Annotated in this window: 43 protein-coding genes and 1 tRNA gene (2 of these 44 running past the window's edge); 21 read left to right on the top strand and 23 right to left on the bottom strand. The window is 63.6% G+C overall.

Annotated elements, in window-relative coordinates; translation table 11 throughout:
- Positions 1 to 338, top strand: the final stretch of a protein-coding gene (locus ASC75_RS17015) for an acetoacetate--CoA ligase (protein WP_055978429.1). 1,621 nt of this gene lie to the left of the window's left edge; the window shows 338 of its 1,959 coding nt (coding positions 1,622-1,959); its start codon lies off the left edge, out of view; it ends in the stop codon at positions 336 to 338.
- Positions 339 to 597: 259 nt separating this feature from the next.
- Here ASC75_RS17015 and ASC75_RS17010 read toward each other — a convergent pair whose 3' ends face one another.
- The 3 genes from ASC75_RS17010 to ASC75_RS17000 form a co-directional block, all read right to left on the bottom strand.
- The gene (locus ASC75_RS17010) at positions 598 to 2,253 is read right to left on the bottom strand and encodes an iron ABC transporter permease (protein ID WP_244487862.1); all 1,656 of its coding nucleotides are present in this window, start codon (positions 2,251 to 2,253) and stop codon (positions 598 to 600) included.
- A gap of 141 nt (positions 2,254 to 2,394) precedes the next feature.
- On the bottom strand, positions 2,395 to 3,441 hold the full coding sequence (locus ASC75_RS17005; RefSeq protein WP_055978063.1) for a Fe(3+) ABC transporter substrate-binding protein: 1,047 nt from the start codon (positions 3,439 to 3,441) through the stop codon (positions 2,395 to 2,397).
- Positions 3,442 to 3,691: 250 nt separating this feature from the next.
- Positions 3,692 to 7,165, bottom strand: coding sequence for a PAS domain S-box protein (locus tag ASC75_RS17000; RefSeq protein WP_055978061.1), 3,474 nt, complete (start codon positions 7,163 to 7,165; stop codon positions 3,692 to 3,694).
- A 242-nt stretch (positions 7,166 to 7,407) separates the two neighbouring features.
- Between ASC75_RS17000 and ASC75_RS16995 the strand changes: the two genes are divergently transcribed.
- From ASC75_RS16995 to ASC75_RS16980, 3 genes are all read left to right on the top strand, one after another.
- On the top strand, positions 7,408 to 7,866 hold the full coding sequence (locus ASC75_RS16995) for a phasin (RefSeq protein ID WP_055978059.1): 459 nt from the start codon (positions 7,408 to 7,410) through the stop codon (positions 7,864 to 7,866).
- A 260-nt stretch (positions 7,867 to 8,126) separates the two neighbouring features.
- Positions 8,127 to 8,203, top strand: a tRNA-His gene (locus tag ASC75_RS16990).
- A 475-nt stretch (positions 8,204 to 8,678) separates the two neighbouring features.
- Entirely contained in the window at positions 8,679 to 8,954 is a 276-nt protein-coding gene (locus ASC75_RS16980) for a hypothetical protein (RefSeq protein ID WP_055978055.1), read from the top strand.
- A 122-nt stretch (positions 8,955 to 9,076) separates the two neighbouring features.
- Here the strand turns inward: ASC75_RS16980 and ASC75_RS16975 are convergent, their stop codons facing one another.
- Together ASC75_RS16975 and ASC75_RS16970 are read right to left on the bottom strand one after the other, a co-directional pair.
- Entirely contained in the window at positions 9,077 to 17,662 is an 8,586-nt protein-coding gene (locus tag ASC75_RS16975) for a calcium-binding protein (RefSeq protein ID WP_156381299.1), read from the bottom strand.
- Positions 17,663 to 17,951: 289 nt separating this feature from the next.
- Positions 17,952 to 18,746 (bottom strand): HlyD family efflux transporter periplasmic adaptor subunit, encoded by a 795-nt coding sequence (locus ASC75_RS16970; protein WP_162244937.1) that lies wholly within the window; start codon positions 18,744 to 18,746, stop codon positions 17,952 to 17,954.
- On the opposite strand from ASC75_RS16970, the gene ASC75_RS16965 reads away from it, so the two are divergent.
- A complete protein-coding gene (locus ASC75_RS16965; RefSeq protein ID WP_156381298.1) occupies positions 18,712 to 19,854 on the top strand; it encodes a site-specific integrase in 1,143 nt (380 codons plus the stop codon). The two genes, ASC75_RS16970 and ASC75_RS16965, sit on opposite strands and share 35 nt — an antisense overlap.
- A gap of 341 nt (positions 19,855 to 20,195) precedes the next feature.
- On the opposite strand, the gene ASC75_RS16960 is transcribed toward ASC75_RS16965, so the two are convergent.
- On the bottom strand, positions 20,196 to 20,507 hold the full coding sequence (locus ASC75_RS16960) for a hypothetical protein (RefSeq protein WP_055978048.1): 312 nt from the start codon (positions 20,505 to 20,507) through the stop codon (positions 20,196 to 20,198).
- 362 nt (positions 20,508 to 20,869) lie between these two features.
- Here ASC75_RS16960 and ASC75_RS16955 point away from each other — a divergent pair, with 362 nt between their 5' ends.
- Complete coding sequence (locus ASC75_RS16955; RefSeq protein WP_156381297.1) at positions 20,870 to 21,217, top strand: hypothetical protein; 348 nt, start codon at positions 20,870 to 20,872, stop codon at positions 21,215 to 21,217.
- Positions 21,218 to 21,259: 42 nt separating this feature from the next.
- On the opposite strand, the gene ASC75_RS16950 is transcribed toward ASC75_RS16955, so the two are convergent.
- The 5 genes from ASC75_RS16950 to ASC75_RS16930 form a co-directional block, all read right to left on the bottom strand.
- Complete coding sequence (locus ASC75_RS16950) at positions 21,260 to 22,078, bottom strand: ABC transporter permease subunit (RefSeq protein ID WP_055978045.1); 819 nt, start codon at positions 22,076 to 22,078, stop codon at positions 21,260 to 21,262.
- Position 22,079: 1 nt separating this feature from the next.
- Positions 22,080 to 22,991, bottom strand: coding sequence for an ABC transporter permease subunit (locus ASC75_RS16945; RefSeq protein ID WP_055978043.1), 912 nt, complete (start codon positions 22,989 to 22,991; stop codon positions 22,080 to 22,082).
- Between the two features lie 8 nt (positions 22,992 to 22,999).
- Positions 23,000 to 24,139 (bottom strand): ABC transporter ATP-binding protein, encoded by a 1,140-nt coding sequence (locus tag ASC75_RS16940; RefSeq protein WP_055978040.1) that lies wholly within the window; start codon positions 24,137 to 24,139, stop codon positions 23,000 to 23,002.
- A 68-nt stretch (positions 24,140 to 24,207) separates the two neighbouring features.
- Positions 24,208 to 25,314, bottom strand: coding sequence for a polyamine ABC transporter substrate-binding protein (locus ASC75_RS16935; RefSeq protein WP_055978038.1), 1,107 nt, complete (start codon positions 25,312 to 25,314; stop codon positions 24,208 to 24,210).
- Between the two features lie 239 nt (positions 25,315 to 25,553).
- Complete coding sequence (locus tag ASC75_RS16930) at positions 25,554 to 26,504, bottom strand: DMT family transporter (protein ID WP_055978036.1); 951 nt, start codon at positions 26,502 to 26,504, stop codon at positions 25,554 to 25,556.
- A gap of 227 nt (positions 26,505 to 26,731) precedes the next feature.
- On the opposite strand from ASC75_RS16930, the gene ASC75_RS16925 reads away from it, so the two are divergent.
- From ASC75_RS16925 to ASC75_RS16915, 3 genes are all read left to right on the top strand, one after another.
- Complete coding sequence (locus ASC75_RS16925; protein WP_055978034.1) at positions 26,732 to 27,280, top strand: NAD(P)H-dependent oxidoreductase; 549 nt, start codon at positions 26,732 to 26,734, stop codon at positions 27,278 to 27,280.
- Entirely contained in the window at positions 27,277 to 28,491 is a 1,215-nt protein-coding gene (locus tag ASC75_RS16920) for an MFS transporter (protein WP_082496639.1), read from the top strand. Before ASC75_RS16925 ends, ASC75_RS16920 begins: the two co-directional genes overlap by 4 nt.
- A gap of 143 nt (positions 28,492 to 28,634) precedes the next feature.
- Entirely contained in the window at positions 28,635 to 30,695 is a 2,061-nt protein-coding gene (locus tag ASC75_RS16915; protein WP_055978031.1) for a bifunctional diguanylate cyclase/phosphodiesterase, read from the top strand.
- A gap of 11 nt (positions 30,696 to 30,706) precedes the next feature.
- Here the strand turns inward: ASC75_RS16915 and ASC75_RS16910 are convergent, their stop codons facing one another.
- Positions 30,707 to 32,149: an XRE family transcriptional regulator gene (locus tag ASC75_RS16910; RefSeq protein WP_055978029.1), complete on the bottom strand. Its 1,443-nt coding sequence runs from the start codon at positions 32,147 to 32,149 to the stop codon at positions 30,707 to 30,709.
- A gap of 244 nt (positions 32,150 to 32,393) precedes the next feature.
- Between ASC75_RS16910 and aceA the strand changes: the two genes are divergently transcribed.
- From aceA to ASC75_RS16895, 3 genes are all read left to right on the top strand, one after another.
- Entirely contained in the window at positions 32,394 to 33,683 is a 1,290-nt protein-coding gene (gene aceA / locus ASC75_RS16905; protein WP_055978026.1) for an isocitrate lyase, read from the top strand.
- Between the two features lie 95 nt (positions 33,684 to 33,778).
- The gene (locus ASC75_RS16900; protein WP_018426579.1) at positions 33,779 to 34,021 is read left to right on the top strand and encodes a hypothetical protein; all 243 of its coding nucleotides are present in this window, start codon (positions 33,779 to 33,781) and stop codon (positions 34,019 to 34,021) included.
- A 233-nt stretch (positions 34,022 to 34,254) separates the two neighbouring features.
- Positions 34,255 to 34,701, top strand: a complete 447-nt coding sequence (locus tag ASC75_RS16895; protein WP_055978024.1) for a response regulator — start codon at positions 34,255 to 34,257, stop codon at positions 34,699 to 34,701.
- Positions 34,702 to 34,703: 2 nt separating this feature from the next.
- Here ASC75_RS16895 and ASC75_RS16890 read toward each other — a convergent pair whose 3' ends face one another.
- Positions 34,704 to 35,414, bottom strand: a complete 711-nt coding sequence (locus ASC75_RS16890) for an HAD family hydrolase (protein ID WP_055978023.1) — start codon at positions 35,412 to 35,414, stop codon at positions 34,704 to 34,706.
- 137 nt (positions 35,415 to 35,551) lie between these two features.
- Between ASC75_RS16890 and ASC75_RS16885 the strand changes: the two genes are divergently transcribed.
- From ASC75_RS16885 to ASC75_RS16875, 3 genes are all read left to right on the top strand, one after another.
- Complete coding sequence (locus ASC75_RS16885; RefSeq protein ID WP_055978021.1) at positions 35,552 to 36,988, top strand: glutamine synthetase family protein; 1,437 nt, start codon at positions 35,552 to 35,554, stop codon at positions 36,986 to 36,988.
- 138 nt (positions 36,989 to 37,126) lie between these two features.
- Complete coding sequence (locus tag ASC75_RS16880) at positions 37,127 to 38,413, top strand: FAD-binding oxidoreductase (protein ID WP_055978019.1); 1,287 nt, start codon at positions 37,127 to 37,129, stop codon at positions 38,411 to 38,413.
- A 243-nt stretch (positions 38,414 to 38,656) separates the two neighbouring features.
- Positions 38,657 to 39,358: an RNA polymerase sigma factor gene (locus ASC75_RS16875; protein ID WP_055978017.1), complete on the top strand. Its 702-nt coding sequence runs from the start codon at positions 38,657 to 38,659 to the stop codon at positions 39,356 to 39,358.
- On the opposite strand, the gene ASC75_RS16870 is transcribed toward ASC75_RS16875, so the two are convergent.
- Positions 39,355 to 40,479, bottom strand: coding sequence for a beta-ketoacyl-ACP synthase III (locus tag ASC75_RS16870; protein WP_055978015.1), 1,125 nt, complete (start codon positions 40,477 to 40,479; stop codon positions 39,355 to 39,357). The two genes, ASC75_RS16875 and ASC75_RS16870, sit on opposite strands and share 4 nt — an antisense overlap.
- Positions 40,480 to 40,588: 109 nt before the next feature.
- Complete coding sequence (locus tag ASC75_RS16865) at positions 40,589 to 41,335, bottom strand: SDR family oxidoreductase (RefSeq protein WP_055978013.1); 747 nt, start codon at positions 41,333 to 41,335, stop codon at positions 40,589 to 40,591.
- Between the two features lie 257 nt (positions 41,336 to 41,592).
- Here ASC75_RS16865 and zwf point away from each other — a divergent pair, with 257 nt between their 5' ends.
- From zwf to ASC75_RS16840, 5 genes are all read left to right on the top strand, one after another.
- Complete coding sequence (zwf, locus tag ASC75_RS16860) at positions 41,593 to 43,062, top strand: glucose-6-phosphate dehydrogenase (RefSeq protein WP_055978011.1); 1,470 nt, start codon at positions 41,593 to 41,595, stop codon at positions 43,060 to 43,062.
- A 5-nt stretch (positions 43,063 to 43,067) separates the two neighbouring features.
- Positions 43,068 to 43,769, top strand: coding sequence for a 6-phosphogluconolactonase (gene pgl, locus ASC75_RS16855; RefSeq protein ID WP_156381296.1), 702 nt, complete (start codon positions 43,068 to 43,070; stop codon positions 43,767 to 43,769).
- A gap of 128 nt (positions 43,770 to 43,897) precedes the next feature.
- Entirely contained in the window at positions 43,898 to 45,721 is a 1,824-nt protein-coding gene (edd, locus tag ASC75_RS16850; RefSeq protein ID WP_055978009.1) for a phosphogluconate dehydratase, read from the top strand.
- A gap of 52 nt (positions 45,722 to 45,773) precedes the next feature.
- Entirely contained in the window at positions 45,774 to 46,028 is a 255-nt protein-coding gene (locus ASC75_RS16845; protein WP_055978008.1) for an AbrB/MazE/SpoVT family DNA-binding domain-containing protein, read from the top strand.
- Positions 46,025 to 46,423, top strand: coding sequence for a type II toxin-antitoxin system VapC family toxin (locus tag ASC75_RS16840; RefSeq protein ID WP_055978006.1), 399 nt, complete (start codon positions 46,025 to 46,027; stop codon positions 46,421 to 46,423). Before ASC75_RS16845 ends, ASC75_RS16840 begins: the two co-directional genes overlap by 4 nt.
- A gap of 33 nt (positions 46,424 to 46,456) precedes the next feature.
- Here ASC75_RS16840 and ASC75_RS16835 read toward each other — a convergent pair whose 3' ends face one another.
- The 6 genes from ASC75_RS16835 to ASC75_RS16810 form a co-directional block, all read right to left on the bottom strand.
- A complete protein-coding gene (locus ASC75_RS16835) occupies positions 46,457 to 46,807 on the bottom strand; it encodes an MliC family protein (protein WP_055978004.1) in 351 nt (116 codons plus the stop codon).
- Positions 46,808 to 46,894: 87 nt separating this feature from the next.
- Positions 46,895 to 48,424, bottom strand: coding sequence for an ABC-F family ATP-binding cassette domain-containing protein (locus ASC75_RS16830; protein WP_055978426.1), 1,530 nt, complete (start codon positions 48,422 to 48,424; stop codon positions 46,895 to 46,897).
- A gap of 316 nt (positions 48,425 to 48,740) precedes the next feature.
- On the bottom strand, positions 48,741 to 50,390 hold the full coding sequence (locus ASC75_RS16825) for a VWA domain-containing protein (protein ID WP_055978002.1): 1,650 nt from the start codon (positions 50,388 to 50,390) through the stop codon (positions 48,741 to 48,743).
- A 76-nt stretch (positions 50,391 to 50,466) separates the two neighbouring features.
- Positions 50,467 to 51,429 (bottom strand): GlxA family transcriptional regulator, encoded by a 963-nt coding sequence (locus ASC75_RS16820; protein ID WP_055977999.1) that lies wholly within the window; start codon positions 51,427 to 51,429, stop codon positions 50,467 to 50,469.
- A 73-nt stretch (positions 51,430 to 51,502) separates the two neighbouring features.
- Entirely contained in the window at positions 51,503 to 52,399 is an 897-nt protein-coding gene (gene folD, locus ASC75_RS16815) for a bifunctional methylenetetrahydrofolate dehydrogenase/methenyltetrahydrofolate cyclohydrolase FolD (RefSeq protein ID WP_055977995.1), read from the bottom strand.
- Between the two features lie 112 nt (positions 52,400 to 52,511).
- A complete protein-coding gene (locus tag ASC75_RS16810; protein WP_055978425.1) occupies positions 52,512 to 54,821 on the bottom strand; it encodes a GumC family protein in 2,310 nt (769 codons plus the stop codon).
- Between the two features lie 162 nt (positions 54,822 to 54,983).
- On the opposite strand from ASC75_RS16810, the gene ASC75_RS16805 reads away from it, so the two are divergent.
- Positions 54,984 to 56,279, top strand: a complete 1,296-nt coding sequence (locus ASC75_RS16805) for a lipopolysaccharide biosynthesis protein (RefSeq protein WP_055977992.1) — start codon at positions 54,984 to 54,986, stop codon at positions 56,277 to 56,279.
- Between the two features lies 1 nt (position 56,280).
- Here ASC75_RS16805 and ASC75_RS16800 read toward each other — a convergent pair whose 3' ends face one another.
- Together ASC75_RS16800 and ASC75_RS16795 are read right to left on the bottom strand one after the other, a co-directional pair.
- Positions 56,281 to 57,171 (bottom strand): DUF6492 family protein, encoded by an 891-nt coding sequence (locus ASC75_RS16800; RefSeq protein ID WP_244487861.1) that lies wholly within the window; start codon positions 57,169 to 57,171, stop codon positions 56,281 to 56,283.
- Positions 57,168 to 57,671, bottom strand: the 3' portion of a protein-coding gene (locus ASC75_RS16795) for a WecB/TagA/CpsF family glycosyltransferase (RefSeq protein ID WP_055977986.1). The gene runs 258 nt beyond the window's last position; 504 of the gene's 762 nt are visible here — the last part of the coding sequence; its start codon lies off the right edge, out of view — the gene reads right to left on this strand; its stop codon occupies positions 57,168 to 57,170. Before ASC75_RS16795 ends, ASC75_RS16800 begins: the two co-directional genes overlap by 4 nt.

The following is a 57,671-nucleotide window of genomic DNA, read 5'->3' as shown; positions in this document are numbered from 1 at the left end:
AGGTCGAGCAGATGCCGGAGATCGCCGAGGCGATCTGCATCGGCCAGGACTGGCAGGACGACGTGCGGGTGGTGCTGTTCGTGCGCCTCGCCCCTGGCGTTGCGCTGGACGAGGAGCTGGAAAAGCGCATCCGCACCAGGATCAGGACCGGCGCCAGCCCGCGCCACGTGCCGGCACGCATCGTTGCCGTTGCCGACATCCCGCGCACCAAGTCGGGCAAGATCACCGAACTCGCCGTGCGCGACATCGTCCATGGCCGCGCCGTCAAGAACCAGGAGGCGCTGGCCAATCCCGAAGCGCTCGATCTCTATCGCGGGTTGGCCGCGCTGCAGAAATGAGCGCGCGCGGCCGAGATATGCCTAACGAAAGATGAAGGCCAAATTTACCTCAACTTCAGGAGTGGTACACTTTCGTAAACTTATTATCATCGCGGTAAGGAGCTGTTAAGGTTCGACCCCGATAGTCGGACCTAACTTGAAGGGAGAAATCCCTTTCCTCGTCTTCGAGGATGGCACGTTAGCTCAAGTCCCCGTTGTAAACAGCATCTCCTTTCAAGGCGCCATCTGGCGCCTTTTTCTTTGCCGTTTCTGGGAGAAGCTAGAGCGATGCCTCGGCGTCGCGCACCAGGGCACCGGAAAGCAGCACCACCGGCACCATGGCGGTGATGATGATGACGATCGCCGCGACGGCACCTTCCTCCGGCACGCCGCGCGAGGCGTTTTCGTAGACATGGGTGGCGAGCGTGCTGAAGCCGAAGGGGCGCAGCAGGATGGTCGCCGACAGCTCCTTGACGGTGTCGACGAACACCAAGACGGCGGCTGTCAGGATCGCCGGCTTGAGCAGCGGCAGGAGCACGCTGGTGGCACTCTGCGCCGGCGTCTTGCCGAGACTGCGGGCGGCCTCGTCGAGGCTGCCCGGGAGCTTTTCCATGCCGGATCGGATGGCACCCTCGGCGAGAGCGATGAAGCGGATGGTGCAGGCGAGGATGACGGCGGCAGCCGAGCCGGTGAGCAGCAGGCCGGTGGAGACGCCGAGCCAGGCGCGTGCGAAGGCGTCGACCGAATTGTCGAAGCGGGCGAGCACGAAAAGCAGGCCGAGGCCGAGGATGCCGCCCGGAAGCGCATAGCCGACAGAGGCGAGGCGCACCATCGCCGCCATGCTGCGCGTCTTCGACAGGCGCTGGGCATTGAGCAGGAACAGCGCGATGGCGACGGTGACGACGGCCGTGATCGAGGCGGTCATCAGGCTGTTGACGAAGGCGCGCGCGACGTCGGGCGAGGCAAACTGTTCGAGGCGGCGCGAGGCATACTGGCCGAAGATGGTGATCGGCACGCCGAAGCCGCTGAGGATGGGCAAGAGCACGGCGACGGGCATGGCGAGCCGCGTCCAGCCCTTGAGCGCGATGCGCGGCGGGTGGACCTTGAGGTGGGTGCCGCGGCCGGCATGGAAGCGCTGGCGGCGGCGCGCCCATTGCTCGGCAACGAGGAGCAGCACGACCAGCACCAGCATCAGGATGGCGATCTGGGCGCCGCCTTCGAGGCTGCCGCGGTTGAGCCAGGTGGTGTAGACGGCGACCGTCAGCGTGCGGACGCCGAAATATTCGGCGGCACCGATGTCGTTGATGCTCTCCATCAGCACCAGTGCCACGCCGGCAACGATGGCCGGCCGCGCCACGGGCAGAAGCACGCGCCAGAACACCCGCGCCGGCGAGGCGCCGAGCGTGCGCGCGACATCGGCGATGTTGCGTCCCTGCATGAGGAAGACGATGCGGGTGGTCAGATAGACGTAAGGATATAGCACCGAGGCGAGCACGAAGGCAGTGCCCCAGGTGGAGCGTATGTCGGGGAACCAGTAGTCGCGGATGGTCTGGAAGCCGAAGATGGCGCGGACCATGCTCTGCACCGGGCCCTGGTAGTGGAAGAACTCGCCGAAGGCATAGGCGGCGAGATAGGGCGGCACGGCGAGCGGCAGGACCAGCGCCCAGGACAGCATGCGGCGGAACGGAAAATCATAGGCGACGACCGCCCAGGCGCAGGCGACGCCGGCAACCGAGGTCAGCACCGCCACCATGACCAGCAGCGCAAGCGTGGTGCGGGTTGCGCCGGGCAAGACGTTTTCGATCAGATGCGGCCAATCCTCGCCGGTGCCGGAGAGGGCGACGAAGAGGAGCGACAGCACCGGCAGGATGACGACGATACCGATGGCGAGCGCCAGCGTGCCGAGCAGCGGATGGCGCGGGCGCCTGACAGGCAAGGCGCGGGCGTCCGCGGCAAACGCCCCGCCCGAAGTCCCCTGACCTGTTCCGCTTGTCGTCGGCAAGGCCGCTCCCCAGCAATGCAGAAAAGCCGGACCGATTGCCCGGCCCGGCTCTTCTTCAGTTCATGTACCCGCCTATCAGCTGCTCGGGCCGTCGTCGAGGCCGACGCGGTCGACCATTTCGGAGGCAGCCTTGCGGCCCTTGGCGATGTCGACCAGCGGCAGCGTGTCGGCCTTGAGCTCGCCGAAGGCCTTGACCGTCTCGGACGGCTCGAGGCCCGGCTCGACCGGATATTCGTAGTTCTTCTCGGCGTAGACCTGCTGGGCCTCGTGGCTGGCCAGGAAGCGGATCAGCTTGACGGCGTTGTCACGGTTCGGCGCGTACTTGGCGAGCGCTGCACCCGAGATGTTGACGTGCGTCAGGCCGTTCTCGAAGGTCGGGAAGAGCACGTTGATGGCGTTGCCCCATTCCTTTTCCTTCGGGTCCTTCTCGTTGTTGCGCATCAGGCCGACATAGTAGGTGTTGCCGATGGCGATGTCGCACTCGCCGGCAGCGATGGCGCCAGCCTGCGGACGGTCGCCGCCGTCGGGCTTCTTGGCGAGATTGGCCTTGAGGCCCTTCATCCACTCTTCGGTCTTCTCAGGACCCCAATGGGCGATCGCCGCCGAGAACAGGGCCAGGTTGTAGTCGTGCTGGCCCGAACGCATGCAGATCTTGCCCTTCCACTTGGGATCGGCGAGCTCGGCATAGGTGATCGCCGTGTCCTTGACGCGCTCCTTGGAGGCGTAGATCACGCGGGCGCGCTTGGTGACGCCGAACCAGTTGCCTTCCGGATCGCGGTACTCGGCCGGCAGCAGCTTGTTGATTTCGTCGTCGACCAGAGGCTGGGTGACGCCCTTTTCCTTGGCCGAGGTGAGACGGGCGATGTCGACGGTCATGATGACGTCGGCAGGCGAATTCTGGCCTTCCGCCTGGATGCGCTCCTCAAGACCCTTGTCGAGGAACAGCACTTCAGTCTTGATGCCGGTCTCGGCCGTGAAGGCATCGAGAACGGGCTTGATCAGATCGGGCTGGCGATAGGTGTAGATGTTGACCACGCCGTCGGCGAGCGCCGAGGTGGTGAAGAGCGCCGCAATCGCAAGGGCGCCGCCGGCAAGTGCCGACCTGGCGTTTCCAAATTTCATTTTTTCTCTCCTGGCCAAAGGGGGCAAAGTCCCTCGAGGAACAAATGGCAGCCTCGCTTGCGAGGCCCCCTTCCCTATGGCCATTGTGACACTTGCGGTCAAGTTTAAAGGCCAGCAAATTCAATAGTTTAGAAATGTTCTAAACTGGACTGTTTTGCACCGGATTCAATGGCTTGTTCGACAAATTCTAACAACGGCCAGCCGACATCACGCAGATGTGCACAAAATGTCGCACCCTGCCCGGCCCAGGCTACTCCGCAAGAACCCTCGTCGAGGGGAAGGTGACCTCGATCAGAGTGCCCTCGCCCGGGGTCGAGGCAATGGTGAATCGGGCACGATTGGCCTCGACCATCGCCTTGGTCAGCGGCAGGCCGAGGCCGGTTCCGTCGCCGCGGCCGCGCTTCAGCGAGTTGATCTGCTTGAACGGTTTCAGCGCCTGCTCGATCTCGGCCTGGCTCATGCCGATGCCGGTGTCGCGCACCCGCATGACGATGTCGCCCGAGGTCTCGTAGGCGGTGGAAACGATGACCTGGCCGCCGGCCTGGGTGTAGCGCACGGCATTGGACAGGACGTTGAGCGCAATCTGGCGGATCGAGCGCCGGTCGGCGACGATTTCCGGCAGCCGCGAGGCGAAGCTGGAGCGGATGATGACGCGCTCGCGGTTGGCCTGGGGCTGCATCATGGCGACGGTCTCGGCGAGCGCATCGTTGAGCGACACCGCCTCGTAGTCCATCTCCTGCTGACCGGCCTCGATCTTGGAGATGTCGAGCAGGTCGTTGACCAGGTCAAGCACATGGTTGCCGGAGCGGTTGATGTCGCGGAGATAGTCGCGGTAGCGGTCGTTGGCGACGGGGCCGAACTTCTCGTCTACCATCAGTTCGGAGAAGCCGATGATGGCGTTGAGCGGCGTGCGGATCTCGTGGCTGATGCGGGCGAGGAAGTCGGTCTTCTGCGACGACGAGCGCTCGGCCTGGGCGCGCGCCTGGGTCAGTTCCTCCTCGGCACGCTTCCATTGGGTGATGTCGCGGACGACGGCACAGAAGCCGCTGTCGTTGGGCAGCCGGCCGATGGTCATGAACAGCGGGATGAAGCGCCCCTGCGATTCGCGGCCGATGACCTCGCGGCCGTCGTTGAGCACGCTCGCCACGCCATGCTCGGACAGGCCGACGAGATAGTCGCGCGCGGCGCGCTGGCTCTCGATGGCGAACAGCGAGTGGAACTGCTTGCCGGTGACCTCGTCGCTGTCGAAACCGAACAGGGCCTCGGCCGGGCGGCTGATCGAGCGTATGGCGCCATCGCGGTCGATGAGCACGACGCCATCGGTGGCGGTGTCGATGATGGTGCGCATCTCGGCGAGGCGCTCTTCGAGCTCGGCGATCTGGTCTGAGGCGTCGAGGTCGTCATCATCGCTGATGCGGCGCACGACGAGCATCAGCGCCTTGCCATCCTGCCAAGGCACCGAGCGCAGCACGGCTTCGATCGGGAATTCCTCGCCGCCCCGGGTCTTCAGCTTCAGATCATGGTCCGAGCCCGGCTCATTGCCGTAGCTTTCGGCGAACAGCGCGTCGAGGCCACCGGCCCGGGCCAGTTCGTCGACCGAACCGTAGCCGGTCAGGTCGAGAAACTCGGCATTGGCGTAGTGCAGCACATCACCGGCATGGATGAGCACCGGCACCGGCAATTCCTCGAGGATCGGCGCATCGACGGGCGTGTCGCGGCCGCCCGAAAATGACGGAATGACGTCCTCGGTGCGCAGCGCGGGCTTTACGGTTGTCTCGCGGTCGACCGCAGGTTCGCCCGGCACCTCCGGTTCGCTTGCCCTCATGGACGACAGCGCCACGACCTCGGCCGACGCCGGCTCTTCGGGCTGGGCGGGTTCAGGGGCAGCATGCTCGGCAAGCTCGGCGGCGGCCGCTTCGGAATAGCCGGCGATTTCCGCCGACGCCGCTTCGCCATTGCCGGCTGCGGGCACTTCGGCTTCCGGTGCCGGGGACGCCGGCTGCTGCCGCGCAGCGACGATCTCGCTTGCCCGCTTGAGCTTTTCGCCGATCTCGCGGAAGGCGTTGCGCTCGACGGAAGACAGCCCCTTGCCGTTGGCAGGCTCCTCCGGCGTGGCCGGCCGGTGCTCGGCAAGCCGGATCACCTTGTCGGTATAGCGGCGATCATGCGACGGTTCGATTTCCAGCGCCGGCACCTCACCGGAGAAGGGGTCGGCGGGAGTCGGTGCTTCTGCCGCGGGCTCGTTGAATGGACCAGCCTCGGCTTGCGATTGCCCGGCAGGCTCGACGGCCGGCGATTCGGTGGCCGATGATGGAGCTTCCGGCAGCGCTTCGGGCGCGGCCTCGGGTGCAGCGTCCTGCGGCGGCGCGCCGTTGGGCACCAGCGCCAGGCCGATGCGCTCGTGATCGATCACGGCTTCGGCCGGGCGTGCGACGCCGAACCCTCGGAAACCCTCGAAACTGCGGTCGCGGCCATAGACCGGCAAAGCTGCCAGATCGACCGGGATTCGCTGTTCGGAACCGGCGACGGGCCACAGCACCGAACGGCCCGACCAGGTGTCGCGGCGCTGCAAGAGGCCGGCGATTTCGCCCGATGGATCGAGCTCGAAGGTGTTCGACACGTCCTGGAAGCGCCGGCCGATGACATCGGCGGCATGCTCGCCGACGACGGCGGCGAATTCGGGCGAAATAGCGCTGAAACGGCCTTCGGCATCGGTGCGCCAGACGAAACGGACCGGTGCCGCCGATCGGTCCGCCAGCGGCTCGGCGCGCTTCGCCGGCGGTGCGGCGACCTCGGCAGCCTCCACCGGCGGCCTGTCCACGAGTTCGGCGACAGAGCCCGGCTCGGCAACCTTGGGCGGCTGTTGTGCTGCGGCCATTTCGCGGACCACGGCCCCTGCCCGGCTTTCGCGTTCCTCCGGGCTGAAATACCAATGATCGTGGTCGGCATGCGCGGCGGCCGGCGGCTGTACCGGGGCGGTCGCCTGCATCGGCTGGGCATCGGCGCTGCGGACAGGTTCCGGCACAGGCGCGAGCGGGGCCTGCTCGACGGGGCCGTCTTCACTGACCTCGACGCGTTCGTCGATGACGACAAGCAGATGCCGCGCCGGATCGTCGGCAAGCCGCGCCATGCCGGCGGGCAGATAGCCGCCGGCGGCGGGAATGGCCCGCTTGATCATGCGGTCGCGTTCGCGGCTGACGGCAGAGACCAGGCCGGCAAGCGTCGAGGTGGCGATGCCAAGTTCGGCAAATCCTTCGGTCGCCGCTTCAATTTCGCCACGGCCGTCGACAAAGGCGAGGAAATGCCCCGGCTCGGTGAAGCCGCTAATGGCGCTGGCGGCAACGTCCTTCGCAGGCTTGCCTGCCGGCACCGCAAGCATGATCGCGGTTTCGCCATCCGGCAGCCGGACCGAACTGGCCATGAAGGCAACGGCGCGGCTGGTCAGGCCCGACGCCACCCGCACCATGATGGCGCGGTCGCTGCCGATGTCAGGAAAGCCCGAGGTCGCCGCGATCTGGCGGCGGGCCGCCAGTCCCAGGCGCGCGGGCGCGCCGATGACCGCATCGATGTCGTCATAGCCGAGCACGGCGGCACCCGGACCATTGGCCCAGACCACGTCCTCGAGGTCGGCAGTCAGCACGACAATGGCGTCGCCGGCAGCGAAACGCTGCCTGACACGATCGACCACCGCGACGTCGATGAAGGAATAGGCTGCTGACGGCATTCACATAACCCGCAAGGCACGCATTCTCGTAATTAACGCTTTGTTAATAAAAGCCGTCATCGCCAAGGTCTAGCAAACAGGTGTCATGGAGCGAGATTATTCTCGCCACGTGGTTAACCTCGCAGCGGCCGCAAATTGTGCACTGCAACATCCTTATTGCAATGCACAATGAAATGCCCTATATGAGACATGCGAATAAACGAGACGGGTGACGCCACCCCGTCCAGTCACAGGGTGAGACAATGTCCAAGACCAAAACCGCAGAATTCGCAGACACCATCGAAATGCCGAGCTTCGACGTTTCCAAGGCCACCGACCAGTTCCGCGTCTTCGCCGAAAAGGGCGTCGAGCAGTCCAAGGAAGCCTACACCAAGCTCAAGACCGGCGCCGAAGAGGCCCAGAAGACCATCGAGACCAGCTATGAGAACGCCCGCAGCGTGACCAGCGAGCTGTCGCTCAAGGCGATCGCCGCCCTGCGCAGCAATGCCGAGGCCGGCTTCTCGCACCTCGAGGCCCTCGCCGGCGCCAAGTCGCTGTCGGAAGTCGTCGAACTGCAGACCTCCTATCTGCGCAGCCGCGTCGAGCAGACCGTCGAGCAGGCCAAGGAATTCCAGGCCGTTGCCTCGAAGGCCGCCGAAGACGTCTCGAAGCCGGTCAAGACCGCCTTCGAAAAGGCGCTGAAAGACCTCAAGGCCGCTTGATCGCGACCGAACAAGATACCCGGCGGGCGGTTCCTCCTCCCTCTGCCTGCCGGGCGAAGCGGCCAGCACCTCCTCCCGCTGGTCACCAAAGGAAAAGGCCGGCACCTCCTCCCGCCGGCCTTTTTCTTTTTTGCGGGGTCGATATCCCGCTGAATTCAGCGACTTCGCGCCGCGGGCACAAATCGCCGCAGTGGATGGTTCGCAAAGCTCTTGAAATGTGTTGGAATTGTCCGTAAGGACGCTGCGCCAGAGCAAGGCACGCGGTTGTAGCTCAGTTGGTTAGAGCGCCGGATTGTGGATCCGGAGGTCGGTGGTTCGAGCCCACCCAACCGTACCATCTTTTTTCCAAACGAAATCAAGACATTAGAAATTGAAGCTACCCCCTGATCGGGCACTTCATGTCGCGTTCATGTTGCAACTGAGTTCCCTTGATTTCCAAGGGTTTTCACTCACACTCGGCTAGTCCACGCAACATGGGACGCGACATGACCAACGATTTGAGTGATGCTGAAATTGCCGTTTTGCGGGAAGCCCCTGACGACTGGGGCGCTATGGACACGAGGATTATTGTGGGCCGAGGAAGCACGGCACGTCTTAGGACAGCCGGTTTGATCGAAATCGAGACCATGCCAGTCAAGTCACCGGGATACGTAGAGACCCGTTGGCGAATCACCAACGCCGGACGTCGGGTGCTTGGTCGGCAGTTCTAGGCCTAGAAACGCAAAAAAGCCCCGCCAGCCGAAGCCAGCAGGGCGATTGGCAGAAGCGCCGGTACGTGCAAGAAATCGATCTGCAGCCAACACGGGTATCAAATGGCAAAGGTCGAGAAGTTCCCGGTGAACCACGAGCAACGTGAGTTGAACCGACGAGGCAAAATGAGCCTTAACTGCATTGTGAGTGATCGCTGGTTGCGAGTGAGCGCACCTCACCACTCGGTCATCGACCTAGGCACCCCAATCGAAATCGACGTGATGAGGGCCAACAGCAACTCAACCGGCGGTGACCGCAAGATTTGCAACTTGGTCATCACAGTGGAGCAGTTAAGAGCGCTCCTAGCCGAGATCGAGAAAAAACAGGGTCAACAATAAAAAAAGCCCCGCGACCTTACGGCAGCGGGGCAATATGCAGATAGTGCATAATGGTCAGGGCGGCGGCCGGCCGGTGATCCAGGCGGCCCCGGCACCGGCTGCCGCGCGATGTGAACGCCTCGTCAGGCGGCCATCCATGATGTCCTAACCGCTGCGGCAACCGTTCCGAGCGCTCCGGGATCGCTGACATTCAGGTCATTGGCATTGACCCCACTAGTGCTGACGCCTGTTGCAGGCTGGAAGCCCGCCATGGCCGCAACCAGGCTGTCGACCTTGGCGTAATTGAGAACCTGGCCGTCACCAGAACGGATCTTCTCAACCGTATGCGTGGTCGGAGCGGAGAACCACTGTTGCACGGTTACCTGATCGTCCGTGCCAAGTACATTGATCACCAGGTCGTTGCCTACCTTGCGGAACCAAAGTTCGTCCGCGTCTATTCCGGCACCGAAGGTCAGTTCGTCCTGCTCGCCAGCAACACCATTTTCAACGATGGTGTCCATGCCATGCCCAGCGCCGAAAACGTACTTGTCCGCACCAGCGCCTCCGACGAGAGTGTCGTTGCCGAGCCCGCCGATCAGGGTGTCATTGCCAGCTCCGCCTTCCAGACGCTCGTTGGCGGAGAGACCTAGCATGTACTCATTCGCTGCCGTACCTGTGATCGTGGCACCCAGACTGGCCGCGGCCCAGAATCTTTGCGAAGGACCGGCGCCAAACGACATGTGTTCGGCGTAACCCCCGACGGCATGCTGTATCGACGTGATGCTATCGGTAGTCGGTCCATTGGCGAACTTGACCTTGAGATCCTGACCGACCCATTCGAGCCTCAACTCGTCCAGCGCGATCGAGGTATCGAAAGCAATGGTCTCGTCGCCACCTCCCGTTCTCTTCTGCAACTGATTGGAGACGGTCTCCCAACGGTAGCCGTTGACCCAGTAGTTGACGGTACCGCCAGCGTTGACCCCAACCGCATTGGCCGCCGTAATATCGGCCTGAGTTACTGTGGCAAACGTGTAATCATCAATTGCATCGGCGCCGTCTCCACGGCGGTAAACATAGATGTCGTTTCCGGCCTGACCGTTCAGATAGTCGTCATCGCTGCCGCCGTGAAGCGTATCAATGCCATTGCCGCCAATCAGTATATCGTTGCCAGAACCACCATGCAGCCTGTCGTCGCCGTCACCTCCCTCAAGACGTTCGTTCCCTGAGAGGCCGAAAAGGTATTCCCCGACCGTGCTCCCAGCGAGCGTTCCATTTTGGACGGCCACGGCAAAATCTACTGCCGGTCCGCCCTCAAAAGCGAGATAGTTCTTGTGCGCGCTAACGCGTTGGTTGACAATTCTAATGCTGTCACCCACCGGGCCGGAGTCAAAAGCAATTAGAAGGTCATTTCCCGACCAAGAAAACTGGAGGTTAGTGGCAGAAATGGCGTTTCCGAAAGACAATGTCGCGGCGTCTGCCCCTGCCCATTTCTGAAGTTGGTCTGTCGCCGTATCCCAGCGATATCCGCTTATCCACGTATCTACGTACCCCCAAGAAGCAACGCCGGAATAACCAGCTATCTGTCTGTCTAGGAAGGTAGTGGACGCTAGGGCATAGTCATCAAAAGTATCGGCACCATCGCCCCTTCGATAGGAATACGTGTTGGTACCTTTTTGCCCATTAAGGTAGTCGTTTCCGGTTTCACCGCGCAGGAAATCGGCACCGTCACCTCCATACATGGTATCATCCCCGGCGCCGCCGAACAGAGTGTCATCTCCGCCCCCACCTTCAAGCCGCTCATTGCCGGAAAGTCCAAATAGATAATCCGCAGTAGTTCCTCCAATGATCGTTGCGCCAGAGGTCGACGCGACGTTGAAAGCAATCGCTGCCCCGCCTGCAACAACCACCTTGTTGAGTCCGCTCCCGATCGTTGCAACCAACTTATTGGCTGTTAGGTTCGCTATTGGTGCTGCGGCAATTTGCAGGTCCGATCCTACCCATGAGAAACTCAGATCCTCAAGCTTCAATGTTCCAGTCAGCGCAAGGGTCGCGGTAGCTTTGTCAGCAGTCAACGTGTAGGCAACCCTACCCATCGCGTCGACGCCGTTAACGACGCTTTTGGTTGCTCTGCCTGCAGCGTCGAGATCGACAACGGTATGAACAATCGAGCCGTCGATCTGCGTGGTCGCCGTTTCGATGTGTTCGTAGGTGCCGTTGTTGTCGCCGTCTTTGCTCAGCGTGCTTGCGCGCCCGTCCGCACTGACTGTAATGATACCTTTCGCGGCGACGGCACCCGCTGCATTTTTTTCGGTAATGCTGGTCACCACCGAGCCGTCGATTTGGACCTGCGAAACAGCCGAATACTCGAACCTGGTGAGGTCGAAGGTCGCTGTCGAGATATCGCCACCATTGCCATCGTAATCGGCAAGCATGGTGGTGGTCAGCCCGTCTGCACTCGTCGTTGACACCAAATTGTAGGCCGTCGACTGCCGCCAGTAGACTTCTCCCGGCAGAAGTCGAGCGACATCGCGGGCGACGGTAGTGGCATTGCGGGTCTTGCGTGTTATCCCACCGCTAATGTCTGTGGCGATGGTCTCGATGCGGTCGATCGCACCCGCGCCATCCATATTGTTGTTGATGGTCGTAAGGCGACCGTCAGCGCTCACAAAAGTGGTAACGCTGCTCTGCAGCAAGCCCGTAGCGACATTGGTATCGTTGGCGACAGTCTGACGCGATCCGTCACCAAAAAGGCTCTCGGTGGCAATGCGGCGCTGGTCGATCGTGCCGTTGCCGTCGAAGTCCCACTCGGAGGTTGTGACGAGAGCGTTGGCACTCACCGCGACCGTGGTTTCGCTGGCCTTGACACCAGTGACACCAAGGTTGGTGATCACTGTCTTCGACGTTCCGTCAACAAAGCCGGTCGTGGTCTCCATCTGATCCGTCGTCCCGTCGCCGTCGATGTCGCGCACGATCGACGTCGTGCGGCCGTCAGCGCTGGTGGTAGTCGTCTCCTTGTCTTGCAGGACGTTGGCCGCAGATTTTGTCTGGAGCGTTTCGACAAGAGTGCCATCGGCCAGTGCCAATCTAGTTGTTGTCTTGGTTCTGTCGACTCCGACCACGCCGTCAATATCTTCCTGGACGGTGGTCGATTTCCCATCGGCGCTAGTGACCGTGACAAACCGAGACAGTTGTGAGCCGTCACCCTTCAGGTTGGTTACGGCTCGTGTCTTCGTGCCATCGGCGTTGAAGGTAATGACGTCAGTGGCATCCTGGCTGAACGCGTCAGTGCCAAACGTGTCCCAACTGGTTGCCACTTCGAGCCCGTTGGCGCTTGTCGTGGTGACATACTGCTTTCTCAACACGCCGCTGTCGTATTCGGAGAGCGTTTGCGTTTCACTGCCGTCGCCAGCAAGGACAGTGCTGTCGGTTTGGGTAAGCTCATAGATACCGTCACCCGCGAGGTCCCATTCCCTGCTGGTGGCAAAGCCGTCACCGGAGGTTGTAGTGCGGGTTCGAGCACGCGATAAGACTGCGCCAGCAGTTGAATACTTGATGCTTTCGCTCGCCTCTACCCTGCTGCCGTCGGCGTTCAGAGTTGTGGCACGCGTGTCGCGTTGGGCCGTGTACTCTATCCCGGATGTCGAAGTCGTGTTGGCCATGTAGTCGTTGGTCGTCGAAAGTCCGTCCGCGGTGACCGTCGCAACCTTGCGGGTGCCCAAGGCTGTGGACCTTGCGCCCGACGAAGTCGTGATCAGACTTCCATTCTGCTGCTTCACGGATGTCACGGTCAGATCGACGGCTCCGTTGCCATCGACATCCTGGGTGATGGTGCTGGTCAGCTGATCGCTGCTGACGGTCTTCACCGTCTGGCTTTCCAGCGTGTCGTTGGCCTTTCGATAGGCGACCGTCTGGGTCGTGCTGCCATTGGCGTTGATGACGGTGGTGTCGGTCATCGAACGGCTGGTAGTGGTTCCCGAGGCCGCCCAAGCGGTCGACTTGGCCAGGCTATTGCCACTGACCGTGGTTGTTGTGCGGTTCTTGACTGAGCCGTCGCCATTGAACTCGTCAGCGACTTCGGTCCTGCTGCCATCAGCACCCAGCGCCGTTACAGACTGGTGCGAACGGTCGGTAATGCCATCGCCGTTGAGATCGACTGCAAGGCGCTTGGTTAGACCGTCGGCGCTGACAATGCTGAGGCTGCTCGAGGCAAGCGTACCGGTCGGACTGTAAGTCTCAACGATCTGCCGCGTCGATCCGTCATGGCCTTGAACCAGCGTGCTCTTCTCATCGATCACTGCGTCGCCGTTCAGATTGGTGACCTTCGTGACAACGCGCTTGTCGGCGCTTGTTGTCGTGACGGTTTCCGAAACCAGCCCGCCATTGCCGTTCTTGACCAGCACGGTGTCGGTCCTGGCGCCAGTTGCTGCATGCGTTGCGGTCGAAATCGTCATCCTGTCGTTGGTGCCGTTGCCGTCGAGATCTTCCTGGACCTCGACCGAAAGGCCGTTGGCGCTGGTAATGGTGGTTGCCTTGCCGATCAGCGCATTGGTGCCGGAAAGCTCACTGACGGTCCGTGTCTTCGAGCTGTCGGCATTGAAGATCGTGGCATCGGTAACCTTGCGCTCGACCGTGCCGTCGCCATTGGCGTCGACCTGTGTCTCAGCCTTGAAGCCATTGGCCGAAACCGTTGCGACCGTCCGCGACAAAAGCGTGCCGTTGCCTGCGAACTCGGACGTGGTCGTGGTGCGGCCGGCATCGGCATTGATGACGGTCTGCGCCTGGACGGAACCGTCGAACACGCCGTCGCCATTGATGTCGTCCTTGACGGTCGTCGTCAGACCATTGGCGCTGACGGTCGTCTCTGATGTCGCCCGAACCGTGCCGTTCGGATTGAAGTCCGTCTCTGTCAGACTCTTGCTGCCATCGACGTTGACGACACTGACGGTGGTGCGGTCGACCTTGGTATCGCCGTTGGCATCAACGGTGAGAGTGGTCGTCTTACGGTCGGCGCTGATCACCTCCTCGGTCCTGCCAAGCAGAGTGCCGTTGCCACTGGTTTCGGTGATTGTCTCCTTGCGGCTGCCATCGGCATTGAGCACCATCACCGACGCGGTCGTCTTGTCGACTGTGCCGTCGCCATTGATGTCTTCGCGCGCAGTCTGCGAGAGGCTGTCTGCCGTGGTCGTCGTGGCAATGCTGCCGATCAGCGTATTATTGGCGCTCAGCGTCCGCACTGTGCGGGTACGGCTCAGATCGACATTGGTCACGGTCACAACGGTGACAGTGAGGTCATCAGTGCCGTCGCCATTGATGTCGGTCCTGGTGGTGACAGAAAGCCCCGCTGTATCCGATTGCTCGAGCAGCCGTGACTTCAAAGTGCCGTTCGGGTTGAACAGGCTGGTGGTGGCCGCCGTTGCACCCGCTGCATCGACCAGGATGGTCTTTGTCGAGTCCGTAACGCCATCGCCGTTGGCATCCGTTGTGATACTTATTGCCTTGGCATCCGCGCTGGTGATCCGAACGGTCCTGCCGAGCAGTGCTCCATTGTTGGCTGTGTCCTGGACGGTCTGTGTGCGACTGCCGTCGGAAGCGACAACGCTGACATCGGAAGAGGTGACGTCGGTCGTGCCGTTGCCGTCGAGGTCGGCCGCTTCAACGGTGCTGAGGCCATTGGCGCTCTTGGTGGTGACCGAACTGCCGCGGACGGTGTTGTCAGCATTGTAGGTGGTGACTGTGGTTACAGTTGCCCCGGCCGCGTCGGTGGTCACGACACTTTCGACACGAGTCTCGAACTGACCGTTGCCGTTGGCGTCGACCTGGGCCGTTTTGGTCTTGCCGTCTGCGCTGGTGATCTCGGCCTCGTTGGCGACCAGCGTGCTGTTGCTGCTGCGTGTCTCTGATGTCTTCGTCCTGGTCCCATTGGCGGCGATGACTGTGGTCTCGGTCTCAACGAGTTCGTAGGTGCCGCTTCCGGTCGAGTCCGTGCGCACGACTTCGATCAGGCCGTCGGCGCTTGACGTGGTCTCAACCTTCCTCAGAACGGCACCATTAAGCGCGAACTGCGTCACCGTGGTTGTCGAAGAGCCGTCGGCGATCTTCACATAGGTCTGGGTCTGGTCATTGATGCCGTCCCCGTCCTGGTCGACATAAGTCGTTACCGTCTTGCGGTCCGCGCTTGTAATGATGGTCGTCCGGTTGAGAAGCGCTCCATCTGCGGCATAATTGGAAATCGTCCTTGTGCGGGTGCGGTCGACAACATCGGCCGTGCCCCAGTGCGAACCTGGCGCATGACCGGAGGCCGCCACGATGTCGGCAATAGAAAGCGCAGGGCCGCTGCCGAATTTGAGATATTCAACGTTCTGGAATTGGACCGCATCGCCCGTGGAGACCCGAGTAACGGTAAAATTGACGCCCTGTCCTTCGATCCGATAGTCGATCACGTCTCCCACAAAGACGATTGTGTCGATTCCAGCGCTGCCATCGACGTAATTGCCCGAACCGCCCGTGAACAAAATAGTGTCCCCGTGTGCCGTTCCCCAGAATGCGTTGCTGTTCCCAGTGCCGATCGACAATGGCGCCCCAGGGACCTGCTCGTGAATGAAACACCATTTCTGTTCATCGGCAAACCAGATGCTGTCGATGCCGATTAACGTATCGACACCATAAACAGGATTGGAAACAGTGATCGAGCCGTCGTTGTTCAAGGTGAATGTATAGTCGGCGGCATATCCGTCGTAGGTGACCTGTGTATTGCCTGATTCACCAATCAAATAATCATTGCCCGCGCCCCCTTTCACACTGTCATTGTCGCCGCCGCGGATCACGTCGTCGCCGGCAGTGCCGACCAAGAAGTCGCCCCCAGGCGTTCCGACGATATCCGTAGGGCTGACAGGAGGAATGTACGGCAGTGGGGCGACGGTGCCGGCCTGGAAGGGGGCTGCCTGCCGCAATGTCTCGACCTGCGAGCGGTCCCAGGTGCCGTTGCCATCGTCGTCGAATTGGGTGGTCTTGGTCAGACCGTCGGCACTGGTGACAATGGTATTGCGGAAGGCGACCTGGCCTTCCTTGTCGTAACCGTCGATGGCGAGAGTAGTTGAACCGTCGGCATTGTTGGTGGTCGTGCGCTTGATGACATAGCCATTGACATCCGATACGAGGACGGCATCCCCCACGGCCCCTGTCGAACCGTCCGACTTGGTGTAGACGGTGGTCCCTGTCACCGCCGAACCGTCATCAAAACGCTGGCCGCTGCCAGTCGGCGTAAGGTCGATCGAGACGATGCCCAACGAGGCAAGCGTCACTAGCTGGCCGTCGACCATGACCTTGAAGTCGTTCCAGCGTGCGTCGCCCGCGTCGAGCTTGCCGTTGCCATTGGTGTCGAACACGCTCCTGATCGCTGCAAGGTCGCCCGTTGCCGTCGCGTCCCATTCGGTGAAGACGAACTCGCTCGAGCGGCTGATCTTGCCGTCGCCATCGGCATCGATGACCAGTACGCCTGTGCCTTTGCCGGCCCAGGCCGTGCGATGCTGGTAGCCATCACCTTTGAGATCGAGGAACTGCGATGAGGTCGAGATGGTGTCAACCGTGATGCCATTCCCGGCTATGTCGAGCAGCACAGGCTGGCTGCCAATGCCGCGACCGCCCATTCCACGATCTGGGCTGCCGTATCCACCATTTCTGTCGTACGTATCGCGGCTTTTGTTGCCGCCTTGCGTCGCACGCTCGCGGCCACCGCCGCCACCGCCTGAGCCTCCGCTGATGCCACTGGATGAGTTGGGTGACCGGCCGCTACTGCCGCCTTGCGTCGCACGCTCGCGTCCGCCTCCGCCACCTCCCGTGCCGCCGCTGGGTGTGCGATCGCGAGAAGTGTCTCGATCGCGGTCGCGCATGGTGTCGTACGGATTGCGAGAAATCGTTGGCTCGCGACGGGATCTCTCGTTCTGAGTAGACTCCGATCTCAAGCCATTTGGCGAAACTCCGGCGACACGGTCGGCCGCTCGAGGATCTGCTGGGCGGTTGTTCCCAAACGGCGTGTCGTGCGTTGGGCGCGGGCTCGGCGAAGACGGCTTCGCCATGTCGCGATCATCTTTGTCTTTGCCAGGGAGTCTCCCGCCAGTCATTCCCTTGTTACGTTCGTCCCTCTCCTCAGGAGAGAGGCCACCTGTATTTGGAGTTGAATCCCAAGGGCGGCTTTTCATGTAGTCAGCTACTGTCAAGCCGTAGTAGGTTACCCGTTGGTATCCTAAGCCTTGGAAAAGACTAGCGATTGCCTGAGGGGTTGGGATTGCCAAACGCTTCGCTATTTCAGAAAGCACCTTGGCCGTGACGCGAATATTCTGCTGCGGATTGTTGGCTAAGGTCGAAGGTGTTGTTCCCGGAATGATATCGGACCACCGTGCTTGTACATTACCGGGAAGGTACGAGCCTTTTACGAAATCAGGAGCAAGAAGATCCTTCCAGCTATGGGAATTCTCGGTGTACACGACGGCACTTAGAAGATCTTTGCTTATGTTGAATTCACGAGCGGCCATTTCGATGGAATTTATATTATTGTTGACCGCGCTTTGGCCGAGGCTTGGTACCGAATACCAGGCTCCGGCTCTCGATGTCATTCGTGTTCCATTCTCATAGTATCCGACATCAAGCGAGTTGAAGCTAAACGTAACCTTGGCGTCGCGCATTATCTCGTTGAATCGTTCTAAGTCTCTTTCAAGGAGTGAGCTTCCCATGGCTGTAATCCTGTTGTTGGATATCTACCTTATTCTCGACTTTAGGAATAGAGCTGCTATTGAAATGACTAAGACTGTCGGCAATGACGTATATATATTCAGAATAATTGTCCATTTTATCCAATTCATAGCAAATAAAATATAACTAGACTCTCTTAGAATAATGAACTCCCTGTCCATATCGTATGAAGAGTACAAGAAGATAAAGATAACTATATTTATTGCAATAACTAACGATATTGCCGCGAAGAAAAGCGCTTTAGAGTATATCATTCTTTTTTGTCGCGGGTCACCGTTCGTTGAAGGCTTCATCTTTTATCTCCATTAACGGATCGAGCAAGAACTGCAGTATCCGCCTGCTGCCAGTCTTGATTTCTGCCGTTATCGACATTCCTGGAGTAACGGCTACGTCTTCGCCATCGGCACGAATTGAGCTTTGATCTAGCTTGATACGAATAGGAAACACTAGTGGCCCCGATGTGCCTTGGGCTGTGCCGCCGCCGGTCCCTGCGGTAGCACCAGCCGAAATGGCATCGTTGGAAACCGTAGTCACCTGGCCGTCGAGTGTTCCGTAGCGAGTAAAGGGGAAGGCCTCGAGCTTGATGCGGGCTTCCTGGCCCTCGCGAACGAAACCTTTGTCCTTGTTGAGCAACATCGCCTCGATCTCGAGTTCGGTGCTGTCTGGCACGACTACCATCAGCTGCTGCCCGGTCTGTACGACATCACCTGAGATACCGACCTCGACCTGCTGGACGCGGCCGGCGACAGGAGAGGCGAGAACACTCGCACGCTCGAACAGCTCGGCCTTAGCCAAATCCTGGCGCAGGATGCCGATGCTGCGGTCGATTTCAATCAGCTCGTTTGTCATCCGATCGAGATAAGCTTCCCTTCGCTCGTGCTTGCGAGCGGCGAGCGAGCCCAACGTCGCTTCCAACTCGGCGATGCGGCCTTCGTCGGCCACGACCGCCATCAGCTGGTCCTGTTCGCCTTGGCGAGCGGCAATTGTTTCCGACTTCACGCCCACCCCACGCTTCTCGAGTTCCACGTAAATGGCGAGGTTCGCGAAGAAGAAGGAAGCCGACACCTTCGCGGCCACGGCCAAGGTCGAGGTGCGCGAGGGAACCCACGTCGCCGACAGCGCCAGCGCCACGGTCAAGCAGGCTGGTACTTTCTGGATCGCCAGCGCTGAGGGCGCAGGCTTGGAGCGCACGACCGTCGACAGCTACCGATCCCACCTAGATCTGCACATTGTGCCGTTCATCGGGGAGATGAAGCTATCGGCCCTGAACATCCCGACGGTGCGGTCCCTCGAAGACGATTTGCGCGGCGCCGGCCGATCGCCAGCAATGGTGCGGAAGGTGCTGGTCAGCCTTGGCTCGCTGCTCGCCGATGCGCAGGAGCGTGGCCTAACTGCCCGGAATGTCGTGCGAGACATTCGGGGCCGACGCAACGGTGGCGAGCGTCGCCAGGAGAAGCGCCAGAAGGGCAAGCTGAAGGTTGGGGAAGACATTCCGACCAGAGACGAGGTCAAGGCCCTCGTCGGCGCCCTGGAGGGCCGCTGGCGGCCGTTGCTGCTGACGGCGATATTCACAGGTCTTCGCGCGTCGGAACTTCGCGGCTTACGATGGAAGGATGTCGACCTCGACAAGCGCGAGATCCACGTCCACCAGCGGGCGGACCGCTTCAACACCATTGGTAAGCCCAAGTCCATTTCGGGAGAGCGCACTGTGCCGGCGCCTCCGATCGTCATCAACACCCTGCGCGAGTGGAAGCTGATCTGCCCGAAGCGTGAGACCGGGAAGGTGGACGCCGACGGCAACAAGGCGGCGGTGCTCGATCTGGTGTTCCCGAATGGTCAAGGGAAGGTCGAGCAGTTGAACAACATCGTCCGTCGAGGTGTACAGCCTGCCGAGGTGAAGGCAGGCATTTCGGTCGACACTGGCGAGGTTGACAACAAGGGGGAGCCGATCCTGGAAGCCAGGTACAAGGGGCTCCATGCACTTCGCCACTTCTACGCGTCGTGGTGCATCAACCGCCAGGCCGACGGAGGCCTAGGACTGCCGCCCAAGGTGGTGCAGGAACGTATGGGGCATTCGTCCATCACCATGACCATGGACGTCTATGGACACCTGTTCCCACGGGGCGATGACGCCGAAGAATTGGCCGCGGCCGAGGCAGCGCTCCTATCTTGACGCGACATAGACGCGACATGACGTCGAAAAACTGAATATTTTCAATACGTGAATTCGGATTGTGGATCCGGAGGTCGGTGGTTCGAGCCCACCCAACCGTACCATTCTCCTTTCCCGACATCATCGCGAGCGGCCAGGCCAGGTTTTCCTGCCGGCGTTGCGCGTCAGCCGATCTTCCTCGCAATGGCTCGTCCCTCCGGCAGCACGATTCGGACCGCGCACCCTTTCCACGAATCGCCGCCGGGCAGCCGGCAGCAACGCACGAAACAGAAAACGGCGCGCCTCGGTCGAAGCGTGCCGTTTTTTTGTTTCCGAGGACGAATGTATCGTCGCGGCGATTGTTACTGGCAGGGGGCCAGGTAGGTCACCGGCCTGCCGTTGCGGTCGTACATCGGGCGGCCACGGTTGTCGTACTGGTGGTAGCGGCATTCGCCGGGAGCGGTGCCCGCGCCGATCATGGCGCCGGCGAGACCGCCGATGACCGCGCCCGCCACGGTTGCGCCGGTGTTGCCGCCGATGGCCTGGCCGACCAGGGCGCCGCCGACCGCACCCACCGCACCGCCGCCAACGGCACGTTCTTGCGGGGTGTTACAGGCCGTAGCGGCCAATGCGACGAAAGACAAAACTGCAGCCGTAGCGAGAAAACGCGTCATTACCCCTACTCCTCAAAGTTGATCGCCATGACGCTATCACGGCGACTTTGGCTTATCCAGCGACACACCCTTGGAAAGGTTACCCTTTTCGGGTTCTCCCAAAGATCAGCAGATGCTTGCGGACCGGCCGGTCGACTGCGACCGCCGCATGTTCCGAGTCCATCTTCACCTGAAAGAGTCCGGATCTGTTGGCCGTGCCGCCAACCGACAATTCCGTCTTGCCATCGATACTCAAGACAAATCCAAATCTACCGGATGCATAAAATCTTCAGCATGGACTTTATCCTTCGTTCGATCATCACGTCATCTTATGGTGACTTCGATTGGAGATAGAAATGAGAATATTTTACCTCGCAGCCGCCATGTTGATCGCATCGAACGCAGTTTCATGGGCGCAGACGATGCCAATGAGAGGCGGTCGCGCGCCCGACGGGTACATCGCCTTGTCATCGAACATCACGATTTCCATGCCGTTCGACAAGTCGCAGGACATCGAAGCGCAGCAAAAGGCGGCGGTAGAGTCCGTCTACCGGATGATCAAGAACAGTTGCGAACTCGTCGTCGAGGCATTTGCCGAGAGCTGTGAAATCACGGGCGTCAGCAGCAGCGTCAACATGAGCAACCGAAACGACCGCGACATGTCCGTGACCGTCAGCGGCCAGGTGCAGATGGTGGCCAAGCCGAGAGCCGTCACCGCCCCCAATCCCTGAGCGAGGAGAGGACCGCCGCGGGGCCGCCGGGAACAGCGCTGCCTACCCCCGCTGCGCGGCCTGCTCGTCGCGCAGGCGCTGGACTTCGCGACGCTTGTTGACCAGCGAGGCGGCGATGACGCCAATGGCGACGATGCCGATCAGGATGGTGCAGGCGGCGTTGATCTCAGGCGTCACTCCGAGCCGGACCTGGCTGTAGATCTTCATCGGCAGCGTGGTCGCGCCCGGCCCCGAGGTGAAGCTCGAGATCACCAGATCGTCGATGGAGAGCGTGAAGGCCAGCATCCAGCCGGAAATGATTGCCGGCAGGATGACCGGCAGCGTGATCTGGAAGAAGGTCTTGACCGGCGGGGCGCCGAGATCCATCGCCGCCTCTTCGAGCGAGCGGTCGAAGGTGACCAGCCGCGACTGCACCACCACGGCCACGAAACACATCGAAAAGGTGATGTGGGCGAGCGTGAGCGTGAAGAAGCCGCGATCGAGGCCGACGGCGACGAACAGCAAAAGCAGCGACAGGCCGGTGATGACCTCGGGCATGACCAGCGGGGCGAACACCATGCCCGAAAACAGCACCCTGCCGCGGAAACGGGTGTAGCGGGTGAGCGCCAGGGCGGCGAGCGTGCCGAGCACGGTCGCCAGGGTCGCCGAGACCAGGCCGACGCGGATGGTGACCCAAGCGGCGTCCATCAGGCCCTGATTGTTGAACAGCGAGACATACCACTTGGTCGAGAACCCGCCCCAGACGGTGACCAGCTTCGATTCGTTGAAGGAGAAGATGACCAGCAGCACGATCGGCAGATAGAGGAAGGCAAATCCCAGCACGATGGCCGTGATGTTGAAACGGCTCCAGCTCGCGTTCATGTCAGCGCCCCTCTTCCTGGGCGCGCGCCTGCGCCTGCTGGAAGAACATGATCGGCACGACCAGCAAAAGCAGCAGGATGACGGCCACCGCAGACGAAACCGGCCAGTCGCGATTGGCGAAGAACTCGTTCCACAACGTCTTGCCGATCATGAGCGTCTGCGAGCCGCCGAGCAGGTCGGGGATGACGAACTCGCCGACCGCCGGGATGAAGACCAGCAGGCATCCGGCGATGACGCCGGGCAGCGACAGCGGGAACGTGATCTTCCAGAAGGCCGAAATCGGCGGACAGCCGAGGTCCTGCGCCGCCTCGATCAGCGAATAGTCCATCTTCTCCAGCGCCGAATAGAGCGGCAGGATCATGAACGGCAGGTAGGAGTAGACGATGCCGATGAAGATCGCCGTATGGGTGTTGAGGATGACCAGCGGCTGGTCGATGATGCCGGTGCCGAGCAGCATCTGGTTGAGCAGCCCCTCGGGCTTGAGGATGCCGATCCAGGCGTAGACTCGGATCAGGAAACTGGTCCAGAACGGCAGGATCACCAGCATCAAAAGCGTCGGCCGGATCGTCGCCGGGGCGCGGGCCATGCCATAGGCGATGGGATAGCCGACCAGCAGCGCGAGGAACGTCGAGATGGCTGCGATGACCACGCTCGATACGTAGGCGTTGAAGTAGAGCGCGTCCTGGGTCAGCCACAGGTAATTGTCGAAGCTGAACTCGCCGATCTGCGACATCAGCCCCGAAAAGCCGTCGGCGAGGCCAAGGACCGGGGTGTAGGGCGGCATGGCGATCGCCGTCGTCGACAGCGATATCTTGAAGACGATGACGAACGGAATGAGGAAGAAGAACAGCAGCCAGAGATAGGGAACGAGGATGACGAGGCGGTTGGTGATGGCGGACAGGGCGCGCGTCATATCTCCACCTATCGCGTCAGAACGACGCCGGCGTCGTTGCGGAAGGAAATCCACGCCTTGTCGTCCCAGCTCAGCGGATCCTCGGTGCCGCGCGTCGCATTGAGCGAGCTTGCCTTGACCACCTGGCCATTGCCGAGCTGGACGTGGAAGATGGTCATGTCGCCGAGATAGGCGATGTCGTAGACCTCGCCTTCCAGGACATTGTCGCCGCCCTCGGGCTTCTTCGACGAGACCTTGATCTTCTCCGGCCGGATGGCGAAGGTCACCTCGGTTCCCGCCGGCGCGTCGCCGGCATTGGCGGTACGGATCGTGACGCCATTGGCGCTGGCGATGGTGGCGCCGGCGCCGTCACGCTCGGCGACCTTGCCCTCGAACATGTTGATGTTGCCGACGAAGTCGGCGACGAAGCGCGAGCCCGGCGCCTCGTAGACCTCGGCCGGCGTCGCCACCTGCATCACCTCGCCCTTGTCGAGGATGGCGATGCGGTCGGCCATGGTCATGGCCTCTTCCTGATCGTGGGTGACGACGACGAAGGTCAGGCCGAGCGTCTGCTGCAGGTCCATCAATTCGAACTGGGTTTCCTCGCGCAGCTTCTTGTCGAGCGCGCCGAGCGGCTCGTCGAGCAGCAGCACCTTGGGCCGCTTGGCGACGGCGCGGGCAAGCGCGACGCGCTGGCGCTGGCCGCCCGAAAGCTGGTGCGGCTTGCGCTTGGCGAACTGGCTGAGCTTGACCAGCTTGAGCATCTCGGCGACGCGCGTGTCGATATCGGCCTTGGCCATGCCGTCCTGCTTGAGGCCGAAGCCGATGTTCTGCTCGACCGTCATGTGCGGGAACAGCGCATAGGACTGGAACATCATGTTGACCGGTCGCCGGTAGGGCGGAATGCCGCGCAGGTCCTGGCCGTCGAGCAGGATCTGGCCCGACGTCGGCTCCTCGAAGCCGGCGAGCATGCGCAGCAAGGTCGACTTGCCACAGCCCGAAGCGCCGAGCAGCGCGAAGAACTCGCGCTCATAGATCGACAGCGACAGGTTGTTGACGGCCGTGAAGTCGCCGAAACGCTTGGTGACGTTCTTGAACTGGATGTAGGGCTTGGCGTCAGGCTGGTTCCAGGGCGCAAACTCCCTGCGGATGTTGCCGAGCGATTTCATGGTCCCCTCCGTCCCCTTGCCCCGAAGCCAAATCCCGGCGCCAGAGGCGCCGGGATAGCCGTGGACCGTTATTGTCCCGTGACGATCTTGGTCCAGCTGCGGGTGACCGTGCGCTGGGTCTTGGGATCGTAGGGCGCGACGGTGAACAGCTTCGCCAGCATGGCATCGTCCGGATAGATCGCCGGATCCTCGATGATGTCCTTTTCGAGCAGAGGCTGTGCCGCCTTGTTGCCGTTGGCGTAGTAGACATAGTTGGACGCCTTGGCCGCGACCTCGGGCTTCATCATGTAGTTGATGAACTCGTGCGCTTCGGCGACGTGCTGTGCGTCGGCCGGAATCGCCATCTGGTCGAACCACATCTCGGCACCTTCCTTGGGCACGACGTAATCGACGACGACACCCTGGTCCGCCTCGGCGGCGCGGTCACGCGCCTGGAACACGTCGCCCGACCAGCCGACAGCCAGGCAGATGTCGCCGTTGGCGAGCGCGTTGATGTATTCCGACGAGTGGAACTTGCGGATCGACGGCCTGATCTTGAGCAGGGCTTCTTCCGCCTTGTTCAGGTCATCGAGCGCCGTCGACTGCGGATTGAGGCCGAGATAGTTCATCGTCGTCGGGAAGATGTCGGTCGGCGAATCGAGGACGTAGACGCCGCAATCGGCGAGCTTGGCCAGTTGCTCGGGATTGAAGACCACGTCCCAGCTGTCGATCTTGTCGATGCCGAGCGCTTCCTTGACCTTCTTTTCGTTGTAGCCGATGCCGACCGTGCCCCACATGTAGTTGACCGAGTATTCGTTGCCCGGATCGTAGGCGGCGGTGCGCTGGCTGACGACGTCCCACATGTTGGCGAGGTTCGGCAGCTTGGACTTGTCGAGCTTCTGGTAGACGCCGGCCTGGATCTGGCGCGCCATGAACGGGCTGGCCGTCGGGACAACCACGTCGTAGCCGCTGCCGCCGGCGAGCAGCTTGGTCTCGAGAATCTCGTTGGAATCATAGACGTCGTAGACGACCTTGATGCCGGTCTCCTTGGTGAAGTCCTCGATGATCGAGGAATCGATGTAATCGGACCAGTTGTAGACGTTGACGACCCGCTCCTGGGCGTTGGATGCGGATGCGGTCGATACAACAGCGATCAAGGCTGACGCGGCGGTCAGCCAAAGCGCTCTACGGTTCATGGCAGTCTCCTTTCACGGACGCGCCCGTCCCGGCACATCCTGATCCTACAAAAATCGAGTGATGAAGGTAGCGCGCTCCCGCCGGCTCGCAGCTCGGCGCAAACGTTATGGCGATTTACAGCTGCGGACACCGAAGCCCCGGCAGTGGAACCTGGCAAGATACGCCTGTGTTGTTGTTACCCTCGGGGCTCAGCCTGCCCGCCGGACGGTAGCATTGTCAATGGCAAACAAGCCATCGCTCAGTCAGGCATGGGGACGCCCGTGACGCCCGGCCTTTGGGGCCGTGCCTGGCGCCTGAATTCCAAGGTCAGATGCACGAGCAGGGCGGAGAAGATGACGGCGCCGCCGACGATGGTGCGGGTCGACGGCACCTCGGCGTGGACGAGCCAGACCCAGATCGGGCCGAGCAGCGTCTCGAACGTTCCGATCAGCGCGGCAATGGCCGCCGGGATGAGCCTTGCGCCGGTGGCAAAGCAGGCGAGGCCGAGGCCGAGATTGAGCGCGCCGAAAGCGAACAGGAAACCCATGTCGCGCGGCGTCACCACAAACATCGACGCCTGCGAGGCGGCAAAGATCGCGGCGATCAGGGTGCCGAGGCAGGTGGCGGGGGTCATCCTGACATGGGCGAAACGGCGGGTGATGACGGTGGCAATGGAGAACGCCACGGCGATCAGCAAGGCGAGGCCGTCGCCAATGGGCGACACGGCGCCGTCGAGCGATTCGGAGACCATGATGGCGACGCCCGAGATGACCGCGAAGATCGCCACCCATGTCGCGGCGGCCACGCGTTCGCGAAACAATATCCAGGCAAACAGCGCCGCCAGCAGCGGTACACCGGCCTGCATCAGAAGGATGTTGGCGACGGTGGTGTAGCTCAGCGCCACGACGAACGAGGTCGAGGCGGTGGCAAAGCAGATCGCCACGAGCAGGCCGGGAATACCCATTTCGCGGAACAATCGCAGCGTGCCGCGCAGGCCGTCGCGCCAGGCCATGAAGGCCAGCAGGAAAGCAGCCGCCCAGAACGAGCGCCAGAACACCACGGTCCAGCTGTCGGAAGCCTCGATGAAGCGGGCAATGGCGCCGCCCAGGCTCCACATCAGCGCCGACAGGAAGACGAGCAACACGCCAATGCGCTGCTCGCCCGAGCTGCCGGTCGAGCCCGGTCGCGATGTCGTTGCCTGTTCGCTCATGCGTGCGTCCGTCGCCTCCCCTGGGCGTGATTGGACCGCACACGCCTGGCCACCGATAGCCGAGCGGCGATGGCTTGGCGAGGTCCAGAGCCCCTGTCTCATTAGGGCACTCGCATGAGCATCCGAGAAAGCCCCCGGCTTGGCAATTAAGCGCTTGACCTCAACTAAGCTTGAGGTTTTACAGACAGCGCTCCGACGCCCGCATTGAAACATGGAGCCACGCTGAAATGCCCCCGAAGACCAAGCTCGCCGTGATCTATGGCAGCGCCCGCCAGGGCCGCTTCTGCGACGTCGTGGCCAAATGGGTCGCATCCGAGATCCGCCGGCACGACCACTTCGCGCTCGAGCTTGTCGATCCCCGCGATCTCGGCCACAACCGCCACGATATCGCCGAACGTCTCGGCGATGCGGATGCCTTCATCATCGTGACGCCCGAATACAATCACGGCTACACCGCCGACCTCAAAGCGCTGATCGACGCCCACAGCGTCCAATGGCAGGCCAAGCCGCTTGCCTTCGTCTCTTATGGCGGCATCTCAGGTGGCCTGCGCGCCATCGAGCAGTTGCGGCTGGTCTTCGCCGAACTCCACGTCGTGGCAATACGCGACACGGTGAGCTTTGCCTTCGCCTCGAAGAAATTCGATGCCAGCGGCGCGCTGATCGAACCGGGCGAACCGCGCCGGGCGCTTGCCTTCCTGCTGGCACGCCTGCAGTGGTGGGCGATCAACCTGCGCGAGGCCCGCGCCAACACGCCCTACATAGAGGTAGCAGCATGACCATCGCCCAGCAGATCCAGGTCGCGACGACGACGCCGGTGCCGGAGCGCCATGCGGGCCGCAATGCGACCCTGTTGCTGGTCAGCTCGCTCACCATCATGTCGGGCGCGACCATCGCCCCCTCCTTGCCGGCGATCGAAAGCCATTTCGCGGGCAGCGCCAATGTCGAGATCCTGACCCGGCTCGTGCTCACCCTGCCGGCGCTGTTCATCGTGCTGTGCGCGCCTTTCGCAGGCGGGCTGGCCGACCGCTTCGGCCGGCGGCCGCTGCTGATCGTCACCGCGCTGCTCTATGGACTGAGCGGCATGTCGGGCCTGATGAGCGATTCGCTCATGGGGCTGCTGATCGGCAGGGCGCTGCTCGGCGTTGCGGTGGCCGGCATCATGACCACCGCAACCGCGCTTGTCGGCGACTATTTCAGCGGACCCGCCCGCGATCGCTTCATGGGCTACCAGTCGGCCTTCGTCGGCTTTGGCGGACTGTTGTTCCTGACCGGCGGCGGATTGCTGGCCGAGATGCACTGGCGCGCGCCCTTTGCCGTCTATGGTCTGTCGCTGCTGCTGATCCCGGCGGTGCTGGCCTTCATCAACGAGCCGGTTCGGGCTAGGCCGTCCGCCACCGTGGCATCCGCACCGGGCGGCGGCGGGACATTGTGGCTGGCCGTCATCGCCGTCTACGCCGCAGCGGCGATCAACAGCATCGCCTTCTACCTGCTGCCGACGCAGTTGCCGTTCCATCTCAACGCCATGGGCATCGGATCGCCCGCCGTGGCGGGACTGGCGATTGGCGTCGGCAATCTGGTGGGGGCGGTCGTCGCCCTGTCCTATGACCGGTTGCGCGCAAGGCTCCGGCTGACCGGCGTGTTCGGTCTCGCCTTCGGCCTGACGGCCGCCGGATATATCCTCCTTGGGTTGGCGGACACGCTCGCGCACGTGCTGGCGGCGGCCGGGGTGGTCGGCCTGGGACTCGGCATGATGATGCCCAACATCGCCGCCGCCGCCATGGCAGCGGCGGCTCCCGACATGCGCGGCCGCATCGCCGGGGGCATGACGGCAAGCGTCTTTGCCGGCCAGTTCATCTCGCCCTTCGTCAGCCAACCGATGATCGCAACGTTTGGATTCGCCGGCACGTACATCTACGCCGGGTTGGCCGTCGGCGGCATAGCGGTCATGGCCGCGATCGCCGCGCTGGTGCTCGGGCGGCGCGGCTGACCAGACCGGCCTCGGACCGAGGCGCGTCCTCGGCCCGGGGTGTCTGTTCACGGTCAATTCACCAGATTCGATCGTGCTGCGGTGCAGCGAAACGGATCGGCAAGAATTAGCCCCGATAACGACCGCCTGCCCGGGGATCGCTCATGCTGACCGTACTCAACTGCCTCGTTGTCGAACACGATTACCGCTTCGTCGGTGCGGCGCTGCTCATCTGCTCCATCGGCAGCATGGTGTCGATGCGGCTGTTTTCGCGCGCCCGCAACGTCAGCCGCGCCAAGCACGCAGCCTTCGTGTTCATGGCCGGCGTCGCCGGCGGCATGACGATCTGGACGACCCATTTCCTGGCGATGCTGGGCTTCATCCCCAATGTGGAGCACGGCTTCGAACCCAATTTCACCGTGCTGTCGCTGGCCCTGGCCATCGTCACCTCGCTTGCCGGCTTCATGATCGCCGCGAGCGGCGAGCGCGGCCCGTCGATCGAACTCGGCGGCGGCGTGATCGGCATGGGCATAGCGCTCATGCATTTCACCGGCATGCGCGGCTTCGTCGTTGCCGGCACCGTCTCCTACGATCCCGGCCTGGTGACGTTCTCGATCGTTGCCGGTGCCCTGCTCGGCATGGTCGCCACCAACCGGGTGGCGCGCGGCGACACCCGCCGAAGCCAGATTGCCGGCATTGCAGCGCTGATCCTCGGCATCGGCATGATGCATTTCTCGGCCATGGGCGCCGTGCAGATCACGCCCGACCCGCGCGTCGCCGTGCCCGGCCAGCTGATGTCGGACAGTGTGCTGGCACTGCTGGTCGTCGCCGTGACCATCCTGGTGGTGGTGCTGGGAGCGGTCACCCACCTGGCTGAGGAGCAGAGCGAACAGGACGCGGTCGCGCATTACAGGCATCTTGCCATGCACGACCCGCTGACAGGCCTGCCCAATCGGGCCGCGGTTCGCGACGAGTTGCCGCTGCGGCTGAAGAAGGCCGCCGGAACGTCGCTTGCGATCATTGCCGTCGACCTCAACCGCTTCAAGGAAATCAACGACGTCTACGGCCACGCAGCCGGCGACGCGGTGCTGACCCAGACGACGGCGCGGATGCGCGCGGCCCTTGTCGCGGGCGAGTTTTTCGCCCGCATCGGCGGCGACGAGTTCATCGCGGTGAAATCCTTCAGCCGGGACAACGAGGTCGAGGAGTTCGCCGCCCGCATCGCGGACGCCTTCTCGCGCCCCAACGAACTTGGCAAGGCAAGCTTCTCGACCAGCGCCAGCATCGGCATCGCGGTCCATCCCAAGGACGGCGACAGCATCGACGAGTTGACCATGCGCGCCGATCTGGCGATGTACCGGTCCAAGAAGCTGCAGGACGGCAGCTGGTGCTGGTACGACGCGGACGCCGACGAAGACGGCCGCCGCCGCGGGCAGATCGCCATCGGCCTGCGCAGCGCGATCACCGAGGGTGCGCTGCGCCTGGTGTTCCAGCCGCAGATATCGATGAAGCAGCGCCGGCTGCTCGGCTTCGAGGCGCTGCTGCGCTGGACCAGCCCGCAGCTCGGCGAGGTCTCGCCTGCCGACTTCATTCCCGTGGCCGAACAGACCGGCATCATCGTCGACATCGGCGACTGGGTGCTGCGACAGGCGTGCCGCGAGGCGACGCAATGGCCGGCACCGACAGGCGTCGCCGTCAACGTGTCGCCGGTACAGCTGATGCGTCCGAACTTCGCCGAGCGGCTGACGGAAATCCTTGATGAAACCGGCCTCGAGGCCTCCCGTCTCGAGATCGAGATCACCGAGACCATCCTGATCGAAAATCCCGGCCAGGCGTTGCTGGTGCTGCGCAAGATCAAGGCGCTGGGCGTACGTGTCGCCATGGACGATTTCGGTACCGGCTATTCGTCACTGTCGACGCTGTTTTCGTTCCCCTTCGACAAGATCAAGGTCGACCGCACCTTCCTCAACGCGCTCGGCCGCCAGGCACAGGCGACGAGCGTCATCGAGACGGTGATCGAACTCGGCCACAAGCTGTCGATCCCGGTGCTTGCCGAAGGCGTGGAGACTGATTTCCAGGCGGCGTTCCTGAAGGACCGCCGCTGCGACGAAGCGCAGGGCTTCCTCTACGGACGCCCTGTGGATTCATCCACTGCCCACGCCCTCGCCCTGTCCGGGACCTGGCAGGAGGACGACGCCGAGGCGCTTGCCAAGCTGACGGCCTGACGCCGCGCCGCCTATTGAAAATCGAAGGCTGACAGGCCGGTCACCATCTCGTCGAGGCCGAGCGGCCTGGTGATCGGCGGCTCGGCGCGCGACAGGCAGCCCGAGCGTTCGCAAAGCCGGCACGCAGGCCCGATCGGCGTCGCCGCCACAGCGCCCGGCTTGGCGCCGACGGCCTGGGCCGGCAAGGCTGCGCCATAGACGATCTCGTCGCGGAAGGCGATGTCGCAGCCTAGCAGGATCGCCGTGCGGCGCGGGCGTTCGCTGAAGGCGCCTTGCGGGCCTTCCAGCGTGCGGGCGACGCACAGAAACTCGGCGCCGTCGGGCATCTCGACGGCCTCGACGAAGATCTGGCCGGGTTGGGTGAAGGCGGCGTGGACCGGCAGCTTCGGACAGCCGCCGCCGAAGCGGCTTTGCGGAAACCCTTGCGCGCCGGCCTTGCGGAAGCGGTTGCCGGCGTTGTCGACCTCGAGCATGAAGAACGGCACCGACGAGGCGCCCTGCCGCTGCAGCATGGTCAGCCGGTTGGCGGCCTGCTCGAACGACACGCCGAAGCGCGAACGCAGCACGTCGACATCGTAGCGGGCGCGCTGGGCGGCCGAGTGGAACGCCTGGTAGGGCATCATCAACGCATGTGCCGCATAGCGGCCAAGCTCGAAGCGGGCGAGCCGCCGGGCCTCGTCGGAGGTGAGCTTCAGTGACTGCAGCTCGGCTGCGACCGCCACCTGCATTCGGATCAGGCTGGCCTCCATCGCCACCTCGCGCAGCTGGTCGAACGGCGACAGGCGTTCGGACAGAAACAGGCGCTGCGAATGGCGGTCATAGCGGCGGCGCCAGTTGGGCATTGTGGCGACCGGCAGCACCTTGACGACGATGCCGTGCTCGCGCCGAAGCCAGCCCTTCAAGGCGCCGAACAGGTCGTCGCCAGGGTCGAGCAGCGAGGTGAAGGCCTCGGCCTCCTCCTCCAGCGAGGCGACATGGTTGGGCCGGCGCTCGAAGACCTCGTGAACTTCGTCGATCGGCAGGCGCGCGCCCGACAGGGCGGTGGTGTGGCCCTCGCGCGCCAGAAGCTCGGTCAGGTCGGACAGGCGCTCGGCCTGCTCGCGATAGGCACGGAACAGCTTGATCACCGCCGCCGCCGCATTGGGCGCGGCCTCGGCGATCTCGACAAGCTCCTGGTCGCCCGGCAGCTCGCCAGCCAGAAGCGGATCGGCGAAGACCTCGCGCAGGACGGCGATCGAGCCCCGCGCCTCGCCCTGCAACTCGTCGGGATCGACCTTGTAGACGGAGGCAAGCTTGAGAATGAGCTGGACGGTCAGCGGACGCTGATTGCGCTCGATGAGGTTGAGGTAGGACGGCGAAATACCCAGCCCCTCGGCCATCGCCGTCTGGGTCAGGCCCTTCTGGTTGCGGATGCGCCGGATGCGCGGTCCGGCGAAGATTTTCTGCTCGGCCATCGGCTTTTACACTATTTTTACAACGAAAGTAGGGGTTTGGCCCTACCCATCCTTTTACATTTTTTACAATTTTACAGCGACCATCTGTCAAACACAATACAGGTTTTCCCTAAAGTCGGCCGCAAATTGTTGAATTTTCTGGCCGCTTTGGCGCTGGAATGTAAAACAAGTCACATAGAAATCGCCGCAAAAACCCAAGACGCGGTGATCGCCCCTAGAACCAAGTGACCAGACGGAGTCGACAATGACCGATTTTTACAACCTCGTCCCTTCAGCCCCGGAAGGCCGCTTCGACGGCATCGAGCGCCCCTACTCGCCGGAGGACGTGAAGCGGCTGCGCGGCTCCGTCCAGATCAAGCAGACACTGGCCGAGATGGGCGCCAACCGCCTGTGGAAGCTGATCCACGAGGAAGACTTCGTCAACGCACTCGGCGCCATGTCGGGCAACCAGGCGATGCAGCAGGTCCGCGCCGGCCTCAAGGCAATCTACCTGTCGGGCTGGCAAGTTGCTGCCGACGCCAACACGGCTTCGGCGATGTACCCGGACCAGTCGCTCTACCCGGCGAACGCCGCGCCCGAGCTGGTCAAGCGCATCAACCGCACGCTGCAGCGCGCCGACCAGATCGAGACCTCGGAAGGCAAGGGCCTGTCGGTCGACACCTGGTTCGCCCCGATCGTGGCTGACGCGGAAGCCGGCTTCGGTGGCCCGCTCAACGCCTTCGAGATCATGAAGGCCTTCATCGAGGCGGGTGCTGCCGGCGTGCACTTCGAAGACCAGCTCGCTTCGGAAAAGAAGTGCGGCCATCTCGGCGGCAAGGTTCTGATCCCGACCGCGGCGCACATCCGCAACCTCAACGCGGCGCGTCTCGCCGCCGACGTGATGGGCACTTCGACGTTGATCGTCGCCCGCACCGACGCGGAAGCCGCCAAGCTGTTGACGTCCGACATCGACGAGCGCGACCAGCCCTTCGTCGACAAGGATGCCGGCCGCACGGTGGAAGGCTTCTACCAGGTGAAGAACGGCATCGAGCCCTGCATTGCGCGCGCCATCGCCTACGCTCCGTTCTGCGACCTGATCTGGATGGAAACCGGCAAGCCGGACCTCGCCCAGGCCAAGAAGTTCGCCGAAGCCGTGCACAAGGCGCATCCGGGCAAGAAGCTGGCCTACAACTGCTCGCCGTCGTTCAACTGGAAGAAGAACCTCGACGACGCGACGATCGCCAAGTTCCAGCGCGAGCTGGGCGCGATGGGCTACAAGTTCCAGTTCATCACGCTGGCTGGCTTCCACCAGCTCAACTTCGGCATGTTCGAACTGGCCCGCGGCTACAAGGATCGCCAGATGGCGGCTTATTCGGAGCTGCAGGAAGCGGAATTCGCCGCCGAAGTGAACGGCTACACCGCGACCAAGCACCAGCGCGAAGTCGGCACCGGCTACTTCGACGCCGTGTCGATGGCGATCACCGGCGGCAAGTCGTCGACGACCGCGATGCACGAGTCGACCGAAACCGAACAGTTCCGCCCGGCCGCCGAATAGGCCTGGCGACAGCAAAAGCCCCGGAGGCAACCGCCTCCGGGCACCGGCCAGAGGCAACGCCCAACAGGGCAAAGGCAACACCGAGGAGAACCACGATGGCACCGCGTACCCGTGTCAAGGAACGAGCCGAAGAACAGGCGACCACGATGAGCGCCGACCAGCAGGCCGTGATCCGTATCGTCGCCAACGACCTGCACCGGCTCAACCAGTCGGTCATGAAGGCAGTCGAGGCCGGCGTTTCGGTGGAACTGGTCCGCTCGGCCCGCCACCATGGCGGCAACGGAAACTGGGGCGATCTGCTGATCCCCGTCATCGTTACCCAGCAACCGCACGGCTAAAGCCGCCTACCCATGCCCCCCAGATCCCGTCCGCGGCCATGCCGTGGGCGGGATTTGCTTTGAGGCTACTGCGGCCTGGTCTAGAGCCAACATGCGGGAATGCTGAAATTTACGACTAAAGTCGCACCTCATTTTGAGTGTAATACTTGACACTTCTCATACATGACGCGAAACCTACGGGACCGAGCGCAACCACGCATTGAACAAACGCCCCCCAGCTGTCGGCCAAGCCAATGAAGCGGAATGACCTCAGCCCGAGCCATGGCCCGGGCACGAATGCGCGCACTGCCGACTGCCAGATCGCCGACCTGTCGAAGGTGCTGGTCGTCGGCCGCTCGCCGATCAATCGCGTCGTCGTCGCCAAGATCGTCGAACGCTCGGGCCTCAAGACGATCTCCGAGGCACCAGACACCGCCGCGTCAGTGTTGCGCAAGTTGGCACCGGGCACGATCATCCTGGACGGTGGAAGCGACAACAGGGATTGCGATGCGCTGATGCCTTCGATCATGTCGCTGCGGCTGGCATCGGGCAGCAACCTGCCGTCGGTGATCCTGCTGTCCAACCGGGCGGGCACGCCAGAGAGCCTGTCGCTGCCGAGTGCCGTCGACATCGTGGTCGCCAAGCCGATCACCCCGGAGCGGCTGCAGCCCATCGTCGAAAAACTGATCGGCCGCGGCTGAGGTTAGGCGAGGCCCTTCAGGAGCTCCGACAGTTCGCCGAGATGCGGCAGCTTGCGGAAGCGCTCGGCGGCGGTCGGCTCGTCGACGTGTTCGTAGACCCAGGTCAGGTCGTGGGGGACGTAGACGCCCCAGCTGCCGGCCTCGATCGCCGGCACGACGTCCGATTTCAGCGAATTGCCGACCATCATCGCCCTGTCGGGACCGTCGCCGTGGCGCGCGAAGATGCGCTCGTAGGTGGGGCGCGACTTGTCGCTGACGATCTCGACGGCGTCGAAGAAATCGCCGAGGCCCGACTGCGCCAGCTTGCGCTCCTGGTCGAACAGGTCGCCCTTGGTGATCAGCACCAGGCGGTAGCTGCCGGCAAGCGTTTCGAGCGTGTCCTGGACATGCGGCAGCGTCTCGATCGGGTGGCTCAGCATCTCGCGGCCGGCGGCGAGGATCTTCTCGATGACCGAAGCCGGCACGAGGCCTTGCGTCACCTCGATCGCGGTCTCGATCATCGACAGCGTGAAGCCCTTGATGCCGAGGCCATAGGTGCCGAGGTTGCGCTTTTCGGCCTCCAGCAAGCGCGACATGAGCTGATCCTGCTCGCCATGCTCGGCGAGAAGCTCGGCAAAATGCCGCTCCGTCATGCGGAAGAACTGTTCGTTCTGCCACAGCGTGTCGTCGGCATCGAATCCGATGGTGGTGAGGCGGGTAGAGATGGAGGTCATGGCGATGATCTAGGCCAGGAACCGCCCGAAAACCAGCATTCTCAACCTCACAACAGGCGGGAATCGCTGATTTGCCCCCCTTTTCTTCCTTCGTTGGGCCCGGCTATACTCGGCAATCCGCAACGACAACCTGGTGAATGATGCCGCCTGCAAAGAAGGAAGTCCGTCCGACCACTCGGGGGGCTCGCGCCCGCACGCCCGCATTTGTGAAGAACAAGCGCGGCGTGAAGAACTGGAAGGAAGCCTCCGAATGGCTCGAATGGCGCGGCATCGAGGACATAGAGTGCATCACGCCCGACCAGGCCGGCGTTGCCCGCGGCAAGATGATGCCGTCAAGCAAATTCACCTCCAACACCTCGCTGGCGCTGCCGTCGGCACCGTTCATGATGACGATCTCGGGCGTCTACCCCGAGGATGGCAACGGCTTCGCCTATCCCGAGGACGATGGCGACCTGAAGCTGGTGCCCGACCTGTCGACGCTGTCCGTGGTGCCGTGGGAGGACGATCCGACCGCGCAGGTGATCTGCGACCTCGTCCACCAGGACGGCCGTCCTGTCGAGTTCACGCCGCGCAACGTGCTGAAGCGCGTGGTGGCAGCCTATGACAAGCTCGGCCTCCGGCCGGTCGTCGCGCCCGAAATCGAGTTCTACCTGGTCCGCAAGAACCCCGATCCGGATTATCCGCTGACCCCGCCCGTGGGACGCTCGGGCCGCCCGATCGGCGGCGGCGCCGGCTATTCGATCGCCGGCGTCAACGAGTTCGACGAACTCATCGACGACATCTACCACTTCTCCGAGGCCCAGGGGCTGGAGATCGACACGCTGATCCACGAGGAGGGCGCCGGCCAGCTCGAGATCAACCTGCGCCACGGCGACCCGATCGAGCTCGCCGACCAGGTGTTCCTGTTCAAGCGCACGATCCGCGAGGCGGCGCTGAAGCACGATACCTATGCCACCTTCATGGCCAAGCCCATCCAGGGCCAGCCAGGCTCGGCGATGCATATCCACCAGTCGATCGTCGACAAGAAGGCCGGCAAGAACATCTTCACCGCCGCGGACGGCGCGGAGACCGATGCGTTCTTCCATTTCATCGGCGGCATGCAGAAGCATGTGCCGAATGCGCTGGTGATGCTGGCGCCCTATGTGAACTCCTATCGTCGCCTGACGCAGGCTGCCTCGGCTCCCGTCAACAACAAGTGGGGCTACGACAACCGCACCACCGCCTTCCGCGTGCCGCGCTCCGACCCGGCGGGGCGGCGTGTCGAAAACCGCATCCCGTCGTCGGATGCCAATCCCTATCTCGCGCTCGCCGCGTCGCTCGCTTGCGGCCTGATCGGCATGAACAACAAGCTGCCGGCCGAGCCGCCCATCCTGACAACGGCCAACGAGGACGAGATCGACCTGCCGCGCGGCCTGCTGGAGGCCGTCGACCTGTTCGAAAGCGACGACGAACTGGCAACGATGCTCGGCAAGTCCTTTGCCTCGACCTACGCGGCGATCAAGCGCGCCGAGTTCGAAACCTTCATGGAAGTGATCAGTCCGTGGGAGCGGGAGTATTTGTTGCTGAACGTGTGAAGGAAGCGAATAGGGAATAGTGAGTAGCGAATAGAGAAAGGCTCTGCCGACTACTCACCGCTCCCCAATTCACTACTCACTACTCACTACTCACTATTCACTATTCGCTCCCCGCAATCCCGGAGTTCTCTCCGCACCATGCCCTACCTCTCCCCCATCTCCCCCGGCCTTTCCTGGTACGAAGACACCGCCGGGCCGCGACCTGAGTACCCGGCGCTCGACGGCGATCGTCAGGCCGACGTCGTCATCATCGGCGGCGGTTTTACGGGGCTTTCGGCGGCGACGCATCTGGCCAAGGCCGGCACCAATGTCGTGCTGATCGAGGCGCACCGCTTCGGCGACGGCGCCTCGGGGCGCAATGGCGGCCAGCTCGGCACCGGGCAGCGGGCGTGGGCGGAAGAGCTCGAGGGCGAATACGGCTTCACTCGCGCCAAGGCGCTGTTCGACCTCGCCGAAGACGCCAAGGCGCATCTGCTGGAATTCTCGGCGGCCAACGGCATCGACATCGACTACATGCCCGGACAGATGTCGGTGGCGCACAAGCCGCGCTATGTCGACGACTACAAGGCCCATGCCGAGATCATGGCCAGCCGCTTCAACTATCCGCACATCACCTTCATGGACGCGAAGGAGACGGCGGAGCGGCTCGGCTCGACGCATTATTACGGCGGTACGCGCGACACTGGAACGGGCCACATCCACCCGCTCAAGCTGGTGATCGGGACTGCACGCGTGGCCGCCGCCGCCGGCGCTCACATCTTTGAAAACACGCAATCGACCGGGATCACCTCGCAGGGCGGCAAGGTGCGGGTGACGACGCCCAACGGCACCATTACGGCGCAGAAGTGCCTGATCGCGGTCAACGCCTATGGCGGCAAGCTGGAGCCGATCAGCGCATCGCACATCATGCCGATCGGCTCGTTCATCGGTGCGACGGTGCCGCTGGGCACGGATTCGAAAGTGATCCCGGGCGGCGAGTCGGTCGACGATTCGCGCTTCGTGGTGCGCTATTTCCGCAAGTCCAGGGACGGCCGCCTCCTGTTCGGCGGACGCGAGATCTACGGCGTCAACGACCCCAAGGACATCCACATCCACATCCGCAAGCAGATCGCCGAGATCTATCCCGCGCTGAAGGACGTCGAGATCACGCATGGCTGGGGCGGCTATGTCGGCATCACCGTGCCGCGCAAGCCGTTCGTGCGCGAGGTGATGCCGAACGTCATCTCCGTCGGCGGGTATTCCGGCCATGGCGTGATGCTGTCGAACTTCTTCGGCAAGCTCTACGCCGAGACCGTCACCGGCAACCGCGACCGGCTCAAGCTGATCGAGGAGTTGAAAATACCGCCCTTCCCCGGTGGCCGTCGTTTCCGTACGCCGCTGCTGTTCCTGGCGCTCAACTGGTTCGCGCTGAGGGACCGGATCTAGCCCGGCACCAGGCTCGCCCCTCGCGGTAATATCAACCTGGGAACCTTTTCCGGCAAGCCGCATCCAATGGCATGAAACCGCCAACGCCGCCGGGACTATCCGACGCCTGGTGTTCCTTGGCGGTGACGTTGGCCCTGCCCCGGGGTATATGACTAGCACCATGTGCCGCACGATCGGCATGGCGCCAGCATAGGTCCACTCGGGGCGGGTTTGCCCGACGGACCAAGAGATGGAGGCGACGACATGCAACTCGCGATGCTGCAACAGCAGGTCGATCTCGACAGGTTTCGTGACGAGGAGTTGGTGGCGCTGGCGCGCAAAGGGGGCGAAAATGCCATCCGCGTGCTCATCAAGCGCAACAACCAGCGGCTTTTCCGTGTCGCCCGCACGGTGACCCGCGATGACGCGGAGGCCGAGGACGTGGTGCAGGAAACCTACGTCAAGGCCTTCACCAGGCTCGACAGCTTCAAGGGCGACGCATTGTTTTCGACATGGATCACCCGGATCGCGCTCAACGAAGCGCTCACCCGCATCCGCAAGCGACGGCCTGTCGCCGAACTGGAGGAACTGGACATCGCTGCCGCAGCCACCGGAGGCCAGGTAATCATGTTTCCGACATCGCTGACCCCGCCGGGCGCCGACGCCGAACTCGCGCGCGGGCAGGCGCGCGAACTGCTCGAACAGGCAATCGACGAATTGCCGGAGACGTTCCGCCTCGTCTTCATATTGCGCGATGTCGAGGAAATGAGCATCGAAGAGACGGCGGCACAGCTCTCGATCAAGCCCGAGACCGTCAAGACACGCCTGTTTCGGGCGCGCCGGCTGATGCGGACCGCCATCGAACGAAGACTGTCGACTGGCTTTGCCGAATTGTTCCCGTTCAATGGCTGGCGCTGCGAACGCATGGCCGACCAGGTGGTCGAGCGGCTGCGCGGAGAAGCCTAGAGCTTCCTGACGATGACGCTGCCGGCGGAATAGCCGGCGCCGAAGGAGCAGATGACGCCGAGGCTGCCCGTCGGCAGATCGTCGGAGAATTTCGAGAACGCGATGATCGAGCCGGCCGACGAGGTGTTGGCGTAGTCCTGCAGCACGTTGGGCTGCTCCTCGCGGCTCGGCTCGCGGCCGAGCACCCGTTGGCCGATCAGGTCGTTCATGCCCTTGTTGGCCTGGTGCAGCCACAGCCGCGACAGGTGTTGGGGTTCGATGCCCTGGTCGGCGAGATGGCTCAGCATCAGCTCCGCCACCATCGGCACCACCTGCTTGAAGACCTTGCGGCCCTCCTGGTGGAACTGCATGTCGCGGCGATCGGCCATGTGGCCTTCGCGGGTGCGGCGCAGGAAGCCGTTGTTGTTGCGGATGTTGTTGGAGAATTCGGTGAGGCAACGGGTGGCCAGCACCTCGTAGGCGTTGCCCGCCTTCACCCCGTCGGCGCGCTGCAGCACGACGGCGGTGCAGACATCGCCGAAAATGAAGTGGCAGTCGCGGTCGCGCCATTCCTGGTGGCCGGAGGTGATCTCGGGATTGACCATCAGGATCGCCCGGGCCGAGCCGGTGCGGATCATGTCCGATGCAAGCTGGATGCCGAAGGTCGCCGAGGAACAGGCGACGTTCATGTCGAAGGCAAAACCCTTGATGCCGAGCGCCTGCTGCACCTCGATGGCGATGGCCGGATAGGCGCGCTCGTGGTTGGAGGCAGCGCAGATGACGGCGTCGATGTCGGCGGCGGTCAGGCCCGCCTTCTTCATCGCCTTGTCGGCCGCCTTGACCGAAATCTCGGCCATCAGCGACAACTCGTCTTCGGCGCGCTCGGGCAGCACCGGATGCATGATGCCGGGATCGAGGATACCGAACTTCGACATGACATGACGGCGCTCGATGCCGGAGGCCTTGACGATGAACTCCTCCGACGACATCGCCATCGGCTCGCGCTCGCCGGCCTCGATGGCGTCGGCATGGAGCTTGTTCTGGCGGTGGGCATATTCGTTGTAGGAGGCCACCAACTCGGAGTTGGTGATGACTTCCTCCGGCGTGAAGATGCCGGTACCGCTGATCGCAACCCTGTGCATGGCGTTTCCTGCTGGTTTTCAACCATTGGAATAGGGCTCCGACATCGCCGGTCAAGCTTTGTCGCCCCGATTTCAGGTCGAAACGCGGTTACCCCGCGGCAGAAAACGCTCAGATGCAGCGCCCGCCATCGACTTCCATGGCCACGCCGGTGATCAGCGAGGCCTCGTCGGAGACGAGGAACAAGGCGGCATTGGCAATGTCGAGCGGCGTCGAAAAGCGGCCGAGCGGGATCGAGGCCTTGAACTTCTCGCGGATCTCGGGCGTGTCCTTGCCCATGAATTTTTCCAGCATGCCGGTTTCACCGGCGACCGGGCACAGGCAATTGACGCGGATGTTCTTGGGGGCCAGCTCGACCGCCATCGACTTGGTGGCCGTGATCGCCCAGCCCTTGGAGGCATTGTACCAGGTCAGCCCCGGCCGCGGCCTGAGGCCCGCCGTCGAGGCCGTGGTCAGGATCGCGCCGCCGCCCTGGCGTTCCATGATCGGCACGATGGCGCGCGCCGAATGATAGATCGCCTTCATGTTGACGGCGGTGATGAGGTCGAAGACGTCTTCCTCGACATCGACGAGATCACCATTGCGGTGGGTGTAGCCGGCATTGTTGACCATGATGTCGATGCGGCCGAAGGCGCTCTTGGCGGCATAGACCAGCTCGTCGAATTCGGAACGCTGCGAAACGTCGGTGGTGACCGCAATCGCATGGTTGCCGATTTCGGCGGCGACCCGCTCGGCCTCCCTGGAATTCAGGTCGGCGACGACCACCTTGGCACCTTCCTCGGCAAAGCGCCTCGCCATGCCCTCGCCGAAGCCGGCCGCCGCGCCGGTGATGATCGCAACCTTGTCCTTGAGACGCATGATCTTGCCGCCCTGTCGATTTTCTTCACGTCCGATCTAGCGGTCGTCACAGTTCATCGCAATGCTGGGCACGAAATCGTGCGCCCTACACACTGGGCTAGAGGCTTCGCATTGGAAACGGCAGCGGCGAAGCCTTATGCTCGGCGGAGGCGATCCCGGGACGAAAACGAAACTGTGACACCGGGGCACTGGCGTTTTTAAATCGATTAGCATATATCGGTCGGCGACATCACGACCGTCCTGGAAACGGATAGAACATGACAAGCCAGATCATCCCCGTCGATCCTTTCGACTTCATCATTTTCGGGGGCACCGGCGATCTGTCAGAGCGCAAGCTGCTGCCGGCGCTCTATCACCGCCAGCGCGACCACCAGTTTTCCGAGCCGACCCGGATCATCGGCGCGTCGCGCACCAAGATGGACGACAAGGAATTCCGCGCCTTTGCCAAGAAGGCGATCTCCGACCATGTGAAGCCGGAATATATCGAGGAAGCCGAGCTCAAGACCTTTCTCGACCGGCTGAGCTACATCACCGTCGATGCCAAATCCGGCGACGGGTTTGGCGGGTTGAAGAAATCCATCGGCGACAGCAAGCGCATCCGCGTCTTCTATCTCGCGGTGGCGCCAAGCCTGTTCGGCGACATCTCGGACAATCTCAAGGCACACAAGCTGGTGACCCCGGATTCGCGCATCGTCGTCGAGAAGCCGATCGGCCGCGACCTCGAGTCCGCCAGGGCGCTGAACGACATCATCGGCGACGATTTCGGCGAGCACCAGATTTTCCGCATCGACCACTATCTCGGCAAGGAGACGGTGCAGAACCTGATGGCGCTGCGCTTTGCCAACGCGCTCTACGAGCCGCTGTGGAACTCCGCCCATATCGACCACGTGCAGATCACCGTGGCCGAGACCGTCGGACTGGAGGACCGCGTCACCTATTACGACAAGGCGGGCGCGCTGCGCGACATGGTGCAGAACCATATCCTGCAGCTGCTCTGCCTCGTTGCCATGGAGGCGCCTGCCTCGATGGACGCGAATGCGGTGCGCGACGAAAAACTGAAGGTCCTCAACGCACTGAAGCGGGTCAACGGCAACGAGGCGCCCAAGCAGACCGTGCGCGGTCAGTACCGCGCCGGCGCGTCCGCCGGCGGTCCGGTCAAGGGTTACATCGAGGAGCTGGGCGCCGAGAGCACGACCGAGACCTTCGTCGCCATCAAGGCCGAGATCGCCAACTGGCGCTGGGCCGGCGTGCCGTTCTACCTGCGCACGGGCAAGCGGCTGGCGTCGCGCGTCTCGGAAATCGTCATCGAGTTCAAGCCGATCCCGCATTCGATCTTCGGCGAAAGTGCGGGGCCAATCTTCAACAACCAGTTGGTCATCCGCCTGCAGCCAGACGAAGGCGTCAAGCAGTTCATCATGATCAAGGATCCGGGTCCGGGCGGCATGCGCCTGCGCCAGATCCCGCTCGACATGAGCTTCGCCCAGTCGTTCGACGGCCGCGCGCCGGATGCCTATGAGCGGCTGATCATGGACGTGGTGCGCGGCAACCAGACGCTGTTCATGCGCCGCGACGAGGTCGAGGCGGCGTGGAAGTGGATCGATCCGATCCAGAATGCCTGGGAAGGCAGCCGCCAGGAAGCCCAGGGCTACACTGCCGGCACCTGGGGCCCGTCGGCCTCGATCGCGCTGATCGAGCGCGACGGCCGCACCTGGCACGAGAGCAATTGAGCGCCATGGCTGGCATTTCGCCCCACTGGAACGAGTTTGCGACGCGGGACGAGCTGGCGGCCTCGCTGGCAAGCACCGTGGCCAAGGCACTGCGGGCGGCGATCGGGCGGCGCGGTGAAGCGTTCCTCGCCGTCTCGGGTGGAACGACGCCCGGCCGCTTCTTTGCCGCACTGTCGAAAGAGGCGCTCGACTGGAGCAAGGTGACGGTGACGCTGGTCGACGAGCGTTTCGTGCCGGAGAGTTCGCCGCGTTCGAATGCGGCGCTAGCCAAGGCCAAGCTGCTGCAGAACCAGGCATCCGAGGCACGCTTCGCGCCGCTGTTTCACGAGGCCGCGACGGTCGAGAAGGGCGCCGATCTTGCCGATGCGGACATCCGCGCCCTGCCCTGGCCGCTCGATGCGACGATCCTGGGCATGGGCGGCGACGGCCACACGGCTTCGTTCTTCCCGGATGCGGACGGGCTCGACGCCCTGCTCGACCCGGCGTCGACGCGCATCGTCATGCCGGTCCATGCCGACAGTGCGGGTGAGCCGCGGCTGACGCTGACGCTGCCCGCCTTGGTTGGCGCGGGACTTGTCGTCGTCCACATCGAAGGCGCGGAAAAGCGCAGCGTCATCGAGGCGGCGCTGGCGGCGGAGACGGGCTTGCCGATCCGTGCCGTGCTCGACCGGGCGCCCCGCGCCGCCGAGATCTACTGGGCGCCCTGAGACGGGCGCCGGCGTCAGCGGCGTCCGAATGGCGCTGCGACGCGTTGAACACGGCATGACCTTCAAGGGCCATGCCCCAGGCCCGACGCTCCTCCCGGTTCGGGCCCCGAGTTGAAAGGACTGATGTCATGACCGCCAGGAACGATATCCAAGCCATCACCGATCGCATCCGCGAGCGCTCGCGGGTCAGCCGCGAGATTTATCTCGGCCGGGTCGATGACGCCGCCGGCAAGACGGCCAACCGAGGCGTGCTGTCCTGCGGCAACCTCGCCCATGGCTTCGCCGTGTGCAGCCCCGCGGAAAAGGTGGCGCTTGGCGGCGACAAGGTCGCCAATATCGGCATCATCACCTCCTACAACGACATGTTGTCGGCGCATCAGCCGTTCGAGACCTATCCGCAGCTGATCAAGGACGCGGCGCGCGAGGCAGGCGGCATCGCCCAGGTGGCGGGCGGCGTGCCGGCGATGTGCGACGGCGTCACGCAAGGCCAGCCGGGCATGGAGCTGTCACTGTTTTCGCGCGACGTCATCGCCATGTCGGCCGCCATCGGGCTCAGCCACAACATGTTCGACGCCGCCGTCTATCTCGGCGTCTGCGACAAGATCGTGCCGGGCCTGGTGATCGCGGCGCTGACCTTCGGCCACCTGCCCGCGATCTTCGTGCCGGCCGGGCCGATGACCTCGGGCCTGCCCAATGATGAAAAGGCCAAGATCCGCCAGCTCTATGCCGAAGGCAAGGTCGGCCGCGCCGAGCTGCTGGAGGCCGAGTCAAAGTCCTATCACGGCCCAGGTACCTGCACCTTCTACGGCACCGCCAACTCCAACCAGATGCTGATGGAGATCATGGGCCTGCACACGCCGGGCGCCTCCTTCGTCAATCCGGGCACGCCGCTGCGCGACGCGCTGACGCGCGAGGCTGCCAAGCGGGCGCTGGCGATCACCGCGCTCGGCAACGAATACATCCCCGCCGGCCGCATGATCGACGAGCGCTCTGTGGTCAACGGCGTCGTCGGCCTGCACGCCACGGGCGGGTCGACCAACCACACAATCCACCTGATCGCGATGGCCGCGGCCGCCGGCATCCGCCTGACCTGGCAGGACATTTCCGACCTGTCGGACGCCGTGCCGCTGCTGGCACGCGTCTATCCGAACGGGCTTTCCGACGTGAACCATTTCCAGGCAGCGGGCGGCATGGGCTTCCTGATCCGCGAGTTGCTCGATGCCGGACTGCTGCACGAGGATGTGCAGACGGTGTGGGGCGAAGGCCTGCGTCCCTATGCGGTGGAGGCCAAGCTCGGCGCCGACGGCTCGGTGGTGCGCGAGGCCGCCCCCGAGATAAGCGGCGACGAGAAGGTGCTGGCCCCGGCCGTTAAGGCGTTCCAGCCGACCGGCGGGCTCAAGGTGCTGGGCGGCAATCTCGGCCACGCCATCATCAAGACGTCCGCGGTGAAGCCGGAGCGTCGCATCATTGAAGCACCGGCACTGGTGTTCGACAGCCAGCAGGGTCTCAATGACGCCTTCAAGGCCGGGCTGCTCGACCGCGACTTCGTCGCCGTCATCCGCTTCCAGGGCCCCAAGGCCAACGGCATGCCGGAACTGCACAAGCTGACCACCGTGCTCGGCATCCTGCAGGACCGCGGCCACAAGGTGGCGCTCGTCACCGACGGCCGCATGTCGGGCGCCTCCGGCAAGGTGCCGGCCGCGATCCACGTCACGCCGGAAGCGCTCGAGGGCGGTCCGATCGGCCGTGTCCATGACGGCGACATCGTCCGGCTGGACGCCGAAGCGGGTACGCTGGAAGTGCTGGTGCCGGCCGGCGACCTGGCGCTGCGCCCGGCTCCTGTCTGCGACCTCTCGGGCAACGAACATGGCATGGGACGCGAGCTGTTCGCCGGCTTCCGCCAGATGGCCGGCCGTGCGGATCACGGCGCGAGCGCTTTCGGGGCGGCGTGACCCAGCTTGTAAGTAAGGCAGTTCTGCCTTACTTTTTGGCCAGAGGTGCGCCATGCAAACGCTTACGGTAACGTCGAAAGGCCAGATCACGGTCAGGAAAGAGGTGCTGAAGCACCTCGGCGTCGGGCCTGGCGACAAGATTCTTCTGGATCTCGCGCCAGACGGCAATGTCGTGCTCAAGGCAGCACCGCAGAAGCGACATGGCATCGAGGCCATCTTCGGCATTCTTCACGATCCCAACCAAGTACCTTTGACCATTGAGGAAATGAACAGGGTCATCGCAGACGGCTGGGCCGGCAAACGGTGAAAGTCGCCGTCGACACCAATGTGCTCGCCCGCGCCATGCTCGCCGACGACCCTGGCCAAACACGTGTGGCACAAGCACTGCTGGCCGATGCCGAATTGGTCGTCATTCCCCTGATCATCTTCTGCGAGCTTGTCTGGGTTCTGGGGAGCCGGGGCGTCGCGCGCTCATCGATTGCCCAAAGCATTGAAAGCCTGTTGAACTCGCGCCAGGTCGCCGCCGATCAGGCCGCCGTGGCTGCGGGTCTTGCTCACATGCGGGCTGGCGGAGACTTCGCCGATGCGGCGATGGCACACGAGGGCTACAGGGCGGGCGCCGAACAGTTCGCCACGTTCGACAAGAGGGCCGCCCGCCTTCTAACCGCCGAAGGAAGGCCGGTGGCCTTGCTCAAGGGCTGACCGAATAGCCGCCACGTCCTCGAAACGTCCTTACTACTTCGCCGCCTCGCAAGACAACACCGCCGATGCATCCTCGCCCTTGGTCAGGTCGTAGAGGTCAGCGTTGTCGCCTTTCGTCCACCAGACGTAGTTTTGGCCGGCATATCTGGCTCCGCTGCCGCTCAACACGGTGACGGCGACGACCGTCCGGTCGCCGAGCGTCAGCACGACGAGCGCGTTGTCGCCGGCGTTGATGTACTCAGCCTTCACGGACTGGTCGCCGCATTCGTAGCCGACGACGTTGCGTTCGACCGGGGCATCGCCCGGCAGGTCGAGCGTGACGGTGGAAGCCATCGCGGCATTGGTCGCAGCAGCAAGCATGATGACGGTGAAGATCGAGCGCATACGGCCTCCTGGTTGCTTGCGGGCAGACGATAGCATGAGCCCGATGCCTGCCGAAGCCACAGCCTCGGCAGGCAGGTTGGGTGCGAATTACGCGCCGTTCCTGGCCACGTCGGCGAAGAAGCCTTCCGGGCTCTCCACTTCGACCAGGCGTTTCTTCTCGATCTGCCAGAAGCGGTTGCCCGTGGCGCGGACGAAGCTGCGATCATGCGACACCAGCAGGCAGCTGGCCTCGTGCTTCAGCAGTTCCGCCTCCAGCGTCTCCTGCCCGTCGATGTCGAGATGGTTGGTCGGCTCGTCGAGCAGGTAGAAGTTAGGGTTGGTGAGCCTGAGCACCAGCATGCCGAGCCGAGCCTTCTGGCCGCCCGACAGGCGGCCAATCGGGTTCGACTGCATGTCGACGGTCATGCCTGCGCCGGCAAGCAAAGTGCGAGCACGCTGCTCGCCGAGCTCGAAGCGGCGCGTCAGCACCTCCAGCGGCCTGTCCTTGTCGGCAAGGTCGGACAGGCCCTGGTCGCCATAGCCCAGAACAAGCGACGGCGTCGCCTTGATGCCGTCGACCGCGACATCGGGCTGGGCTATGGCGCGCCGGAGCATATTGACCAGCCGCGTCTTGCCGGTGCCGTTGCGGCCGAGCAGGACAATGCGGTCGCCCTGGCGGATCCACAGCTTGCCGGTCCGGAACAGCAGCGTGCCGTCGGGCGTGGTGACAGGGGCGTCGTCGAGCGTCACCAGCACCTTGGCGTGGGTGCCTCGGTTGGTAAGCTTGATACTACCGGCCGAGCGCTCCAGATGGGCGGGGCGCGCGCTGTCCTCGATGCGTTCGGCCCTCTCCTTCAACTGTTTGGTCTTGACCACCAGAAGGTCGCTGCCGGAATTGATGCCGATGTTGTTGAGCTTGGCTGCCTGGCGGCGCAATTGCTGCGCCGTCTTCATGTCCTTCTCAAAGCGCCGCGCGTCCGAGTCGTCGATCCCGTCGAGCGCTTCGCGTGCCCTGGAATAGGGCAGCGAGAAGGCTTGTGAATTCTCCGGGCGGAGGAACAGCGTCCTGTTGGTCACGGCGTCGAGGAAGGCGCGGTCGTGGCTGCAGATCACCACCGGCACGTCGCGCGGCAGGGCGTTGAGCCAGCCTTCCAGCTGTCCGATGCGGGCCAGGTCGAGATGGTTGGTTGGCTCGTCGAGCAAAAGCACATCCGGCTCGGTCACCCAGACGCGTGCCAGGAGCACGAGGCGCTGCCAGCCGCCGCTCAGCCTGGACAGTTGGCGCTCGCGCAGCTCTTCAGGGACGTCGAGTTCGCCAAGCACAACGTCTACACGCCAGCTCTCGCTGTCGACCTGGTCGGCCGGCAGGGCCTGGAGCACGGCATCGTAGAGCGTTGCGTCTAGAAGCTTCGCCGGGACGTCCTGCTCGACATAGCCGACGCGCAGGCCGCGCGAGCGGGTGATGTCGCCGGCAGTGGGCTCGAAGCCGCCGGATATCGCTCGCAGCAACGTGGACTTGCCGCGGCCATTGGCAGCGACGATTCCGAGCCGGTCGCCCGGCTCGATGGAAAGATTGAGATTGGAAAAAAGCGGAGCACCGAGCGTTACGCCAAGCGACCTCAGATTGATCAAAGCCATGTTCGTTCTCTGGTCTGTCCGGACCGTCGCCCGCACCTTCACAAGGTGCATCAATGGGGAACCGGGTCCGGCGGGAAATTCACGATGCGGACGCACGAGCGAACGGCTCAGTGCTGCATCACCACGAAGGGCAGACCGGTAAAGAGAACAGCTTCAGTAAGACTGGCGTCTCGTCCGAGGTCAGCCCTGCAAACGCATTTGCAGGGCGTGGACGGGGCCGCGCTGGCGGTGGAGATAAAAATGCTCGATCACGCAGCCCTCCTTTGTCGTTCGAGTTGCGCCGCCTTCATAGCGGCAAAGGCGGCGCGAGACAATCCTACTGCACGGTCAGCTCGGTGCGCTCACCTGCCTTGACGCTGGCGGAGCCCTCTTTCTTGCCGGCATCGCCCAGGTCGGCCTCGACGACATAATCGCCCTCAGGCAGCGTCGCCTGGTGCTTCTGGTCGTAAGCGTAGCCGAATTCCTTGCGGTTGCCCTGGATGTCCTTCCTGGCGGCGTAGACCCGGATCTCCTTTGCCCCGGGAGCATCGATCGCCAGAACGCCGGCACCGAGCACGGCGGTCACGTCGCCAGCCTCGCCGACACGAACGTTGAAGGGCTGTTCGGCCTCGGCCTGATCCATGCGCGCTACGACGACATAATCTCCGGCCGGGAGGTCGAACTTGTTGTCCGGCCCGTAGCCATAGGTGACCTGCTCGCGCGTGCCGTCGATCTTCTTCTTCGCCTTGTAGACCCTGACATCGAGGCCACCGGCATCGACCTTGTCGCCGCCCTGCGCATAAAGCGCGTTGACCACTACGCGGCCGACGCCGGCGATGATGTCCTTCTCGACGGTCTGGCCGGCGGCGAGCTGGATCGTCTCGTTGGCCTCGCCCTGACCGATGGTGACCTTCACCTTGGTCTCGCCGGCGGGCAGCACGATCTTGGTCTCGCCGTAATAGGTGGCCGGATGCGACGCGCCGGGGAAATCGAGAACGACGGCCGCACCGGTGTTGATGTCGCCACCGTCGCTGGGACGGGGCCTGACGATCAGCGTGCCGGCATTGAGCACGAAGAGCGGCTTGTAGGCCTGGCCGGCCTCGACCTTCAACGGCTGTTCGACGGCTGCCTCGCCGAGCGTCGCGCGGATGACGTAGTCGCCCGGCTCGAGCGATCCCTTGTAGTTGTTGTATTCGGTGGTCAGGCGTTCGCCCTTGGTGCCGTCGGCGTTGGCCTTGTAGATTTCCCAGGCATTGCCGGCGTCCTTGAGGGCTGCTGCGCCCTCGGCCAGCGCCAGTTCGGGCACGAAGTTGAATTCGGGCTTTGCCGGCTCGGGGGTGGGTGCCGGTGCTGGAGCCGGCGCAGGCTCGGCGACGGTCTGGGCGAGCGCGTCCTCCAGGCCTTTCGCATCGGACGCCTGGATGTACTTGCCGCCGGTGTTTTCGGCGAGGCAGGCGACCTGCCTGCCCTCTTCCGCCGTCAGGCCGAAGCCGACGACATGGGCGGTGAAATCGACGCCAGACTGCTCAAGCTCCTTGCCGAGCGCGCACGGGTCGGCGCTGCAGGTCTCCAGACCATCGGTGATGAGAATGACGGTCGCCTTGTCCTCGGTGTATTTGAGGTCCTCGGCGGCCTGCTTGACGGCGGCGGAAAGCGGCGTCTTGCCGAGGAACTTCATGCTGTCGGCGGCAGCGGTGATGGCGCTTGCCGAACCGGACGCCGGCGGCACCACCAGCTCGATGTCGGAACAGCTGCCTTTTTCGCGGTGGCCATAGGCCATCAGGCCAAGCTCGGTGTCGGCGGGGATGGTGGTGAGCACCGAGCGGAGCGCCTGGCGGGCGATCTCGAGCTTGGGCTTGCCGTCGATCTGGCCCCACATCGAGCCCGAGGCGTCGAGCACGATGATGGCGCGGTCGGCGGCCTGAGCCGACATCGCTCCGCCCAGCACCAGTGCAGACGCCAGGATGGTACGCAAAAACGACTTCATGCTGCCCCTCGCCGATTCAGCCCGTTTGTTCGAGGAAGCTAAACTTGGGGCCCGCCGCTGACAACCCTGGCAGCGCTCAATAGGTCGTCCGGCGCTCTTCACTCGGCGGGCGACCGAATTGCAACCGGTAGCTCTGGGCGAAATAGGAATGCGACGTGAAGCCGGTGGCGATCGCCACGTCGAGGATCGGCATGTTGGTCTGGCGCAGCAACTCGCGGGCGCGCTCCAACCGGAGCCGCATGTAGTAGCGGCCGGGCGTGACGTTGAGGTGGCGCAGGAACAGCCGCTCGACCTGGCGGACCGACAGGCCCGCAGTCTTGGCCAGTTGCACCGCCGACAAGGGCTCGTCGAGATGGTCGGCCATCAGTTCGACGATGCGCTTGAGCTTGTCCGACTTGCCGGTGAGGTCGCGCTCGGGGCCGACGCGCTGGCGGTCGCCGGCGGAGCGGATGCGCTCGTGCTGGAACTGGTTGGCGACCTCGTTGGCGAGATTGGCGCCGAAGTCGCGCTTGATTATCTCGAGCATCAGATCGATCGAGGTGGTGACGCCGGCGCAGGTGTAGCGCTTGCGGTCGATCTCGAAGACGTTGTTGGTGCACTCGATGTCGGGAAATTTCTCCATGAAGCCGGCACGGTTTTCCCAGTGGATGGTGCAGCGGTAGCCGTCGAGCTGGCCAGCCTCGGCAAGAAGGTAGGAGCCGACCGAGAGCGCGCCCAGGGCAGCGCCGCGCCGGCCCCATGAACGCAGCGCACCGAGCACCTTGCTCTTGCCGGGGAATTCGGTCGTGACACCGACGCAGACGAACATGATGTCGACCGCGGGCACGTCGGCGACCGAATAATCGACCTTGAGCGGCAGGCCGTTGGAGGCGATGACCGCCTCGCCATCGGCAGACACTGTGGTCCAGCCGTAGACGTCGCGGCCGAGCAGCCTGTTGGCCGAGCGACAGGTGTCGATCGCCGCGACCAGCGAGAACATCGAGAACTTGTCGACGAGCAGGAAAGCGAACTGGCGGCCTTCGGGGTGAGGTTCTGACATGCGGCCAAACCTACAGAGGATGCCGATGTGGGCAAGGAAGCGGCGCCGCGATCAACAACGCCGCCGACATGTCTCAGAGGCCCTTGTATTCGAGGCCGGCGTGGCGATGCGCCGACACCAGCGTGTTGGCCATCAGCATGGCGATGGTCATCGGGCCGACGCCGCCCGGCACCGGCGTTATGGCGCCCGCGTTCTTTTCGGCGGACGCGAACTCGACGTCGCCGACCAGCCGCGACTTGCCCTCGCCCTTCTCGGGCGCCGGAATCCGGTTGATGCCGACATCGATGACGGTGGCGCCCGGCTTGACCCAGTCGCCCTTGACCATCTCCGGCCTGCCGACGGCCGCCACCAGGATGTCCGCGGTGCGGCAGAGCGCCGGCAGGTCCCTGGTGCGGCTGTGGGCGATGGTGACGGTGGCGTTGGCCGCAAGCAGCAGATGGGCCATCGGCTTGCCGACGATGTTGGAGCGGCCGACGACGACGGCACTGAGGCCCGACAGGTCCTTGCCGTGCTTGCGCTCGATCAGCAGCATCGAGCCGAACGGCGTGCACGGCACGAGCGCGGTGTCGACCTCGCCGGTGGCGAGCTTGCCGACATTGATGAAGTGGAAGCCGTCGACATCCTTGTCGGGCGCGATAGTCTGGATGATCTTGCCGGCGTCGATATGGCCCGGCAGCGGCAGCTGGACGAGGATGCCGTGGATCGAAGGATCGACGTTCAGCGCCTCGACCAGCGCGACGACGTCGGCCTCGGACGTATCGGCGGCGAGCGTGTGCTGGACCGACAGGAAGCCGCACTCCTTGGCGGTGCGCGACTTGTTGGCGACATAGACCTGGCTTGCCGGATCCTCGCCGACGATGACCACGGCCAGGCCGGGTTTCACGCCGTGCGCGGCAAGGGCGGCCGCTGATTTCTTGACGCCTTCGACAACCTCTGCCGCGACAATCTTTCCGTCAATGATCTCAGCCATGTTCACTCCATATGCAGGCACTGTTGGCGCGGCATTGTCATCAAAATTTCGACCCGCAACCTCGCCATTGCGGCGTCCGGTGCCGTAAACTCGAAACCGCAGCGCAGAATTTTCAGAAGTAGCGGCGCGAACGGCGCTCGCGCAACTGGTTTAGCTCCTTGCGCACCTCGCGCAGGCTTTCGCTGATTTCGTCGATCTGGCTGCGCGGCGCCGCGGCCTCGGCTGGCGGCAGGTCGCTCGCGGGTGCCGTGGGAGCCTGTGGCGGCGCTGGCGGCCAGGGATGATATCCGGAGGCAGCCGGCGGGTAGGCGTAGGGCGCCGCGTAACCCGTGGGCGGAGGACCATAGCCGGGTTGCGTATAAGGCGGATAGGCCGGCGCGAAGCCAACATGCTGTGCCGGCGGCGGCACCTGGGCCGACAATGACGGCGCGGCAGGCGCGGCCGCAGCGGCCGCGAACGGCTCTGCTGCCTGGGCCTTCGATGGCGATGCCGGCTCAGCATCCAGCCTTGGCGCAGGGGCCTCGGCGGGATCGGACGGCCGGCGACTTTCGTTGTCCTGTTCGGCGCGGCGCGGCGCGGGCCGGGTCCGGGCGCGACGATTGGCTGTTTCCCGCAGGCTTTCGAGTGCCCCGCGCAGACCACCGAGGCCGATGCCAATCGCAAAACCGGCCAGCATGCCCGCCAGCGAGATCATGGCGCGCGACGGTCCCGTCGATTCCAGCGGCGGCGAGGCAACCGAGATGACGCTGACATTGGCCGAGTTGATGTCCTTCTGCTCGCCGGTCTCGCGTGCCCTGAGCAGGTACTGTTCATAGACGGCACGCTTGGCGGTGACGTCGCGGTCGAGTTCGCGCAAGGTGACCAGCTCGTCGGCGACCTCGCCCTGGCGTACCTTGAGCTGGGCCAGCCGGGCTGCGAGTTCCTGCTCGAGCTGGACGGCCCGCTTGAGCTCGACCTGGATGGAGGCCGCGACGCGGCGCAATTCGGTTGAGATGCGTTCACGGGCGCCGCTCAGCTGGGCCTCGACGGCGAGACGCTCGGGGTGACGCGGGCCGAGCTTGACCGCGGCCCGGTCGGCCTCCTGGGTGAGTGCCGCATACTGCGCGCGAAGTTCGGTGATCGCCGGCGAATTGATCGCCTCGGGCAAGGCGCCACTCAGCACGGAATCGATGCCGAGGTTGCGGGTCGAGGCGGCCCGGGCATTCAGTTCCAGGGTGCGCGAACGCGCAGCGGTCAGCTGGTCGTTGACGCGCTGGATCTCGTCGTCGGTGATCAGCCGCCCCTGCGGATCGATGAGATCGTTCTCGGCCTTGAAGGTCTCGACCTTGCGCTCGGCGGCCTCGACCGACTTGCGCAATTCATCGAGGCGGGCGTTCAGTTCGTCGGTCGCACGTCCGGCGCTGCCGGACTGCAGCTCGCCGTAGGTCTGCATGAAGACCTCGGTCATGGTGTTGGCGATCAGCGCCGATTTCTCCGCGCTCTCGGTCTTGGCGCCGACCGAGATGACGAAGGTCTTGCCGCCGCGCTCGACGGTCAATGCTTCGGCGAGATGGGTGGTCGCCAGCGTGTGCCTGTTGTCGACGGCGCTGCTCCCGGCGTCGCCGGAAGATACCAGCGAGCGCACCAGGGACCTGACATCGATACCGCTGCCACCGGCGGTGCCGTTGAATTCCGGATCTTCGGCGAGATTGAGCTTGTCGACCACCTTGGTCAGCACGGTGCCCGAGGTCAGCACGCGCACCTGGTTCTCGACGATGGCCAGCGTCGCCTCCGACGACAGGCCGCCCTCGATCAGTTCGCGATCGGTGAGTTTCAGGTTGCGCGGATCGACGATCATCTCGGACCAGGCCTGATACATCTTCGGCATGGACAGAGCGATCGCAACGCCGGCAAGCGCGCCGAGAAGCGTGGTCGACGCAATCAGCAGCTTGGAGCGGCCGATGCCGCCGATAACCTTCATCGGGTCGATCAGGGGCTTCCAGCGCATATCATCGGGGTCGTTCCGTTCGTCGAACGGCTCGATGGCAGGCACCGGCGGTTCAGCCGCGCCGACGACTGCCGGCGCCACGACCGGCTGGGACGGACCGAGCAGCCTCTCGCGCCAGCCGCCGATCAGCGAAGACGGGGCAGGCTCGATCGGATCGTCGACAGACTGGGTCGGAGCGTCGGTTCGCACTGTGTGCGTGTCGGCAGCCTCGACGGCGCGCTGCGCTTCGGAATGACGCGCGGCAATCTCCGCCTCCCGGCGGATGCGAGCCATGCGATGGCGTGTCGCCGCGTCCTGCGCGTCGACTTCCGGATGCTCGTCCGTGCTCATCGACAGCAGCGAGGCGCCCTGGCGCTTGGGAGCCGCATCGTCCTGGGCCAGCGCGAGCAGCGATCCCTTGCGCCTCCCATCGTCGCGGTTCCCGGAATCGGCCATGTCTTGGGTTGCTTCCATGCACTGTGACGGATCAAGCGTCCGGTTCTTAACCCAAGCTAAACAGGCATGGGAAACAAAAGGTTAATTTTCTCGCTCAACGGCCGGGGGGGGACGCTGGCAAAACCGCACATTAAGCTTTGCTCCCTATCCTGCGGCCGGATCATGACCCAGGCCAACGACATACCGCGCGCACCGCTGCGCGACCGTATCGGCAGTTTCCTTTCGGAACGGCGCGCGCTCCTGCGCGACTATTTCTCGGCAGTCAGCGGCTCGGCGGGTCGGCTGATCTTCTCGCTGATCTATTTCGTGGCACTGGCCAACACCTTGTCCATCGCCGATTTCGGCCTGTTTGCCACGGCGTCCGCTGCCGGCGTGATGCTGTCGCGCACCCTCGCCTTCGGCTTCATCTCTGCCCTCTACCGCACCGCCACGATCAGGCCTCGGCTGATCGGAAGCTATACCGCCGGTTTCCTGATGCTGGCGCTCCTGTCGCTGCCGGTGCTGGTGGCGGCCTCGGCGCTGACCTGGCTGCTGTTCTTTTCCACCACCCTGCCGGCTGGCATCTTTGCCATCGTCATCTTCGCCGAAGCGCTGTTGTGGCGACCGGTCGAGGTGGCGATGATCGTCAACAACGGCCTTGGCCGTTTCGGCCGCGCGGCGACGCTGGCGATCCTGACGGCAGCGATCAAGGCGGCGGCCGCCGCGCTGTTCGTCTTCTGGCCGACACCCACCCTCGAGGCCTGGGCCTGGTTCTACGTCGCCTCGAACGTCGTTTCGCTCGCCCTTGCCTTCGGCGTCTTCTACCCGCGCCAGAAGCTTCGGCTGACGCCATATCTCTACTGGCGGCGGCTTTCCGATTCGATCTATGTCGCCAGCGCGGAAGTGCTGTTCTACCTGCAGATGGAGTTCGACAAGCTGCTGGTGCTGGCTATGGGCGGCCCACATCTCGCCGGCATCTATGCCATCGTCATGCGGCTGGTCGACCTCACCGCCATCCCAATCCGCACATTCTCGATGATGCTGGTGCAGCGGATGATGCGCGCGCCGCAGATGCTGGAGCGGCTGAAGGTCAAGATCGGCATCGAGGCCGGAATTCTGGTCGTCTCGACATCGGCGCTGCTGTTCCTCGCCGTGGTGCTGCATTTCTATCCCAATTTCCTGGGCAGGAACGTTTCCGAGGCAGCGCCGCTCGTCGGCCTGGCCCTGTTCGTGCCGGCCTTGCGCAACCTCGTCGAATATCACGCCGAACTGCTGTTCGCGCGCGGGCAGACGCTGATCCGCGCCGGCAACCTGGCGCTGCTCGCCGCCCTCAAGGCGGCATTGCTGTCGAGCCTTTTGCTGCAGGTCGCCGACACGCAAACCCTGGTGTGGTCGCTGAACGGGATGTTCGCGCTGCTCTATCTGGCGTCAGCGGCGGTGACATACACGGCACTGCGCCGGCCAGCCAAGGCGATCTAGATCAGGCGCCGACCAGCTTCCTGATCCGGCCGAGATCGGTGCCGATGAAGGACTGCATGCCGATCGCCACCTGCTCGGGCGACATCTCGGCAACGAAGGCCTCGAACTGGGCATCCGACAGCGGAGTGCCGGTCCAGTGGACGCGGCAGAATTCCTCGGAACCGTGGAAATGTCCGGCGCCGCCGGCGATTTCGTCAACGAAACGGCCGTAGATCATGCATTCGGAAAATCGGCGCCGCGCCGACACCGCCTCGACCCAATGCCGGCCGCTGACCTGTTCGATACGGGCAAGCATGTCTCGCACGCTCGAACGGCGCCAGGCGATCAGGGTCGAGATGTAGTCGTGCGATGAGATTTCAGGCGCCTCGAGCCCGAGCACGGCGGCGGCGTTGCGCGACCAGACATGGTGGTTTTCATGGCCGGGGCGAAGCAATGCGTCGTCGCGACGGAACAGGCGCACCTTGTCGTCGCGCCAGAAGCGGGCACAGTCGAACGGCCTGAGGAAGGCGACGTCGGAATCGACGTAGACGAGCGCCGGCTGCTCGATCCGCTCCGCGATGGCGATGCGGCGCAGTTGCTGCACATGCCAGCCACGCAATGGCGGCGCCTTGAGGCTGAGCCAGATGCGGCGCTTGAACAGGCTCGTCGGATCGGGAAAGTCCCGCAGCCAGGACGGCAGCAGCTCGCGCTCGTCGATGACGGTGCGGCGGCGACTTTCCAACTGGCGGAACAGCGCCACGTCGCGGTGTTCGACCAGCAGGTAGTGGTGCGACGCACCGGTGACATGGCGGTCGACCGTCTCGCACAACAGGCGGCAACGCTCGAAATCGGCAGCGTAGCTGGCCGTCACCAGCGCCGCGTCGGCGACAACAGGCGTGCCGCTTGCGTTCAAGAGCAATCCCCGGCCAGTTTCTGACGCAGCACGCGAAGCAGGAAAAGCGGATTGCCGACGATGTAGCGCCGCCACAGCCGCCCGGGCTCGATGACCAGCCGGAACAGCCATTCGAGGCGTAGCCGGCGCATCCACGCCGGCGCGCGCGGCACCGACCCGCTGAGGAAATCAAGCAGAGCGCCGACGGCGATCGGCACTGTGCAATGCTCCGGCCGCAAGTTGCGGGCGATCCAGAATTCCTGGCGCGGCACGCCCATGGCGACGAGCAATATGTCGGGCCTCAACGCCGCCAGGGAGGCGATGATCGCAGGCTCTTCCTGGGCGGTGAAAAATCCGTCGTGGATGACGACAAACCGGTGCTGCGGCGCGATCTCGCTGAGGCGCGCAGCGGCCCGTTCGGCGTTCTCGCGCGATGCACCGAGCAGCGCCACCGTCAGCGGCTTGTCGGCCGCCACGAGCAAGGCAGGCACGAAATCGGTGCCATTGAGGTTGGCCGGAAA

It is taken from the genome of Aminobacter sp. DSM 101952, from assembly GCF_001424795.1.
Taxonomy (GTDB): Bacteria; Pseudomonadota; Alphaproteobacteria; order Rhizobiales; family Rhizobiaceae; genus Aminobacter; species Aminobacter aganoensis.
This window is presented reverse-complemented; position numbering and strand designations above follow the sequence as displayed.

Bases quoted from the DNA above. Each gene is read 5' to 3' on its own strand.
- ASC75_RS17005 (WP_055978063.1), bottom strand. From the start codon at position 3,441: ATGAAATTTGGAAACGCCAGGTCGGCACTTGCCGGCGGCGCCCTTGCG.
- ASC75_RS17000 (WP_055978061.1), bottom strand. From the start codon at position 7,165: ATGCCGTCAGCAGCCTATTCCTTCATCGACGTCGCGGTGGTCGATCGT.
- ASC75_RS16995 (WP_055978059.1), top strand. From the start codon at position 7,408: ATGTCCAAGACCAAAACCGCAGAATTCGCAGACACCATCGAAATGCCG.
- ASC75_RS16980 (WP_055978055.1), top strand. From the start codon at position 8,679: ATGGCAAAGGTCGAGAAGTTCCCGGTGAACCACGAGCAACGTGAGTTG.
- ASC75_RS16975 (WP_156381299.1), bottom strand. From the start codon at position 17,662: ATGGGAAGCTCACTCCTTGAAAGAGACTTAGAACGATTCAACGAGATA.
- ASC75_RS16965 (WP_156381298.1), top strand. From the start codon at position 18,712: ATGGCGAGGTTCGCGAAGAAGAAGGAAGCCGACACCTTCGCGGCCACG.
- ASC75_RS16960 (WP_055978048.1), bottom strand. From the start codon at position 20,507: ATGACGCGTTTTCTCGCTACGGCTGCAGTTTTGTCTTTCGTCGCATTG.
- ASC75_RS16955 (WP_156381297.1), top strand. From the start codon at position 20,870: ATGTTGATCGCATCGAACGCAGTTTCATGGGCGCAGACGATGCCAATG.
- ASC75_RS16950 (WP_055978045.1), bottom strand. From the start codon at position 22,078: ATGAACGCGAGCTGGAGCCGTTTCAACATCACGGCCATCGTGCTGGGA.
- ASC75_RS16945 (WP_055978043.1), bottom strand. From the start codon at position 22,991: ATGACGCGCGCCCTGTCCGCCATCACCAACCGCCTCGTCATCCTCGTT.
- ASC75_RS16940 (WP_055978040.1), bottom strand. From the start codon at position 24,139: ATGAAATCGCTCGGCAACATCCGCAGGGAGTTTGCGCCCTGGAACCAG.
- ASC75_RS16935 (WP_055978038.1), bottom strand. From the start codon at position 25,314: ATGAACCGTAGAGCGCTTTGGCTGACCGCCGCGTCAGCCTTGATCGCT.
- ASC75_RS16930 (WP_055978036.1), bottom strand. From the start codon at position 26,504: ATGAGCGAACAGGCAACGACATCGCGACCGGGCTCGACCGGCAGCTCG.
- ASC75_RS16925 (WP_055978034.1), top strand. From the start codon at position 26,732: ATGCCCCCGAAGACCAAGCTCGCCGTGATCTATGGCAGCGCCCGCCAG.
- ASC75_RS16920 (WP_082496639.1), top strand. From the start codon at position 27,277: ATGACCATCGCCCAGCAGATCCAGGTCGCGACGACGACGCCGGTGCCG.
- ASC75_RS16915 (WP_055978031.1), top strand. From the start codon at position 28,635: ATGCTGACCGTACTCAACTGCCTCGTTGTCGAACACGATTACCGCTTC.
- ASC75_RS16910 (WP_055978029.1), bottom strand. From the start codon at position 32,149: ATGGCCGAGCAGAAAATCTTCGCCGGACCGCGCATCCGGCGCATCCGC.
- aceA (WP_055978026.1), top strand. From the start codon at position 32,394: ATGACCGATTTTTACAACCTCGTCCCTTCAGCCCCGGAAGGCCGCTTC.
- ASC75_RS16900 (WP_018426579.1), top strand. From the start codon at position 33,779: ATGGCACCGCGTACCCGTGTCAAGGAACGAGCCGAAGAACAGGCGACC.
- ASC75_RS16895 (WP_055978024.1), top strand. From the start codon at position 34,255: ATGAAGCGGAATGACCTCAGCCCGAGCCATGGCCCGGGCACGAATGCG.
- ASC75_RS16890 (WP_055978023.1), bottom strand. From the start codon at position 35,414: ATGACCTCCATCTCTACCCGCCTCACCACCATCGGATTCGATGCCGAC.
- ASC75_RS16885 (WP_055978021.1), top strand. From the start codon at position 35,552: ATGATGCCGCCTGCAAAGAAGGAAGTCCGTCCGACCACTCGGGGGGCT.
- ASC75_RS16880 (WP_055978019.1), top strand. From the start codon at position 37,127: ATGCCCTACCTCTCCCCCATCTCCCCCGGCCTTTCCTGGTACGAAGAC.
- ASC75_RS16875 (WP_055978017.1), top strand. From the start codon at position 38,657: ATGCAACTCGCGATGCTGCAACAGCAGGTCGATCTCGACAGGTTTCGT.
- ASC75_RS16870 (WP_055978015.1), bottom strand. From the start codon at position 40,479: ATGCACAGGGTTGCGATCAGCGGTACCGGCATCTTCACGCCGGAGGAA.
- ASC75_RS16865 (WP_055978013.1), bottom strand. From the start codon at position 41,335: ATGCGTCTCAAGGACAAGGTTGCGATCATCACCGGCGCGGCGGCCGGC.
- zwf (WP_055978011.1), top strand. From the start codon at position 41,593: ATGACAAGCCAGATCATCCCCGTCGATCCTTTCGACTTCATCATTTTC.
- pgl (WP_156381296.1), top strand. From the start codon at position 43,068: ATGGCTGGCATTTCGCCCCACTGGAACGAGTTTGCGACGCGGGACGAG.
- edd (WP_055978009.1), top strand. From the start codon at position 43,898: ATGACCGCCAGGAACGATATCCAAGCCATCACCGATCGCATCCGCGAG.
- ASC75_RS16845 (WP_055978008.1), top strand. From the start codon at position 45,774: ATGCAAACGCTTACGGTAACGTCGAAAGGCCAGATCACGGTCAGGAAA.
- ASC75_RS16835 (WP_055978004.1), bottom strand. From the start codon at position 46,807: ATGCGCTCGATCTTCACCGTCATCATGCTTGCTGCTGCGACCAATGCC.
- ASC75_RS16830 (WP_055978426.1), bottom strand. From the start codon at position 48,424: ATGGCTTTGATCAATCTGAGGTCGCTTGGCGTAACGCTCGGTGCTCCG.
- ASC75_RS16825 (WP_055978002.1), bottom strand. From the start codon at position 50,390: ATGAAGTCGTTTTTGCGTACCATCCTGGCGTCTGCACTGGTGCTGGGC.
- ASC75_RS16820 (WP_055977999.1), bottom strand. From the start codon at position 51,429: ATGTCAGAACCTCACCCCGAAGGCCGCCAGTTCGCTTTCCTGCTCGTC.
- folD (WP_055977995.1), bottom strand. From the start codon at position 52,399: ATGGCTGAGATCATTGACGGAAAGATTGTCGCGGCAGAGGTTGTCGAA.
- ASC75_RS16810 (WP_055978425.1), bottom strand. From the start codon at position 54,821: ATGGCCGATTCCGGGAACCGCGACGATGGGAGGCGCAAGGGATCGCTG.
- ASC75_RS16805 (WP_055977992.1), top strand. From the start codon at position 54,984: ATGACCCAGGCCAACGACATACCGCGCGCACCGCTGCGCGACCGTATC.